We start from the raw sequence: 56,726 nt of genomic DNA, 5'->3' as shown, positions 1-56,726 counted from the left end.
CGCAGCGCCGGCGCGGTCGCGGCGAGCAGGCCCGTCACCGTCGCGAGCAGGGCCGTGATGAGAAACAATCGGCGTTCGAGGATCAACGGAAACAACTCCGAGCCATCGGCCTGGCGCTGCACCGCATGCCAATAGATCAGCGCACCCGCGCCCATTGCCGCGCCGAACAGCGAGCCGACGAAGCCGAGCAGCCCGCCCTGCAGCAGGAACACGCGCAAGATCTGTCCGCGCGAGGTGCCCATCGCACGCAGGATCCCGATCTCCTTGGAGCGCTGGATCACCGAGACGATCAGCACGGCCGCGATGCCGAACGCGACCGAGAGCGCGACGAAGACGCGGATCAGCGTGTTGGATGTCGCCTGCGCGCGCACCGCCGTGAAGAACTGCGCGTTGGTCTTGATCCAACTGTCGGCCTTGACGCGATTGGCGGCCTGGATGCGCTGCGCAATGTCCTCAGCGGCATAGATGTCCCGTACGGTGATGTCGATCGTGGTGACGCCGCCGACCATGCCGAGCAGCGACTGCGCCGTGCGCAGCGCGACATAGGCGGAGCGCTGATTGGCGCCCTTGCTGCCGAGATCGACGAGACCAGTCACGATCAGCACGCGGTTGGCGCCGGATGCCGCCTGAACATTGAGCTTGTCGCCGACGATCGCGCCGAGATCCCTGGCGAGCTCGGTACCTATGATGATGTCCTCGCTGGTCAGCCGCGGCTCGCCGGCGACGATGTAGTCCGGCACGCGCACGATTGTGAAGTAGCTCTCCGGCTCGATGCCGGACAGCGTCACGGCGCGGCTGGCGTCGCCGCGAATGGCGAGGGCGGAGCCGGAGATGGTCGGCGACACCGCCGATATCTCCGGCATCGCCAGCATCTGATTGCGGATCTTCGGCCATTGATCGATCGAGATCACGCGCTGGCTCGGACGCTGCACGATGGCATCCTCGATCACGCCATTGTCGTTGCGCAGGGGACGCGCAACCTGATCCGGCGTCAGCAGTTGGATCTGCGGCTGCGAGGTCAGCACCCGCTTGATGAAATTGGCTTCGAGGCCGGCCAGCATCGCCGACATGAACACGATGACGCCGACGCCGATCGCGATGCCGCCGATGATGAACAAGGTCTGCAGCCGGCCCTCGCGCAGGAAACGCACCGCCGCGATCCACTCGAAGGGCAGCCAGCGGTTCACGGCAGCACCGGGCGGAAGCGCTGGCCGGTCAGGATGCCGGAACTCTGGGGCACGGCGATGTCACCGGCGTTCAAGCCGTCGACGATCTCGACATGGCTGTTGCCGCGGATGCCGACGCGCACCGGCTGCTTGGCGGCGCGGCCATCCTTCACCCCGAGCACCCAGGGCTGTCCCGAGGTGATATCGTGAACCGAGCGCACCGGCAGCTCCAGCGTATCCTTGCGGGAGGCGACCTCGATGTCGACAGACACCGTCATGTCCTGGCGCAGATAGTCGGGCGGGTCCTTGACGATCAGCTTGACCTGGACGGACGCGCGGGAAATATCGATGCCGGGATTGATGTAGCTGACCACAGCGGGGAAGCGCCTGTCGGGGTAGGCATCGGCCGACGCGAGCGCCGTCTGGCCGAGCGCCAGCTTGCCGAGATTGCGCTCGTCGATCTGCAGGACGAGCTGGAGATCGCCGGCAGGCGCCAGGACGAGCAGCGTCTTGCCGGGCTGCGCCACGGTGCCGCGCTCGACACTGCGCGTGATCAGCACGCCGTCGCGCGGCGCCGAGATCGTCGCATAGCCGAGACGCGACTGCGCCGTGTCGAGATTGGCGCGCGCCTGGTTCAGCTGCGTCTCGGCCATGACGTAGTCGCTGCCGCCGGGGCTCGCCGTGAAGACCTGGAATTCGGCGGCACGCTTCTGGGCCAGCGCAACGTCGAGCGTCTTCTGGGCCTCGTCGAGCGCCGCGCGCGTGGCATAGCCGTTGCCGGTCAGCTGCGACGTCCGGTCATAGGTCTGCTGAGCATTGAGCAAGGTCGCCTGCACCTGGCGCAAAGCCTCCTTCGCCGACGGCAAGGTCAGCTCGGCGAGCTGGCGCATCCGCGCCTCGGCCTGCGCCACCTGCCCTTGTGCCTGCACCACCGCAGCCTTCAGCTCGCGCGACTCCAGCGAGATCAGCGGCTGGCCCTTGGTGACGTGCTGGCCTTCCAGCACCAGCACCTCCTCGACGGTGCCGGTGATCTGGCTGCCGATCTCGACGCGGAACGGCGTCTCGACGTGACCGCTGGCAACGACGGTCTCGACGAGGTCGCCGCGCCGGACCTGATCGACCACGATGGCAGGCCCAAGCATGACCCGGACGCTTTGCCAGCCGCCAAGGCCGAGCAGCACGATGATGGCGAGAGCGAACCAGCGATGCGCCCAGACCGCCGCTAGGACGGTCGGACCAACGGCGGCTTTCGTAGGGGACGGGAGAGCTGCGGCATGATCGGCCATAGTCGTCAACACAAACTCGTCAATGCGGATGATGCCCAGTGACGCGCCATCCATTCCTTGAGTGCGGCCGTCAGCCCGCGGCGCATTGCACACAAAGCTAGGGGATCGCGACAGCAGGATGTTGCGCTAGGTCAACCGGCGGACGATCGTTCATGCAAATCAGGCATGATGACCATTACCAATCATCCACGAACATGAACGGACGCATGTGAGCACTGATACGACCCCCGGCCTGCACCGGTTCTGGCGCCTGTCGCCTGCGCAGGCAGGCGCAGCGCTGGGCTGCGACCTGGACGGCCTCGGCAGAGCCGACGCCGAGCAGCGGCTGCAACGCTACGGCCGGAATGCCGACTCCCCATCGCATGTCGTGGGGCCGATGCGCGCCGTGCTCCGCCGCCTGCTCGAGCCGCTATCGCTGATCCTGCTGGTGGCCGGCATCATCTCGATGGTGACGGGCGACGTGATCGGCGGCGCCATCATCGTCCTCATCCTCACGCTGTCGATCGGACTCGATACGGTTCAGGAGGGGCATGCCGTCAAGGCGGCCGAGGAGCTCCGCCGCTCCGTGGCCCTGAAGGCCGAGGTCAAGCGGGACGGCGCCTATCGCGAGATCGACGTCGACGCCGTCGTTCCCGGAGACATCCTGCGCGTCCGCGCGGGCGACATCGTTCCTGCCGATGCGCTGATCATCGAAAGCAAGGCCTTCACTGCCGGCGAGGCGGCGCTGACGGGAGAGCCCTATCCCGTGACGAAACAGGCCGGTATTCCCAGCGATGAGAATGACACGTCGAATGCGCTGTTTCGTGGCTCCGTGGCTCAGACCGGAGAGGCCGTCGCGCTCGTCGTCAACACCGGGCCGAACACGATGTTCGGCGCTGCCGCCTCGGCGCTGGCCGAAGCGCAGGCCCGCACGCCGTTCGAGCGCGACCTGCACGAGTTCGGCCTCGTCATCGCGCGGCTGACGCTGGCGCTGGTCGTGATCGTGCTCGCGGTGCGCGTCGTGTTCGGCCGTGATGTGCTCGACTCGCTGTTGTTCTCGGTGGCGCTGGCCGTCGGACTGACGCCCGAGCTGCTGCCGATGATCACCACCGTGACCCTGTCGCGCGGCGCGCTTCGCATGGCCAACCGCAAGGTGATCGTGAAGCGGCTCGCGGCGATCCATGATCTCGGCGCGATGTCGGTGCTGTGCACCGACAAGACGGGAACATTGACCTCAGCAGAGATCACGCTCGCCCGAAGCATCGCGCCCGACGGCAGCGACGACCCGCGAGCCGCGGAGCTCGGCGCGATCGCTGCCGCGCTCGGCGGCGATCGGGGCTCGCTCGACACCGCGCTCATCGCCGGCGCGGACCGTGCGGCAGCAGGATGGACCCTGGGCGGACAGCAGACCTTCGACTTCTCGCGCCGGCTCGGCTCGGTGCTGGCGATCCGCGGGGCAGATCAGATCCTGATCGTGAAGGGCGCGCCAGAGGCGGTGATCGAGCTCTGCACGCAGCAACGGCAGGGCAGCGCGACTACGCCGATCGACGCCAGCGGCCGCAACGAGATGTGCGCGCGCGTTCACGCGCTGGCGCGCGAGGGCCTGCGCACGGTCGCAATCGCGTCACGGCCCTGGACCGGCGCGCCGCGCGAGGTCGAGACCGATGACGAGCAGGAACTGATCTTCGAGGGTCTGTGCGCGTTCGCCGATCCGCCAAAGCCGACCGCAGCCGCGGCCATCGCACAGCTTGCGCGCGCCGGCATCGCGCTGAAGATCCTTTCCGGCGACGATCCGGTCGTGGTCAAGCGACTGGCCGGGCTGGTCGGGCTGAGGGCGGATCGCGTGCTGTCCGGCAGCGACATCGCCGAGCTCAGCGATGACGCGCTCGCGGTGCAGGTGCGCTCGGCCGACGCGTTTGGCCGGCTCGCCCCCGATCAGAAATCGCGCATCGTCAAGGCGCTGCAGGCCTCGGGCCACGTCGTCGGCTTCCTGGGTGACGGCATCAACGACGCGCCGGCGCTGAAGGTGGCCGACATCGGCCTGTCGGTCGACGGCGCCACCGCCGTGGCGCAATCCGCCGCCGACATCATCCTGCTCGCCTCCGATCTCGAGGTTGTCGCCGACGGTGTGGAGGAAGGGCGGCGCACCTTCGCCAACATCCTGAAATACGTGCGAATGGGCGCGAGCTCGAATTTCGGCAACATGCTGTCCATGGCGGTCGCTTCGATCATACTGCCCTTCCTGCCGATGCTGCCGACGCAGATCCTGCTCAACAACCTGCTCTATGATCTCTCCGAACTCGGCATCCCGTTCGATCGTGTGAGTCCGCAGGCCACCGCGCGGCCGCAGCGCTGGGACATGAAGCGGCTGCTGCGCTTTGCCGCGATCATGGGCCCGCTGTCGTCGCTGTTCGATTTTCTCACTTTCGGCGCCCTGCTCTATTTGTTCCATGCGACGCCCGACGAGTTCCGGACCGCCTGGTTCCTCGAATCGATGGCGACCCAGATCCTCGTCATCTTCATCATCCGGACCAACGGACGGCCATGGAGCAACCGCGCCGATCCGATGCTGACTGCGTCGTCACTGACCGCGCTCGCCGTCGCGCTCGTCGTGCCCTTCACCCCGGCCGGCGCCTGGTTCGGCTTCGTCGTGCCGCCGATCGCCGTGCTGGCCACCATCGCGGCTCTCGTTATCGCCTATCTGGTCTGCGCCGAAGGTCTCAAATCGGTCGCCGTACAGTCCACGACCTTGCGAACTCACCGGCGGCATCACCACCGCGGTTCATGACCAGCGCCGCTGCATAGTCGCGATGCATCTGCCCTCTTGATAGGCAGCTGCAATTGGTGTCTGTCGACGAGGCCGGGGAGGACCAGCGGCCGGGATGACCGGGCCGGATGCCGCGGCGCACGAACCGGGGCCAACACCGCCGCATGTCTGCCGCCGATCCCACCGCGTCCGCCGCGCCCGCGCGCGCCTGGATCGCCAACCAACCCTATGTGCTGCTCAGCATCACCGCACTGTGCTGGGCCGGCAACGCGATCGTCGGCCGGCTGGCTGCCGGGCACATTCCGCCTGTCACCCTGTCGTTCCTGCGTTGGTCACTGGCGTTCCTGATCATTCTGCCGCTGGCCTGGAAGCAGCTTCGCCAGGACTGGCCGGCGATCCGCTCCAAGCTCGGCGTCATGATCGCGCTGTCGGTGACCGGCATCGGCGCCTTCAACACGCTGCAGTACTGGTCGCTCGAATACACCCAGGCGCTCAACACGCTGCTGCTGCAATCCGGCGGTCCGCTGATCGTGGCGCTCTGGTCGATGCTGCTGCTGCGCGTGCACCTCACTTTGGCGCAGGCGATCGGCATCGTGCTGTCGATGATCGGCGTGCTGCTGATCCTCACGCGCGGCCATCCGGCGGCGCTCGCCGACATCAGCTTCAACAAGGGCGACCTGATCTTCCTGGTCGCGATGGCGGTGTTCGGCTTCTACTCGGTGCTGACGATCAAGCGGCCGCAGATCCATGGCCTGTCGATGGTCGCCTTCACCTTCGGCTGCGGAGCCGCGAGCCTGATTCCGCTGTTGATCTGGGAGCTCAACACGCGCCCGGTGATGGCGCTCGACACCCAGAACCTGCTGTCACTGCTCTACGTCGCGATCTTTCCCTCGACCATCGCCTATCTGTGCTTCAACCGCGGCGTTCTTCTGATCGGTGCCAACCGCGCAGCGCCGTTCTTCCACGTGGTGCCGGTGTTCGGCTCGATCATGGCGTTCGTCTTCCTCGGCGAGCGGCCGCAGATCTTCCACGTGATCGGCTTCGCCCTGGTGCTGAGCGGCGTCTACGCGGCCTCGCGCAAGCAGGCGACATGAGGCGAACGGTTCATCCGAGCGCCTTGAGCGTCATGCAGACGGCCATCAGCGACACAAAGCCCACCAGCAGGACGCGCAACCGTTCCGGCGGAACGCGGTTCGCGAGACGCGCGCCGACATCGGTGCCGACCGCGAGGCCGACGATCACCGCGACGAGGGTGGGCCAGGCCGGCATGGCGCCGTGCCGCCAGTAGATCCAGGCGGATGGAAGCGTCGTGGGCACCAGCGTCAGCGCCAGGCTGATCATCTGGGCGCGGTGCTGTGCCATGCCCAGCACCGCGCTCAAGCCAACCACCGTCGCGAGCCCGCCGCCGATCCCAAGAAAGCCTGAGGACACGCCGGCCGCGCAGCCAACTGCAAGGAGCGCTGCTCGATGTGGATCCGGCGCAGCGCCGGTTGCTTCGGCGGATTCCTTCGCCCGTCGCCTGCGCAGCAGCAGAGCATCGAGCAAGAATAGGTAGATCACATAGGCCCATTGCAGGACCGCCGCCGTCGTCCAGTTCGCGATCAGTGCGCCGACGATGCCGCCGACCAGGAATCCCAGGCCGAGCCAGAGCAACACCGCAGCCGTCACCCGATTGCCGCTATCCCAATAGCGCCTGATGCCGGCCGCGCTGGTCGGCGGGATCTGCGCGACCAGCGAGAGCCCTTGCGCGGCGTGCTGCTCGGCGCCGAGCAGCATGACCGCGAACACGACGAGCCCACCACCGGGAGTGACGCCGAGCAGCCCCGAAGTGAAGCCGCCGACCAGCCCGGTGCCGAGACCGGCAATGAGATCAGGAACGCTCGTCATTGAGACCCGCCCGGTACGGTTGGAGAGGCAGTCGCTTCAGGTCATCGCCGCGCCGTGAGTCCCGTCAGCAGCGTCTCGAATGCGGCCATCGCTTCGGATGACGAGAACGGCTCGCCCCACAATCGCTGCAGCACGAACCCCTGGAACATCGCGACGATCGTGCGGGCCATGCTGCGTGGATGAACGGAGCGGTCGATGACGCCGAGCCGCTGGCCCCGCTGCAGCAGCTCGGTGATCAAGACGGCCGGCTTGCGCACACCGTCCGTCACCTGCGCGCGGATGTCATCGTCCCGCAGCGCCTCGGCCCAGAGCTGCAGCGCGATGCGGCGGTGGCGCAGGCCCTCTTCCTTCTGCATGTCTGCCAACGAGGCGCGCGCAATGGCGCGCAACGCTTCCAACGGATCAGAAATCTCACGCGCCGTGGCCAACAGGGCGGCATCACGGGCATGGCGATGCTCGCCGATCGCCTGAATGAGCTCTTCCTTGCTGGCGAAATGGCCGTAGATGCAGCCCGCGCTCAAACCAGATTGCGCAATGACATCGGCGATCGTGGTCTGATGGAATCCCTGCCGGGCAAAGCAGGCCTCGGCGGCCTGCAGGATCTCGTCCCGGCGCGCGGCCATCGTCTCGGGCTTGAGTTTCGGCATGCGCAGCTCCTGCCGAGCGGTCGCAAGGTTGCGGCTGTCGGCTCGATGGCGTTCCCGTCTGCGATGAGCATACAAAACGAATATTCGTTTTGTAAAGGAGGCCCATTGGTGTTTCGACATGGCGGCCTTCCGCCCGGCGCTCTTGTCCCGCCCGCCATTTCGGGCACAAGCTCCGGTCAACAAGAGAAGCCGATTCCTTGCCCACCGCATCGCATCCGACCTCGCCGCTGGCCTGGCTCAACAACCAGCCCTATCTGCTTCTGACGCTGGCCTCGCTGTTCTGGGCCGGCAACATCGTGCTGGCGCGCTATGTCGCCGGGCACGTGCCGCCGCTGACCCTGTCCTGCATCCGCTGGATCGGAACTTTCCTGATGCTGTGGCCGTTCGCGCGGACGCATCTCGTACGCGACTGGCGTACCTTGCTGGCCAGCTGGCCGCTGCTGCTGGTGCTGGCGCTGACCGGCTTCGCCATCAACAATGCGCTGTCCTACTGGGCGATGCAGTACACCCAGGCGCTCAACGGGCTGCTGATCCAATCCTCGGCCCCCCTGTTCGTAGCGCTATGGTCGCTCGTGCTGTTCGGGGTCAGGCTGACGGCGGCGCAGTTCGCCGGCATCGCGATATCCTTGACCGGCGTGCTGGTCATTCTGCTGCGCGGAGACCTCGGCGCATTGGCCGCCATTCAGTTCAACCGCGGTGACTTGATGTTCGCCGGGGCGCTGCTGGTGTTCGGGATCTACTCGGCGGTCATGACGCGGCGGCCGGCCGTGCACCAGCTGTCGCTGATCTCGTGCTGCACGGCCTTGGGCGCCCTGCTGCTGCTGCCGCTGGCCGCGTGGGAATACGCGTCCGGCTTCGTGCTGCAGCTCGATCTGTTATCGCTCCTGACCCTCGGCTACGTCGTGGTGTTCGCCTCGACGCTCGCCTATCTGTTCTTCAATCGCGGCATCGGCCTGATCGGGCCGAACCGCGCCGCGCCGTTTCTGCATCTGGTGCCGCTGTTCGGCTCGGTGCTGGCGATCCTGCTGCTCGGCGAGGAGCTGAAGCCGTTTCATCTGATCGGCTACGCGCTGGTCATCGCCGGCGTGATCATCGCCTCCCGCACCGGCCGCACCAAGGTCGCGTGAGCGCCTGCAAGCTCACGCCGTGCTTTCAAGGCCAGGCCCGGTCCATCACCGCTGCGACTAGGCCGTGCGCACCTTCGCCATGAAGCCATCGACGGCCCGCTGCAGCAGGCTCGACTGGCTGTCGAGCTCACGTGCGCTCGACAGCACTTCGGCGGCAGCCATGCCTGTCGCTTCCGCCGCCTTGGTCACGCCGCCGATGTGCGCGCTGATCTCGTTCGAGCCGGCGGCGACCGACTGGATGTTGCGCGCGATCTCGCGCGTCGCGTCGCCCTGCTGGGCGATCGAGGTCGAGATCGAATTGGTGATCTCGCTCATCTGCGCAATGGTCTGGGTGATGCCGCTGATGGCGGTGACCGCATCCTGGGTCGAGGTCTGCATCGCCGCGACCTGCGCCGAAATCTCCTCGGTCGCCTTCGCCGTCTGGTTGGCGAGTGCCTTCACCTCCGAGGCGACGACGGCAAAGCCCTTGCCGGACTCGCCGGCGCGCGCGGCTTCGATGGTGGCGTTCAGCGCCAGCAGGTTGGTCTGCGCCGCGATCGAGTGGATCAGCTTGACGACCTCGCCGATCTTCTCGGCGCCGGTCGACAGCACCTGAACGGTGGCATTGGTGCGCTCCGCATCGCCCACGGCTTTGCTCGCAATCTCGCTGGAACGGGCGACCTGGCGCGAAATCTCATTGACCGAGCTCGACAGCTCTTCGGCCGCGGCCGCGACCGTGCCGACATTGTCATTGGCGCTCTGGGTGGCGGCGCTGACGGTCGAGGCGCGCGAGCTGGCATCGCTCGCGGTCGAGGTCATCGATTGCGCGGTGTGCTGCATGCCCTCGGCCGCCGACGCCACCGAGCGGACGATGCCGTTGACGCTGCGCTCGAAGTCGGCGGCCAAATTCTGCATGGCCGCGGTCCGTTCGGCGGCCGCACGCTGCTGGGTGGCGGCCTCGGCCTGCTCGAGCTCGCGCATCCGCAGCGCGTTGTCCTTGAAGATCTGGACAGTGGAGGCCATCCCGCCGATCTCGTCGCCGCGGCCGACACCGGGAATCTCGCCCTCGAGCCGGCCATCGGCGATCTCGCGCATGCGGACGCCGAGACGATCGAGCGGCACGCTGATGCTGCGGCTGATCAGCCAGGCGATCCCGCCGGCGACGACCGCGATGCCTGCGCAGGCCACCCAGATCAGCCACTTCAGCGGCTTCATCTTCGCGTCGAGATCGTCAACATAGACGCCGGTGCCCACGAACGTATTCCAACCGGGAATCATCACGGCATAGGAGATCTTGCGGGTCGGCTGCTCCTGGCCGGGGCGCAGGTATTCGTAGTGCAAGGTGACTTCGCCATCCTTGGCAACGCCGTCGCGCAGCTCGACGACGAGCTTACGGCCGTTGAGCTCGAAATCGATCACGTTCGAGCCGCGCTGCTTCGGATCCTGGGACAGCACCACATTGCCGTCCATCGTATAGGCGAACAGATAGCCCGTGCCCTTGTCGAAGGTCATCGTTCTCCCGCGATTGACGAACTCGTCGAGCGCGGCCTCCTTCGTCAATTTGCCGGCTTCGACATCCTTGATGAGGCCGAGGGCCATGTTACGCGCGGTCTCGACGATCGCCCGGCACTGTTCGATGCGGGCATTGACCATCTCCTTTTGCATCAGAGTGCCGGCAAACGTACCGGCCGCGGCAAGGCCCAGCATCGCCACGCCGACGACGATGGCGAGCTTGGGGGCAATCTTCAGGTTGTTCAGCAGCACGCAACGAACTCCGCCCGGTCCCCGATCGACGACCTCGATCTGTCAAGGTGAGCCGCTGGTTAACTGATCAGGCGATGGTTAGAGTTCGGTTGCGAACGCCCTCCGTAGAATCCCGGATCAGCTCGGGGCAACGGCATCCCGGACCGGGACCGCAGCGGAGGCCGGCCGCAACGGCGCGAACTCATCGGCGGTCAGCGTCTCCTTGGCAATCAGGAGCGCGACGCCGCGCTCGAGGTCCGGGCGATGGCTTTCGAGAATCGCCCTGGCACGGGCATCGCCGTCTGCAATCAGATCCCGGACGGCGAGGTCGATCTCGCGCCCGGTCTCCTCCGCGGCCGACACGATCTGATCCTGTGGCTGCAGGAACGACACCTGTGGACGCGGCGCGTAGGTGCGCTGCCCGACGGTCGCATCCATCCCGTATTTGGTGACCATCTCGATCGCGATCTCGGTCGCGCGCTGCAGATCGTCGGCGGCGCCGGTCGAGACATCGCCATCGAAGATCAACTGCTCGGAAGCCCGTCCGCCCATCAGCACGGCGATGCGGTTCTTCAACTCGCTGACCGCGAGCAGGAAGCGATCCTCGGTCGGGCGCTGCATCGTGTAGCCGAGCGCGCCGACGCCGCGCGGAATGATCGAGACCTTCTGCACCGGATCGACGCCGACGAGATTGGCCGCGACCAGCGCGTGACCCATCTCGTGATAGGCGACACGGCGGCGCTCGGCGGGACTGAGCACGCGGCTCTTCTTCTCGATGCCGGCGACGATGCGCTCGATCGCCATCGTGAAATCGTCGAACGTCACCTCGTGGCCCTTGCGGCGGGTCGCCGCGATCGCGGCCTCGTTGATCAGGTTGGCGAGGTCGGCGCCGGTGAAGCCGGTCGTCAGTGCCGCGACCTTGTCGAGATCGACGCTGTCGGCGACCGTGATCTTGCGGACATGCACCTTGAGGATTGCGAGCCGCCCGCCCCTGTCAGGGCGGTCGACCAGCACCTGGCGATCGAAGCGGCCGGCGCGCATGAGCGCGGGATCGAGGATCTCCGGCCGGTTTGTCGCGGCGAGCAGGATGACGCCGGAGCTTGGGTCGAAGCCGTCGAGCTCCGCCAGCAATTGATTGAGCGTCTGCTCCTTCTCGTCGTAGCCGCCAAACTGGCCGCCGACGCTTCGGCTGCGGCCAAGCGCGTCGAGCTCATCGATGAAGATGATGCAAGGCGCGGCCTTGCGGGCCTGCTCGAACAAATCGCGCACGCGGGCAGCGCCGACGCCGACGAACATCTCCACGAACTCGGATCCGGAGATCGAGAAGAACGCCACACCCGCTTCGCCCGCTACCGCGCGGGCGAGCAGGGTCTTGCCGGTGCCGGGCGGGCCAACCAGCAGGATGCCCTTGGGCACGTGTGCGCCGAGCCGGCCATAGCTCTTCGGATCCTTCAGGAACTGCACCACCTCCTGCAGCTCGAACTTGGCCTCGTCGACACCGGCGACATCGGCAAAGGTGACCTTGGTGTCGGTCTCGACATAGACCTTGGCGCGCGACTTGCCGATCGACATCAGACCGCCGAAGCCCTGGCGATCCATCACCTTGCGGCCGAGGAACACCCAGATGAGATAGAACATCAGCGCCGGCACGACCCAGGACAGCAGCGCCTGAATCAGCCCGCCCGAGGGCACACCAGTCACCGTCACGCCCTTTGCGGCAAGCTTCGCGGCCAGCGGCGGATCGACGCGCGCGGTGATGAACGACGTCTTGCCGTCGGACTGCTTGTCCTTGAACTTGCCCTGGATGGTGTCCTGGCTGACCGACACCTCGGAGATCTTGCCCTGCTCGATCAGCTGCTCGAACTGGCTATAGGGAATCGTCTCGACCGTGTTGTAGGTCGTCAGAAGCCATTGCAGCAGCAGCATGCCGACGCCGGCGAGGAAGATGTAGCCGACGGCGACGGCCTGCTTGCGGGTGTTCGGGTCGGATTCCATGTCGGCGCTCTCGGTCGAGATCGATCACGGCCGGACAGGACGTGATCGAACGGGGTCCCACTCGCGCATAACAGGGCCGGGACCGGGCGGCTTGTCATGGATCAAACGGCGCCGATCCCACGCCGGGCAATCAGCCCGACGGCTGCAACACGATCGACTTGTCCTTCGGCCAGCGCACACGCCAGGCGAAGGCGATATCCTTGGCCTCGCCGGGTCTGGCGTCGATCACCCATTCGACGACACCACGCCGGTCGCGGACGTTGGTCGAGGCCGGCGGCGTGGTCGCGGGAAGCATCTCAACCGTGATCTCCTCGTTCTCGCTGACCGGCAGTTGATCCTGGATCGCGACCTTGATCGGGAAATCATGCGCGTTGCGGACCGTGGTTTTGAAGGCGCGCTCGTCGATCTTCGCCGTCGTCACGATCAGACCGGCCGAACCTTCGTTCCGTTTGACGACACTGCGCTCGACTTTGACCTTGTCGTCGGCCCCGAAGCCGACATGAACGACCTCGTCCTTGCCGGCCGACGCCAATCTGCTGGTGCCGACGAACATGCCGTCGCGATAGATCGAGACCTTGCCCGGCAGCAGCGGCGCCTCCTCGCTCTGCGGGAAGCTCGCTTCGAGATAGGCGGTGGCATCGATGACGGGCGCCGAACGGATCGTCAGTTCGGGCGTGATCGTCGCGGTGGAAATCCGCAGGCTCTTCGCGCCATCATTGGCACCGACGCTGACGCGTCCGGGGAGGTGGAAGACGGTCTGAAAGGCGCTGATCTCCGCGACCGTCTGCTGCTCGACGGCCTTGTCCGCGACATCTCCGAACGTCGTCCCTCCGCCAAAGCGAAACTCCTGCCGGCTCTCCATGAGTCCTCGTGCCGCGCTGACGGCGGCCGGCTTCGGCGCGGGCTGTGGCGGCGGATATTGCGCGATGATCGTCCTGAGCTCGGGCGCGCTGCCGCCGCGTCCGGTCCGCACCGTCGAAACCGTGAGCGCGACCTCGGACCAGTCCTCCCCGGTGGCCTGCTGGATCTCGGCGCGTCGCACCAGTTCGAGAGCCGGTTTGCGGTCCTTCGCCGTCGTGTCGAGACGCGCGTCGTAGAGCGGCACCCAGCGGGCATTGCGCACCGCGTAGGTCACGCGCAAGGTCGCCTTGGTCGCTGCCGCAGCCGACAATTCGATCCGCACCTCCAGCTTGCTCGGGGGCTTCGTCGTGAGATTGTCCTGCAGGCGCGCGATCTCGCGATCGATCTCGCGCTGCTTGCGTTCGGCATCACGGATCGCCGCGTCGGCCTGTCCAACCTCGTCGGCGACGGCGGCGAACGCGGCACGCCATTCCGTGATCGGACGCGCCTCGCCCTTTTCGCCGAGCCCGGCCGGCGATGCCTCGGCAAAACGCTCGGCAAATTTCTTGCGCGCCAGGGCCGCGGCGATCGTGCCATCGAGATTGGCGCGCTCGTCCTTCAGCGCTTCGATGCGCTTGTCGATGTCGGGCAGGTTGACGGGCGGCGCCGCACGCGGTGGCTTGGCGTCGACGGTGCCGATCACGAGCTTGGCGCCGGCCTCGCCTTCCACACGAAGCGAGGACGCATCGAGTCCGAGCGGGAAGTCCTTGGCGATCGCCGTCGTGTCACCGGTGGGAAGGTCGAGCGAGATGACCCGGGTCACGGTCGCGCCGTCGGGATACACGGTGACGGCATCGACGGTGGACGTCGCGTCAAGGTTTGCCGCATGGCCCGGCGCTGCCGCCAGCGAGGCACCGAGAACGAGAGTTGTCGTAACCAGCCACGTCGTTCGCATTGCCATCGATCTCTCCGTATCCCAGCGCCCCTGAGAACCGGATGAGCCGGTCCCTTGCGGGGCGTTAGACGCCACGAGAGGTCCGCGGGTTCAAATCGTGCGACCGCAAAGCTTGCCGTTGAAATTCCGCCGAGCACAGACGAGCACAGAAAAGGGCAGCACGGCCACGGTGCCGGGCTGCCCTTTCCGGTCGGCCAATTTGGCCCAGCGCGTGAAGAGTTGAGGTCTGGTTGCGAGCCGCGAAGGATGTGCGCTCCCTCTCCCAGTTGCGGGGAGGGCTGGGGTGGGGGGTGCCTCCTCGATTGAGGCTGCCCGAGCGGAGGGAGACCCCACCCGGCGCTTCGCGCCGACCTCCCCCGCTCTGGCGAAGCGAAGCTTCGCTTGACGGGAGAGGTCAACCGAGCCAGCGGCGAAGTCGATTCAACCAAGAAGCACCGCGCGCTCTAGCGCGTCATCAGAACGCCAGCGCCTTGGCCTGCTTGACCTGCGGCAATGCCTGGATCTTGGCGAGCAGATCCGCCGGCACCGCACCGTCGACCTCGACCAGCGCGATCGCGTCGCTTCCCGGCGCGACACGGCCGAGATGGAAGGTCGCGATGTTGATCTTCGCGTCGCCGAGGAGGCTTGCGAACTTGCCGATGAAGCCCGGCTTATCCTCGTTGGTGACGTAGATCATCGACTTGCCGAACTCGGCGTCGACACGGATCCCCTTGATGTCGACGAGGCGCGGCTTGCCGTCGGCGTAGACCGTGCCCGACACCGCGCGCTCCTGATGCTCGGTGGTGACCGCGACCGTGATCAGGCTCTCATAGTCGCTCTCGCCGGCGCGCAGCACCTCGTCGACGATCATGCCGCGCTCCTTGGCGATCACCGGCGCCGACACGACGTTGACCTCGCCCAGCATCGGCCGCAGCAGCCCGGCCAGCACCGCCGAGGTCAGCGCCCGGGTCTTCATCTCGGCGACGTGGCCTTCATAGGTGATCTGGATCTTGGTGATGCTGCTTTCGGTGAGCTGGCCCGCGAACGAGCCGAGTTTCTCGGCGAGTGCGATGAACGGCTTCAGCTTGGGCGCTTCTTCCGCGGTGATCGACGGGAAGTTGATCGCGTTCGAGATCGCGCCGGTGAGCAGGTAGTCCGACATCTGCTCGGCGATCTGCAGCGCGACGTTCTCCTGCGCTTCCGTGGTCGAGGCGCCGAGATGCGGCGTGCAGATCACGTTGGCATGACCGAACAGCGGATTGCTGGTCGCCGGCTCCTCGGCGAACACGTCGAGGGCCGCGCCCGCGACATGCTTGCTGTTGAGGGCCTCGAGCAGCGCCTGCTCGTCGACCAGGCCGCCGCGCGCGCAATTGATGATGCGCACGCCCTGCTTCATCTTGGCGATCGCCGCGGCATCGATGATGTTGCGGGTCTTGTCGGTGAGCGGCGTATGCAACGTGATGAAGTCGGCGCGCTTCAGCAGCTCCTCGAGCTCGACCTTCTCGACGCCGAGATCGAGGGCGCGCTCCTCGGTGAGGAACGGATCGAAGCCGATCACCTTCATGCGCAGGCCCTGCGCACGGTCGCAGACGATCGAGCCGATATTGCCGCAGCCGATCACGCCCAGCGTCTTGCCGGTGATCTCGACGCCCATGAAGCGGTTCTTCTCCCACTTGCCGGCCTGGGTCGAGGCGTCCGCCTGCGGAATCTCGCGCGCCAGCGACAGCATCATCGTGATCGCGTGCTCGGCGGTCGTGATCGAATTGCCGAACGGCGTATTCATCACGATGATGCCCTTGGCGGTCGCCGCGGGGATTTCGACATTGTCGACCCCGATGCCGGCGCGGCCGATCACCTTGAGCCGCTTGGCACGCTCGATGATCTTGGCCGTGGCCTTGGTCGCGGAGCGGATCGCAAGGCCGTCATAGTCGCCGATGATGTCGGCGAGCTTGTCCTTGTCCTTGCCGAGATTGGGCTGGAAGTCGACCTCGATGCCGCGATCCTTGAAGATCTGCACGGCGGCCGGGGAAAGTGCGTCGGAAATGAGAACTTTGGGTTTGGACATGACGATGTTCCTTCACGCCTCTCGCGAGAGAGGGACAGCGCATCGGCGCCGGAATGGGTGGAAGCAATCGAATCGTAGGGTGGGCCAAGCGCAGCGTGCCCACCGTCTTTCGCGTCGGTTGACGTTGATGGTGGGCACGGCGCTTCGCGCCTTTGCCCACCCTACGCGTCTTGAATTTCGTCATTGCGAGGAGCGGAGCGACGAAGCAATCCAGACTTTCTTCGTGGCCCTGGATTGCTTCGCTGCGCTCGCAATGACGGCACGAAGAGCGTGCGTCACGCCGCCTTCGGCAGCGCGGCCTTGGCTTCGGCGAACGCCCAGTCGATCCACTGCGTCAGCAGCGCGACGTCGTTGGCTTCCACCGTCGCGCCGCACCAGATGCGCAGCCCCGCCGGTGCATCACGATAGTGCGCGAAGTCGAAGCCGGCGTTCTCCTTCTCGACCAGCGACACCAGCTTCTTGGCGAACTCCGCCTGGGCATCGGCCGACAGCGATGTGATCGCGGGATCGACGACCTTGAGGCACACCGAGGTGTTGGAGCGGATGGCGGGATCCTGGGCGAGAAAGTCGATCCACGGCGTCCGCGCCTTCCAGTCGGCGAGGACCTTGGTGTTGGCGTCGGCGCGGGCGATCAGCGCCTTGAGGCCGCCGATCGACTTGCCCCAGTTCAGCGCGTCCAGATAGTCCTCGACGCACAGCATCGAGGGCGTGTTGATGGTCTCGCCCTCGAAAATGCCGGCGTTGAGCTTGCCGCCCTTGGTGAGGCGGAAGATCTTCGGCAGCGGCCAGGCTGGCTTGTAGGTCTCGAGACGCGCCACCGCGCGCGGCGAGAGGATGAGCATGCCATGCGCGGCCTCGCCGCCGAGCGCCTTCTGCCAGGAGAACGTGACGACGTCGAGCTTCGGCCAATCGAGGGCTTGCGCGAATGCGGCCGAGGTGGCGTCGCAGATCGTCAGGCCTTCCCGGCTCGCGCTGATCCAGTCGGCATTCGGCACGCGCACGCCTGACGTGGTGCCGTTCCAGGTGAAGACGACGTCGCTGGCCGGATCGACCTTGGACAGATCCGGGATCTCGCCATAGCCGGCGTGCAGCTTGGTGACATCCTTGAGCTTGAGCTCCTTGACGATGTCACTGACCCAACCCTCACCGAAGGATTCCCAGGCGATCGTGGTGACAGGCCGCGCACCGAGCAGCGACCACAGCGCCATCTCGACCGCGCCGGTGTCGGACGCGGGCACGATGCCGATCTTGTAGTCGGCGGGCACTTCGAGGACGTCGCGCGTCAGCTCGATGGCCTGCTTGAGCTTCGCCTTGCCAATCTTCGCGCGATGCGAGCGGCCGAGGGGAGCGTCTTTGAGATTTTCGGAGGTCCATCCGGGGCGCTTGGCGCAGGGGCCGGAGGAGAAGTGCGGCACGGCAGGCCGCTGCGAGGGTTTCGCTGCAGTCATCGTCTATCCTTCCAGATAGTAAGCCTCCCGTTGGGGGGAGGTGTCCCGCCGGCGTGAATACGGTAAGGGTCGTTCCGCGTCAAGGAACTTCGCGCGCCTCCTGTCTGCGTTCACGCGGTCGTGCTGGCATGCAAGCGAATGCAATTCATTCCGGCGCGGCGCCGACCGGTGCCTGACCAGCCGGCGGACGATGCAGGAAGGTCATCGAGCCGTAGGCGCCGATCCAGGAGCCGACCGCCGCGAATGCGACGTAGATCCAGTTCTCCGTGTAGCTGATCACCGCGAATGACGACAGCATGTACCAGATCGAGCTCCAGGTCGCCGCTGACAACCGTCGCTTGGCAACGACCGCCGACGTGAACATGACGTAGACCGCGTCGGTGGCAGCCGTCGCCAGCACGACACCGAAGGCCGTCAGTGGATTGATCGCCGACATCGTCCTCTCCTCTTCGTTGTACTGCACCATGCGACGTCATTGTTTCGTCGAACGCATCCGTGCACAATGACGCGATCTGCACGCGCCGAACAACAAGGATAGAAGAATGGAACGCGTCCGTCTCGGGAGGAGCCCGCTCGACATCACCCGACTCGGCCTCGGGACGGCGCCGCTCGGCGGTCTTTTCGAGCCGGTCAGCGACGGCGATGCCGAAGCCACGATCGCCGCGGCGTGGGCGCGCGGCGTGCGCTTCTACGACACCGCGCCGCTCTACGGCTTCGGCCTCGCCGAGCAGAGGCTCGGTGCATTTCTGCGCCGGCAGCCGCGCGACAGCTATGTGATCTCGACCAAGGTCGGCCGGCTGCTGCGGCCGGACCCGACCGCCTCGGGCGAAGATCCGCACTACAAGGGCACGCCGCCGCTGCGGCCGCGGTTCGATTACTCCTATGACGGCGTAATGCGTTCGGTCGAGGAGAGCCTGGTCCGGCTCGGCCTCGATCGCATCGACATCCTGCTCGTGCATGATCCCGACGATCACTATGACGAGGCTGTGGCCGGCGCCTTTCGCGCGCTGCAGCGGCTGCGCGACGACGGCAGCATCCAGGCGATCGGCGCCGGCATGAACCAGTCGGAGATGCTGACGCGCTTTGCGCAGGCCGTTCCGGTCGACTGCTTTCTCCTGGCGGGCCGTTACACGCTGCTCGACCAGGGCGCGCTGACGACGCTCTTTCCAATCTGCCGCGAGAACAACATCGCCATCATTCTCGGCGGCATCTACAACAGCGGCATTCTCGCCAACCCTCACGGGCCGGCGAAGTTCAACTACGAAGATGCCGATGCCGCGCTGGTGGCGCGGGCGCGCCAGCTCGATGCGCTGTGCAGACAGCACGGCACCGAGCTCAAGGCTGCCGCGATCCAGTTCTGCCTGGCCCATCCCGCCGTGACCGTCGGCCTGCAGGGCGCCCGCAATGCGCAGGAGGCGGCCGACAACATCGCGATGGCGCAAGCTCCGATCCCCGCCGCGTTCTGGCGCGACCTGCGGGCCAGCAATCTCGTCGATGCCCGGGCGCCGCTGCCGGGAGACGCGCCATGAGCCGTGCCATCGATGCGCATCAGCACTTCTGGGATCCCGGTCGCGCCGACTATCCGTGGATGGCCGGCGACGCGCTGGCGCCGATCCGCCGTCCGTTCGGTCCCGCCGACCTTGCCCCGCTGCTGGCCGAGAACGCTCTCGACGCCAGCATCCTGGTGCAGACCCGCTCGTCGCTCGACGAGACCGAGGAGTTCCTGCGCATCGCCCATGCGACGCCATTCGTCGGCGGGGTCGTCGGCTGGGTCGACCTGACCGATCCGTCGGTAGGGTCGACGATCGACCGGCTGCGCGGCCTGCCCGGCGGCGACAGGCTGGTCGGCATCCGCCACCAGGTCCATGACGAGGCCGATCCGGCATGGATCTTTCGCGGCGACGTCAGGCGCGGCCTCGACAGCGTGTTCGCGCACGACTTGACGTACGATCTGCTGGTGCGCACGCGAGAGCTGCCAGCGGCGATTGCGACGGTGCGCGCCTTTCCAAGAGCGCGCTTCGTGCTGGACCACGCCGCCAAGCCGCCGATCGCAACCGGCTTCGATCAGGACTGGGCCGATCGCATCGCCGAGCTCGCGGCTTGCGGCAATGTCTGGTGCAAGGTGTCGGGGCTCGCCACGGAAGCCGTCTGGACCGACTGGGACGCGGAGCGGCTGCAGCCCTACGTGACACATGTGGCGCGCTGCTTCGGCGCCGACAGGCTGATCTTCGGCTCGGACTGGCCGGTCTGCCTGCTCGCCGGCAGCTACCGTGAAATCAAGCAGGCGCTCGAGCGCTGCCTGAGACAGCTCGGCTCGGACATCCGCGACAAGGCGTTCGGCCTGAACGCCGTCGCGGCCTACCGCCTGCCGCGCTGATCAGAACCGCATCACCATGCCGAAATGGCTCTTGGCGAAGCCGAGCCGCCCGTAGAAGCGTTGCGCGTCGGTGCGGCTTTGATGCGTCATCAGCTCGACCAGATTGCAGCGCTGCTTGCGCGCCTCGGCGATCGCCCATTGCAGCAGCTGCTCGCCGATGCCGCGGCTGCGACGGTCGGCGGCGACCCGAACATCCTCGACCAGCGCGCGCGACGCGCCTTCCGAGCTGAGCCCGGGCAGGATGCAGAGTTGCAGGCAGCCGACCACCCGGCCCGCCTCCTCGGCAACGATCAGGGTAATGTTCCCATCCCGCGCGATCGTCTCGAACGCGTCGTAGTAGGACTGCGGCAACGGCTGCTCGAGGCGCTCGCGCGCCCGGCCGAGATGATCGTCGGCGAGCATGGCGACAATGGCAGCGACGTCGTCGCGCTGCGCAGGACGGATGCTGACGGACATCGGCATACAGGACAGGCTTGCAATCAGCTCAGAACTTGTAGCCGAGGCCCGCGCGCACCGTATTGATGCTGGTGTCGACCGTCGAGGTGAAGCGAACGTATTCGTATTCGGCCCGCGCAAACAGGCCCCCGACCAGATTGACGTCGACGCCGAGACCGGCGCTGTAGCCGTAGATCAAGTGATTGTGCTGAAGGTTGTTGGCGCTGAGCGGCGCAAGCGGCGTGTAGGTGCCGAGAAATGTCGTGCTGACCCGGTCCTGAACCGTCACGGACTGGCCGATATCTGCGTTGCCGAGTGCAAGGCCGAAAAATGCGTAGGGCAGGAAGCAACCCATCGCATAGCCGGCACGACCGCGGATCGTCGCCATGTCGGTGATCGAGATCTGCGAGGACTGCGTCGACGTCACGGCGTGGAAGTTGCCGTCGGTCAGTGCGGCCGTGCTGACGAGCGTGCGGCTCGAAGAGGCCATGCCGCCGTATTTGCCGTGCAGATAGCTCGCCTCGACGCCGAGCACGACGTCGTCCCACTGACTGTTGTAGCCGACGAAGGCGCCGAAGCCCGATGCGCGCGAGGATTGCTTGCCGAGATTCGGGTTCCAGGACGATACCTGCATCTGGCTCTCGATCAGCGTGTTGGCCAACACCGCCGCCGTCATGTTCTTGGTCGAGCCGTTGAAATTCTCATCGGACGAGCCGTAGCCGCCCTGGACGCCCACATAGTAACCGTCCCAGTTGACCCGCGAATTGTTCAGGCCCTCGGTCAGGCCACCGCGCAGGATCGGAAGGTCGGACAAGTCCGCGGCCTGGGCCGCGGAGACCATGCCGCACACCGAAACCGCCACCACCAGGCTACGCATCGCAACGCTCCAATCAGCACTTGACTCTCTGTTCCGATCATCGCGCGTTAACCTTAATCATTCGTTGTCGCAGCGCTCTGCACGGAAATTCTTTCAGCGAAAGCGCGCGGTTCGCTCGATCAGAAACGCGAAACGGCGCGGGAGGCCCGCGCCGTTCGTTCGATTTGCAGTGAGGGCGAGCGCTCGATTCAGCCCTTGCGGATCAGCGCCGGCATCGGCGGCGGCGGAGGATTGTCGAAATTCCAGCGCACGCCGAGCTTCAGGTCGTGCGAGGTGATGTCCTTGAACTTGAAGACGTTGCCGGTGGTGTTGCCGACGTAGTCGGATAGTACACCGGTCTGCCCGTGACCGAGATCGACGTAGCTGTAGGCCAGCTCCAGCACCAGGTTCGGATTGACGTTGTAAGCCAGACCGGCATGGGCCGCCCATGCGAAATTCCATTTCGAGGAGGTCGGCGCCGTCGCGAAGCTCGTGGTCGTGAACGGCAGGTTGTTGATGCCCGTGTCGGTGAAATTCGAAATCGTCACCCGCGCACCACCGACACCCGCGCCGATGAACGGCGTCACGCACCACCAGGTGCCGAGATCGACATAGGCGTTGGCGAGCACCAGCCATTCGGACTTGCTGCCGCTGTAATTGTCGATGCCGCTGTAGGGCACGCCGCCCGCCGTTGCATTGAAGCGGTCGGTGGCCTTGAAGTTCGCATTGCCGCGATACTGGCCGGTGACGTCGGCGCGGAACCAGCTGTTGAAGCGATAGCCGACGCCAACGCCGTAGATGCCCGCGGTATCGAACGCCGAGGTCTGGTTGAAGGACGTCATCGGCGTGTAGGCGGATTCGCGCGAGTAATGGACGTCCTTGACCTTCTGATTGCTGAAACCGATGTCGCCGCGCAGATACCAGCCACCGAAATCGGCCGCCGGCGGCGGCGCGTAGACCGGAGGGGGCATGATGGGCATGTCGGCAGCGAAGACCGAAGTGGAAAACAGAGTGGCCGCTCCGGCGGCGATCAGAAACTTAACGCTACGCATTTTTTCGTCCCTTTGGCCGGTGAAGCAATCGGAGAATTGCTTCCACATCACGCTGATGCCACACTATCACGCCAAATGCTTAAGCAGCGCTTAACCCTAATAATTAAGGTTGATTTTTCATGAGCGCGCGGAGTCGTTAACGGCCAAGCAACCCCTCCTAACAATTCGTTAGCGACAATTTTGACCGCAGGATGAAGAACAACTAATTAGTTGAGTCCCATCTCAATCGGTCGCAGCCAAGGCGCTGGCGCGCAGTCGATCGCGTCCGGCAGTCCGACGCGCCCTGCTCGCTCAGGCACATCCGCTCCCATCAGCTTGCGAGCAGAGAAGGGACCAACAAAAAGGCCTGCCATCCGACGTCGATGGCAGGCCGCAGAGATTGATATATTCCCGTCCGCGATCAAGCAGCAGCCGCAGCGTTGCCGACGGCAGCGACGATCTCGTCGACGACCTCTTCGACCAGATCGCGGTCGTCACCCTCGCCCATCACGCGGATCACCGGCTCGGTTCCGGAGGAGCGTACGAGCAGTCGGCCATGGCCGTTGAGGCGCTTCTGTCCGGTGTCGATCGCCGACTTCACCTCGTCCGCGTCGAGCGGCTTGCCGCTGCGATAGCGGACGTTCTTGAGAATCTGCGGCAGCGGGTCGAAGCGATGGCAGACCTCGGAGACCGGACGGCGCAGCCTCTGCACCGTCGCCAGCACCTGCAGCGCCGCGACGAAGCCGTCGCCCGTCGTCGCGTAATCCGAGAGAATGATATGGCCCGACTGCTCACCGCCGAGATTGTAGCCGTCGGCCAGCATGCGCTCGAGCACATAGCGGTCGCCGACCGGCGTACGCACCAGCTCGAGCCCCTGCCCCTGCAGGAAGCGCTCGAGGCCGAGATTGGACATCACCGTCGCGACGATACCGGCGCGCGCCAAGCGGCCGTCTTCCTTCCAGCTCTGCGCGATGACCGCGAGCAGCTGATCGCCATCGACGATGTGGCCGCGCTCGTCGACCAGGATCACGCGATCCGCGTCGCCGTCGAGCGCGATGCCGATGTCGGCGCGCATTTCCCGTACCTTCCGGCACAGTGCCTCCGGCGAGGTCGAGCCGCATTCCTTGTTGATGTTGAAGCCGTCCGGCTCCACGCCGATCGAGATCACGTCGGCGCCGAGCTCCCACAGCGCCTCGGGCACGACCTTGTAGGCCGCGCCGTTGGCGCAATCGACCACGACGCGAAGACCGTCGAGCGAGAGATCGCGCGGCAGGGTGCGCTTGGCGAATTCGATGTAGCGATCGTGCACGCCGTCGATGCGGCGGGCCCGGCCGAGGCTCGCGCTCTGCGCCAGCTTCTTGTCGAGCGATTCATCGAGCAGTTGCTCGATCTGCCTCTCGACATCGTCGGACAGCTTGAAACCCTGCGGCCCGAACAGCTTGATGCCGTTGTCCTCGAACAGATTGTGTGAGGCCGAGATCATGACGCCGAGATCGGCGCGCATCGACTTGGTGAGCATGGCGACCGCGGGCGTCGGCATCGGGCCGACCAGCAGCACGTCCATGCCGACCGAGGTGAAGCCGGCCACCATGGCGTATTCGATCATGTACCCGGAAAGGCGTGTATCCTTGCCGATCACCACCCGGTGGCGATGCTCGCCGCGCTGGAACAGAAGACCTGCGGCCTGCCCGACCTTGAGCGCGAGTTCCGGCGTGATCAGGCCGTTGGCGCGGCCACGAATCCCATCGGTCCCGAAATAGTTACGGCTCATATGACCCCCAGCAACGGCTTCTGGATTTCGTTACCGGCGAGCGCGAATCACAGGACCCGCCCTGCCGGTCAGCCCGCGGGTTATAGTCGCCTTAAGGCTAAGATGGCTTCAAAAAATGTGATGAATCATTACCACGAAACCGCCATGACCTCTGTAAGCCGTTGTTAAGACTAATTTTTCATTCGACCTGACGGCTCTGGAGGGCTCACCCGTCGGAGCCCCGCCGCAGCAGGAAGGTGCTCGCTCCGGCAGCCCTGACGTCATGTTGTTGCGGGACGCTCGCAGTTCGCCCTGCTTTGCCCAGACGCCGTGGCGGTTCCCAAGTTGGATTTGGCAGCCGCCGCAAAGATGCTAGATGACTGCCCCAGCCCTAAGAAACGAGACGCCGGTGGGGAGCCGAAGACCGCGATGAAACACGTCACCTGCATTGAAGACCTGCGCCTGCTGCACAAGCGCCGCGTGCCCAAAGCCTTCTTCGACTACGCCGATCGTGGCTCCTATGCCGAGGAGACGCTGCGCGCCAATCGCGAGGATCTGCAGAAGATCAAGTTCCGCCAGCGCATCCTGGTCGACGTCTCCAAGCGCGATCTGTCGACGACGATCCTCGGCGAGCCCTCGTCGATGCCGCTGATCCTGGCGCCGGTCGGCCTCCTGGGCATGCAGCACGGCGACGGCGAGATTCACGCCTGCCGCGCGGCGCAGGCCGCCGGCATCCCGTTCACGCAGAGCACGATGTCGATCTGCTCGATCGAGGACATCGCGGGCAGCGTCGAGAAGCCGTTCTGGTTCCAGCTCTACGTCATGAAGGACCGCGGCTTCATCAAGGCCCTGGTCGAGCGCGCGATCGCTGCGAAGTGCAGCGCACTATGCCTGACCGTCGACCTGCAGGTGATCGGCCAGCGCCACCAGGACATCAAGAACGGCATGAGCGTGCCGCCGGAATGGACGCTGTCGAAGCTGTTCGACTTCGCGATCAGGCCGGCCTGGGTGCAGGGCGTGCTGCAGGGCAAGCGCCGCACCTTCGGCAACATCGCCGGCCACGTGAAGAACACCGAGGATCTCACCAAGCTCTCGGCCTGGACCGCCGCGCAGTTCGACACCTCGCTGAACTGGAAGGACGTCGACTGGATCCGCTCGATCTGGCCGGGCAAGCTGATCATCAAGGGCATCCACGACATCGAGGACGCCAAGCTCGCGGCCGCGACCGGCGCGCAGGCAATGGTCGTGTCCAACCACGGCGGCCGCCAGCTCGACGGCGCGCCGTCCTCGATCCACGTGCTGCCCGGCATCGCGGAGGCGGTCGGCGACAAGATCGAGATCATGTTCGATGGCGGCATCCGCTCCGGCCAGGACGTGATGCGCGCGCTCGCGCTCGGTGCCAAATCCTGCATGCTCGGCCGCGCCTATGCCTACGGCCTCGGCGCCGGCGGCCAGGCCGGCGTCGCCAAGGCCATCGACATCATCCGCAACGAGCTCTTGACGACGATGGGCCTGTGCGGCGTCAACACGGTGGCCGAGATCGACCGGAAGGTGCTGGCGGATTAGCTCGAGAATCGGCGAGCAAGGTGCTCGGACTAATCAGCTTACGCGCCCCCGACTTCCACCATGCAAAAGCTGTCGTCCCGGACAAGCCGTGACGCGCGTCAGCGCGGCGCGGCGCTGATCCGGGACCCATACTCCGCGGCCGTCGTGTTGGGCAAAAGCCCAATTGCCACTGCGCCCTAAACTCCTCCCTGGGGGTATGGGTCCCTGCGTTCGCAGGGACGACACCGGCAACGGAGACGCAGTTGAGCACACAGAGAAAGGCAGGTCACATCGGCGGCGTCAGCCCATCGCGGCCGACGCTGACGCGGCTGGTCTCGAGCGAACCGTCAGGCAATTGCTTGACGGTGGCGATCACCTTGGCGCCGGCTTTCAGCTCGGACTCGTCGCCGGGCACGAAGGTGACGATCGGCGTGTCCGGCGTAATGTCGACGCGCTTTTCGCCCCCCTTGTACTTGACGAGCAGCGAGTGACCGTCGGTCGAGACCGAGCTTTCGGACACGGTGGCGTTGGTCATGCTCGAGTTCGGCTTCAGGTCCCACGACCGCGAGCCTTCGCCCGTTCCGCGCATGTCCTCGGGAAAAATGTGGATCTCGACCGCCTTCGGCGCGCCATCCGGGCCGGGCACCGTGGTGGCGCCGATGAACGAGCCCAGCTTGATGTCGGAAAGCTGCGCCTTGACGACACCCGAGACGCGCAGATCACCGGCCATGCGCAGCTTGAAGATCTCGCCGCTGCGGGCTTTCACCGTCATCGTATTGGCGTCGACGCTTTCGATGGCGCCGCGCACGCGCGTCGGCACCGGCGCCTGCTGGGCGATGGCGAGCGCGGATACAGTCGCAACCATGGCGAGTGAAGCGACGGAACGGAACAGGATGAGACGAGCGGACATGCATGGCTCCGAGGGCGAGAGAAGATCATCCGCGTCCAATGCGGGGCTACGCGGACGCTCGATCAATGAGACGCCGACCATCTGCGCTTATTCCGCGCTCAAGCCCTTGTGAGATCGGCCTCGACCAGCGCGCGCAACTCGGGCGTGACCTGCGGACGGCGGCCGAACCACAATTCGAAGCCACGCACGGCCTGGTGCAGCAGCATGCCGAGTCCATCGGCAGTGCGCAGCCCCCTCGCCCGCGCCGCCGCGAGCAACTGCGTCTCCAGCGGCACGTAGACGATGTCGGCGACGACGGCCTGCTGCGGCAACAGCTCGACGTCGAGCTCGAGCGGCGGCTGACCGTGCATGCCGAGCGAGGTGGTGTTCACGAACAGGCCCGCGCGCGGCAGCAGCGCGCCGACGCGGTCCCAGCCTTCGGCAACGACATGGCTGCCGAACTGATCAGCCAGGGCTTGTGCGCGCGCCGCGGTGCGGTTGATGATGTGGACGCGGCCGATGCCGCGCTCGAGCAGGCCGAACACGACGGCCCGCGCCGAGCCGCCGGAGCCGAGCACCAGCGCCTCGTCGGTGCGGTCCCAGCCTGGGGCAGCGGCGTCCAGATTGCCGATGAAGCCTTCGACGTCGGTGTTGGTGGCCCGCAGGATGCGGTCCTCGTACCAGAGCGTGTTGGCCGCGCCGACGGCGCGGGCACGCGCGTCCGGCTCGCTCAGCTCCAGCACGCGCTCCTTGTGCGGGATCGTGACGTTGGCGCCGACGAAGCCGCGACGGTCGAGATGCATGACGAAGTCCGCCAGCTCTTCCGGCGGCACCGCCTCGATGGTGTAGCCGCCGGCAATGCCGAGCTCGTGCAGCCAATGATGATGGATCAAGGGCGAGCGTGAATGCGCGGCAGGCCAGCCGATCAGGCACGCAGCGCGGGGTTTGGCGGCAAGGGTCATGGCCGTGACATCGGACAAGCTCCGGCTGGAGTCAATGCTGGGGCTCGGCAGTCGCCCCCAGGCGCCATGGCCCAAACGGCGACGCGGCGTTGAGGTCGCGTGTCAGCTCGCGGCGAGCCCATCGGCGACGTCCGCCGGTGCCGTCTCCTTGCCCTTGATGTCGGCCACCGCGCGCTCGATGGTCTCGCGGTAGCGCACCAGCGGCGGCCGCACGCCATGGGTCAGCAGCGCCCGACGCACGGTCGGCGACGCCCCGGTGATGAACAGGCGGATGCCCTGGCGCTTGGCCTTGGCGGCAACGCGGCTCATGGCGTTGGCGGCCGTCGAATCCAGGAACGGCACCGCTGCGAAATCGACCACGAAGGCCTTGCGGCGGTCGGCGATCGAGTCGAGCACGGTGCCGACGGTCGAGGCGGCGCCGAAGAAGAACGCACCGGTGATGCGATAGACCAGCACGTCCTTGTCGGCGCTGAGCTTCGGATTGTACGGCACCCGCGCCTCATCCTCGAAGTCGGCGCGGTCCTTTGCGACCAGAGGCGACCCGTCCTCGACGCCGGTCATCTGCGCCATCCGGTTGATGAACAGCACGGCGCCGAGCGCAAAGCCGACCAGGATGCCCTCGGTGAGATCGCGGAAGACCGTCAGCCCGAAGGTCGCGAGCAGCACCGTGGCATCGCCCCAGGACGATCGGATCAGGGTGGCGAACTCGTGCTTCTCGGCCATGTTCCAGGCGACAACGACGAGCACCGCGGCGAGCGCCGACAGCGGGATGTAGCTCGCCAGCGGCGCCGCGATCAGCATGAACACCAAAAGAAACAGCGAATGCAGCATGCCCGACACCGGTCCGCGGGCGCCGGCGCGAACATTGGTGGCGGTGCGCGCGATGGTGCCGGTGACGCAGATGCCGCCGAACAAGGCCGAGCCGACATTGGCAAAGCCCTGCGCCACCAGCTCGCAGTTGGAGCGATGGCGACGGCCGGTCATGCCGTCGGCGACGACGGCCGACAGCAGCGATTCGATGGCTCCGAGCAGTGCGAAGGCGATCGCGTCGGGGAACACCGCCTGGACCTTGGCGAGCGAGAACGCCGGCAACGCCGGCGCCGGCAGCTCGCGCGGGATACCGCCGAATTTCGTCCCAATGGTCTCGACCGGAAGCTGCAGCGCGAAGGTGATGATGGCCGCGACCACCACCGCGATCAGGATGCCGGGCCAGGTCGGCCGCAGATGCTTGAGGCCGATGATGATCGCGATCGACAGCGCGGCCGTCACGACCGCAGACATGCTCGCGGTCGGCGCGCCATGCGCGAGCGCCGTGAGCTTCGGAAGCAGCTCGCCCGGCTCCTTGCCCGCAAGCGTGATACCGAACAGATCCTTCAGCTGGCTGGCAAAGATGATGACGGCGATGCCCGCGGTGAAGCCGACTGTGACCGGATAGGGAATGAACTTGATGTAGGTGCCGAGCCGCAGATATCCGGCGATCACCAGCATCACGCCGGACATCATCGTCGCGATCAGCAGGCCATCGAGACCCTGGCGATCGACCGTCGCAGCGACCAGCACGATGAAGGCACCCGCGGGACCGCCGATCTGAAAGCGGCTGCCGCCGAGCAGCGAGACCAGGAAGCCGCCGATCACGGCGGTGTAGAGACCACGCCCCGGCGAGACACCGGAGGCGATCGCGATCGCCATCGACAGCGGCAGCGCCACGATCGCCACCGTCAGGCCCGCCAGCGCGTCGGCGCGAAAGTCGCTGAGGCCGTAGCCCTCGCGCAAGACCGTCAGGAGTTTGGGGGAATAAAGCTCGGCGAAGGTCGGCTCATGATGTCCGACCCGCCCGTGCGAACGGTGTTCGTTTGCGATGCTCATGCCCATCACGCTCCCGTCGCCTCATCGGGCCGCGGCGCAGCCGACGATGCGTCCCACACGAAGCGCCCAGGGGCCCCGTGCCCGCGCGATGAGCCTAGCTTGCGTCATCGCGCGCGATGTCAGTTTGACGGCCCATGCGGCGGGGCGGCCCCGGGTCCTTCAGGCGAACACCACGCCCGCCGTTCTCGCTGCGGGAATGCTCACCGATCAGATCCACGCCCGCGCGATTGAGCGCATCGACGACCTTGGTCAGCGAGTCCACCACGCCGCGGACGTTGCCCGTGGAGGCTTCCATCCGCTGGATCGTCGGCAGCGACACGCCGGCCAGCTCGGCCAAGGTTCTCTGATCTATCCCGAGCAGCGCTCGCGCTGCCCGCATCTGGAACGACGTGATCACGCTGGCCTCACGTGGCAGACACCATAAATGATGTCTGAGACAAAGACAATGATGTAAAATACATCACAAACTGATCTCGGACGCAAGCTGGAACCCGGCCCTCGCCGTTTGTTCCCTGCGCGCGCGAGCAAAGGTCCCGACGCGATCCGGCCCGCCATCCCGAGAGAGGATGACGGGCCGGCGCTGTTCGGCGCGGAGCGTTCGGCTCAGGCGGCGTCGCGATGGGAGGCGATGATGTGGTCGGCGGCGCGGCCGGTCACCTCGGCCATGTGGTCGAATTGGCGGGTGAAGCTGCCGGCGCCGGCCGTCGCCGAACGCAATTCGACGATCAACTCGCCGATCTCCGCCTCCGGCATCATCGCCCGGACGCAGTCCCAGCCCGGCCAGCCGTCACGGGTATCGAAGGACAGGATCTGGCCGCGCCGCGCCGAGAGGATCGCATTGATCCTGGCGGTCGCCTCCGTCGGGCAGACGATCTCGACGGTGTGAATCGGCTCCAGCAGCACCGGCTGGCATTGCGGCAGCCCCTCGCCGACGCCGACCCGCGCCGCGGTGCGGAACGCGAGGTCGGACGAATCCACGCTGTGATAGGAGCCGTCGGTGAGCGTCACCTCGACGTCGATCACCGGAAAGCCCAGGGGGCCGCGGGCCATTGCGTCGACGACGCCCTCCTCCACCGCCGGGATGTAGTTGCGCGGCACCGCGCCGCCGACCACCTTCTCGGCAAAGCGGAAGCCTTCGCCGCGCGGCAGCGGCCTGATGTCGAGCACCACGTCGCCGAACTGGCCGTGGCCGCCGGACTGCTTCTTGTGGCGGCCGCGCTGCGTGATCGGCTTGCGGATGGTCTCCTGGTAGCCGATCGCGGGCTGGTGCGATTTGACGTTGACGCCGAAACGGTCGCGCAGCCGCTCCAGCGCGACGCGCAGATGCATCTCGCCCTGCCCCCACAGCACCGTGTCGTGGGTGCGCGGGTTCTGCACCATGGTCAGCGACGGGTCCTCCTCGTGGAGCCGCTGCAAGGCCTGGCCGAGCTTGACGTCGTCCTTGCGGTCCACGGCGGCGATCGAGAGCGCCAGCACCGGCGGGCACGCCTCCACCTTTGCCAGCGGCGGTGGTGCCGTCTTGCCGGTCGCAACCGTATCGCCGGTCTTGACCGCATCGAGCTTGCCGAGCGCCACCGTGTCCCCGGCCTGGGCGCCCGCGCGCTTGCTGTCATAGGCGCCGGTGGCAGCCAGGATGCCGGATACGCGCGCCGCCTCGCCCGAGGCGGCATGCAGCGTCGCGCCGTCGTCGAGATGGCCGGACAGCACCCTCGTCAATGACAGCTTGCCACCATGCTGCAGATGCAGCGTCTTGAAGACATAGCCGAGCGCCTCCTTGGTGTCCTTCACACCGAGCCGCTGCGCGGTCTCGGCGATTCCGGGCGCCTCGTGGCGCAGCGCCTTCATCAGCCGCAGCACGCCGTTCTCGCGCAACGCCGATCCGAGCAGCACCGGGCAGATCAATCCCTCGCGCAATTCGCGCGCCAGATCGTCGAACACGGCGTCGCGCGGCGGCGGGATGTCCTCCAGCAGCTGCTCCATCAGCGAATCGTCGTGATCGGCGAGCTTCTCCAGCATCGAGAAGCGCGCCTCCTTCTCGCGGTCGAGATCGCCGCCTTCGAGCGCGATCACCTCGGAGGCCTTATGCTCGCGATAGATGAAGGCGCGCTCCAGCGCGAGGTCGACGAACCCTTCGATCAATTCGCCGTTCCAGATCGGGATCTGGCGCAGCACCAGAGGCACGCGCGAGGCCGGCTGCAACGTGGCAAGCGTCTCCCTGATGCGTGCATTGGCGCGGTCGATCTTGTTGAGGAACAGGAAACGTGGGATGCGCAGCTCCTCGAGCTCGCGCAGGATGATCTGCAATTGCGGCAGCTTCTTCTCGTCCGCCTCGCAGACCACGATGGCGGCATCGACCGCCGGCAGCGCGGCGCGCATGTCGTGGATGAACTCGATCGAGCCAGGACAGTCGAGGAAGGTGTAGCTGTCGCCCATGAAGGTCGTGGTCGCCGCCGTCATGGCGACGCTCATCTTGTGCTGACGCGCCTCCGGGCTGGCATCGCCGACGGAGGTGCCGGCGTCGACGCTGCCCGCGCGCGGGATCGCGCCGGTCCGCGCCAGGATCGCCTCCAAGAGAGTGGTTTTACCGCTTTGGAAAGGGCCCACCAGCGCGATGCACCGTGGACCTCGGGGACTTCTCAGGTCTTGTCCCATTCGCCGCCTCCTCGTTGTGGAGCTCGGCCCTTGATTGGGTCGGCAAAGCCGAATGCTCTGCCTCGGCTGCCGCTTTGGCAAGCAGGCGGCCTGCGAAAAACGTTGCTGCAGTGCGGGGGATCGCGCCGTCTTCCCGCTCGATGGCGGGAAGAGCGCTGTTCACGGCAAAGGGAAGATCACCGCCCCGGGCGCAATTCGAGGCTTTGCAGCCCCGCCGAGACGCTGAGGCCGACCTGGCCCTGGACGCTGAGCGGCTGCAGCGCGATCGAGTTGGCGGAGCCGCCGACCAGCACGTTGCCGCCGACACCGACGCCGACCGCGGCCGAGCCCTGGGCGCCGGCATAGTCGCCGGAGAGATCGCCCGGCCCGAGCCGCGCGACCGGTGCATAGACCACCCAGGCCAGCAGCGATTCCTGGGTGATGCCGAGATCGAGGCCGACCTTGCGGATGGTCGCGACGTAGCGGTCCTCGGGCAGGCCGTCGGCGCGCAGCACGCAGCCGAGATGGGTCACCGAGCCGACGATGAAGCCGACACTGGCGCCGCCGCGGCATTCGAGGACACCGACCCGCACGCGATCTTGCGCCTGGGCAGCGCCGGTGCCGGTGCAGAGGACGACCGCAGCGGCGAGCCCGGCGAGGATGGTCGAGCGCATGAATAAAACTCCGGCTGAAATAAACGTGTGATGCAGACCCGTCGATCGGACGCACGATCACAGGGCACCACATCTATGCCACAAGCCTTACAGTCGCACCAGATTCGCCGCGCCGTCGGCACGAGCCGGCGCGCCGACGCAGGCAGCGACTGCGACGCGTTCGCCTGGACGTGTCCGAGTCTCTCCGATCGAGGGTCTCAGCGATAGAAGCGCGAGAAGTAGGACGATGAACGGCTCGGGCTCGGGTGGATCGGCAGCAGCGGCACCAGCTCGACCTCGGTGATTCCGGCAGCGAGGTTCAACCCGGTCTGCCCCTGCAGGCTGATCGGCTGCAGCGCCGCGGCGCGATCGGTGTCGCGCACCAGGAAGCTGCCGCCGAAGCCGACCAGAGCCGCGGCATTGGCGGACAATCCGCCATAGCGCCCGCGCAGCTCGCTGCGGCCGAAATCGTTGACCGGTGCGCTGACCGCCCACGCCATCCTGGTCACATCCGTCAGGCCGAGATCGAGGCCGTAACGCCGGACCCTGGCGACATAGCGCTCCGGCTGGCGGCCCTGACTGCGAAACACGCAGCGCAGGCGGGACTGGGACATCACGAGCTTGCCGGAGGTCTTTCGTCCCTCGCATTCGAGCACGCCGGCGCGCATCGGCCGCCCCTGATGGGCCTGCGCGAGCGGCACGATCATCACCATCAACGCGATCGACAGCAGAAGCAGCCGCATCGAACTCCAACCCTACGCCACCAGACTTGTCGGCCGACAAAAGAAAGGCGCCATGTTCAAAACATGGCGCCTTTCGGCCTGGAAATTGGCTTCTGGTGTTTCGAGAGGGATGTTGCCCGATTACCTCAGATTGCCGCAGAAGCGCTGGATGCGCTTGCAGGCGTCCTCGAGGTCGGAGGTCTTGGTCGCGTAGGAGATGCGGAAGGCCGGGCCGAGGCCGAAGGCCGAGCCCTGCACCACGGCGACGCCCTCCGTCTCCAGCAGCTCGGTGACGAAGGCCTCGTCATTGTCGATCACCTTGCCCGACGGCGCGGTCTTGCCGATCGTCCCGGCGCAGGACGGATAGACGTAGAACGCGCCTTCCGGCCGCGGGCATTCGATGCCATTCGCCTGGTTCAGCATCGACACCACGAGGTCGCGGCGCTCCTTGAACACCTTGTTGTTGGCCGGGATGAAGTCCTGCGGACCGTTCAAGGCCTCCACCGCCGCCCATTGCGCGATCGAGCACGGGTTCGAGGTCGACTGCGACTGGATCGTCGCCATCGCCTTGATCAGGTGCGCCGGGCCGCCGGCATAGCCGATGCGCCAGCCGGTCATGCAATAAGCCTTGGAGACGCCGTTCACCGTCAGCGTGCGGTCGAACAGCGAGGGCTCGACCTGCGCCGGCGTGGTGAACACGAAGTCGTCATAGACGAGGTGCTCGTACATGTCGTCGGTCATGATCCAGACATGCGGATGCTTGACCAGCACCTCGGTGAGCGCCTTCAGCTCGGCCTTGGTGTAGGCCGCGCCGGTCGGATTCGACGGCGAGCACAGGATCAGCCACTTGGTCTTCGGCGTGATCGCCTTCTCCAGCGCCTCCGGCTGCAGCTTGAAGCCGTGGGCGGCGGTGCAGACCACCGGCACCGGCTCGCCGCCGGCAAGCGCCACCATCTCCGGATAGCTGACCCAGTACGGCGCCGGGATGATCACCTGGTCGCCGGGATTGATGGTCGCCATCAGCGCATTGTACAGCACCTGCTTGCCGCCGACGCCGACGATCACCTGGTTCGGCTTATAGGTGAGGCCGTTCTCGCGCTGGAACTTGCCGATGATGGCTTCCTTCAGCTCGGGAATGCCGTCCACCGCGGTATACTTGGTCTTGCCGTCCTGGATCGCCTTGATCGCGGCCTGCTTGATGTTGTCCGGCGTGTCGAAATCCGGCTCGCCAGCGCCGAGGCCGATGACATTGCGGCCCGCCGCTTTGAGGACGCGCGCTTTATCCGTGACCGCGATGGTCGCGGACGGCTTCACACGGTCGAGCGCAGCGGCGAGAAAGGACATCATCAGCTCCTATGCAGGCGTCGTGGATCACCCCCTCGGGGCCACGACCAGTCATGTCAGGGAAACGCCCATTTGTAGGGCCCCCAGCGCTGCATCGCAAGAAGCTTGGGCACATGGCTCCCAAGACTTTAGAGAACGTTAAAGCCGCCCCGCTAGCGTGGACCGACGATTGTCCAGAGTCTCAGGCCGAAATGACCACTATCGGGTACGCCCTGCGATCCGGCGACTGGCTGACGGCCACGCGGATCAAGTCCTACAGCTGGATGCTGCTCGCGGTCACGATCGCGGCAATCGCCGGCTGGATCGCGCTGTCCGATGGCCTGGTCGACCGCAACGGCAAGCCGATCGGCACCGACTTCTCCAACGTCTATGCGGCAGGCGTGCTGACCCTTCAGGGCAAGGCGGCCGATGCCTATGATCCGCCGCTGCAGCATGCGACGGAAAAGGCCGTGTTCGACGGCCGCGACGTGCCGTTCTTCGGCTGGCACTACCCGCCCTTCTTCTTCGCGATCGCCGCCATCACCGCCCTGCTGCCCTATGCCGGAGGGCTCGCGCTCTGGGTCGTGTCGAGCCTGCTCGCATACCTCGCGGTCATGCGCGCGATCCTGCCGCGTTCCGAGACGCTGCTGGTCGCGATCGCCTTTCCCGCCGTCTTCGTCAACATCGGTCACGGCCAGAACGCGTTCTTCACCGCGGCGCTGCTCGGCGGCGCGCTGTTGCTGATGGAGCGCGGCCGGCCGTGGGCGGCCGGCGTCCTGATCGGCCTGCTCGCCTACAAGCCGCAATTCGGCGTGCTCATTCCCGTGGCGCTGCTCGCAGGCACGCGCTGGCCGACGATTGCTGCGGCAGCCGCCACGGTGGCCGCGCTGGTCGCGATCAGCTTCGTCGCGCTCGGCAGCGACGTCTGGCACGCCTTCTTCCAGTCGATGACCTTCACACAGAGCGTCGTGCTCGAGCAAGGCGGCACCGGCTGGGAGAAGATCCAGTCGGTGTTCTCGGCCGCGCGTCATTGGGGCGCCGATATCAGGTCCGCCTATGCGCTGCAGAGCCTGCTGGCGCTGTCGCTCGCGGCCGGACTTGCATGGCTGTGGCAGAGCGAGGCCGCGTTCGATCTCAAGGCTTCGGCACTGGCGAGCGCGAGCCTGCTGGCGACGCCCTATGTGCTCGACTACGACCTCGTCGTCGTCGCGGTCGCGATCATCTTCTTCGTCCGGCACGGCCTCGCGAACGGCTTTCGCGACTACGAGCTCAGCGTGCTCGCGGCCGCCTGGATCGTGCCGCTGCTCTCGCGCAGCGTCGCCGGGCTGACGACGATACCGCTGGGCCTCATCGTTCTGATGGCCCTGTTCGCGCTGACCCTGCGCCGCGCACTCACCGATCGCGCCGTCGAGATCGGTGGACACGCGCGCATCGCGCAGGCGTGATCTCGATTGTTTGAATCTATTGGAAAGTTGTTATTCGAGAGTGCAGTGCAGTAGCGCATTTCGACTTTTTCCATCCGCCGGCTCTTGCAGCCTGCGCCCATCGGCATCATTGTCTGGCCGCATTGCGGGACGATCTGGCGTCTGGATGTGCGATGCGTCCAACCTTTGATTCCTCGAACTCGAAATCGGCCGGATGTACAAGCTCTATTCGATGCAGCGGTCAGGCAACAGCTACAAGGTCCGCCTTGCGCTCGCGCTTCTGAACGCGCCCTATCAGGCGATCGAGATCGACATCCTGCGCGGCGAGAGCCGCACGCCGGATTTTCTCGCCAAGAATCCCAGCGGCCAGGTGCCGCTGCTGGAGGTCGGCGAGGACCGCTTCATCGCCGAATCGAACGCGATCCTCTGGTATGTCGCCGGCGGCACGCCGCTGGTGCCGGAGCAGCGCATCGAGCGCGCCGAAGCGCTGCAGTGGATGTTCTTCGAGCAGCATGCGCTGGAGCCGAACATCGGCGCCGCCTATTTCTGGCTGCTGCTGGTCAAGGGCGGGCGCGACCTGCAGACACATGCGCTCGAGGACTGGATGGAGCGCGGCTACGCCGCGCTCCAGGTGATGGAGAATCATCTCAAGAGCAACGACTACTTTGCCGCGAAGCAGCTGACGGTCGCAGACATCGCGCTCTACGGCTACACCCACGTCGCCGATCGCTGCGACTTCGATCTGTCGACCTTCCCGAAGATCCGCAACTGGCTGCGCCGCGTCGAACAGACACCCGGTTTCGTCGCGATGGATTGGCAGCCGGCACTGATCGATTCAGCCGGCATCGCCGCCGACTACGGGTGAGGCATTCACCGTAAAACTACTGGCTGTCCGTAGAACAGCGGGGAAAATACACGCATCGGCGGGAACAAACACCGCCAGCGCCATGTTCCTGCCTTTTTTTCCGATTTGCCGCCGCAATCCTGCCCAGCGCGACCTTAGAATTTACCTCTGCGAGTGATTCGCTCGCGGATGTATGGGTAAGGGATTTCGACTTCATGTCCGGGTGGCGTCTTGCTTCCGTTCCGAGGTTCAGTTGGGTCCGCGGCCATGCGTCGCCGCAGGAGTCGAACCACCGTAGAGGGCTCCGTACGCCCGTCAGCGGCTTTCACGACCACGCAACGCTCACCCTTTCGCCCAGCCTGACCACCGCCGTGGTCGCAACGATCGCGGCCAGCACGCTCTCGTTGGGTGTCAGCGTCACCATCGCGGTGGTGTCGATCCGCGCCGTCTTGTCGATGCCCGCTTAACAGGAAGCCATTTTGACAACCCTTCGCGGTTTTCGCGACAACAGGCGATGATTGTCTCGCGCACAAAATGGCGATGAAATCAACGGTCGTAATCGTTGCCGTGACCCTGGCACTCGCGATCCTGCTGGCGGCGTCACTGCTGATCCTGATCGAGCGGCGGGGCGAGCTCTCGCTCTCGCCGCTGACCGAGGAAGATCGGTCCGTCTAGGTCGAGCTGGTACGGCCGCCCGCCGCCGAACCGGTGCAGCCCGTCCCGGATTGATCGCCAACGCGGCTGCGCGTATCGAAGGTCCGTCGAGATTCAAACGGACGGCGAAGCCTTCATGCACGAAGCACTCACTGTGCGCGCCATCGCGCGCGACGACCATGATCACTGGCTGCCGCTCTGGGACGGCTACAATGCCTTCTACGGCCGTTCGGGGCCGACGGCGCTGCCGGCCGAGGTGACCGCGATGACATGGTCGCGCTTCTTCGATGCCGACGAGCCGGTCCATGCCCTGGTCGCCGAGAGCGGTGGCGAGTTGATCGGCTTGGCGCACTACCTGTTTCATCGCGCCACCACCACGATCGGGCCGCTCTGCTATCTCAACGACCTGTTCACGAGCGAGGCCGCCCGCGGCAAGGGCGTCGGACGGGCGCTGATCGAGGCGGTCTACCGCGAAGCGCGTCAGGCCGGTGCGCCGCGGGTCTATTGGCAGACGCACGAGACCAACACCACGGCACAGGTGCTCTACAACAAGATCGCCGAGCGCTCGGGCTTCATCGTCTACCGCAAGGCGCTGTGAACGGGCGGTGTCACGCCGCCGTCACGGGGCAGGCCTACGCTCCATCGAGCGCCTGATCATCCCCCGTCACCGGTCACGCGTTTCAGCGGTCCCCGTCAGTCGCCGTCTCTGACCGGGGCCGCATTTTTTTGTCTGGCCTTGGTCGTTGGACGTGGCGCGTCTCACGCTACGTTGGTCGTCGTGTTCTGCTGCTTCAATGGGACCTGCTGAGAAGCCTTCGCCTGCGCGACTTCGACGCACATTCTGACAGCCTCACCCATGCTCGCCGCGACCAGATCGGCCTTGGTGGCTTCCTGCAGCACCTTCGCGGCCTCCTGATCGACGTCGGCCGCGCAGCAGACCAACATCACTCTTGCCTTGGGGAGTCGTCGCTTCAAGCGACGAACGGAGTAGCGCATATGTGCAACGCCGGAATTGCCGATATAGATCAGGCAGGCAATCGCAACACCTGCGGGCTCGAGCTTGATGACGTTCGCCGTCGAGAGCGCCTCCGCTCCTGAGACCTTCGCGCCCAACCCGTGCACCGACGACAGTTGCGCGAGAATCACCGCCGCCGCTTCGTCGATCGGGGTTCGCCCGGCCACGCACAGGACCGGCTGCTCGCTCCGCCATCCTTCGGCGAGATTGTCCTTGCTGAGGATGGGTATCGTGTCGATTGCCCCACTGCTGGCCGAGCTGTCGACGGCCGATGCAGCTTCCGGATCGCTGGTGGTCTCGCGTTTCGCCAGCGGACCATCATTTTGATCGGAAAGATCGGCGGTCAACTCGGCGACGGCGTCACGGATCGTTGCAAGGCGATCATAGGCGAGCGCCCCTCGGTCGGCGTCGGCTTGGGCCAATTGCAGTCCCTTCACCGCGACCTCGTCGCAATAGGCAATCAACGAGCGCTCCTTCAAGAACTCCTCTGCCTTCTCGGCCGCTTCCGTCGGATCGTTCGCAAGCATGCGCTGGTAGAAGATCTCGGGAGGAGACAGCGCTGGACGATCACCGAACATGACGTCGAGGAACTCCAGGCGCTCCACATGTCGTCCGATGACGACCAGGCAGACCGTCAGCGGCGTCGCGAGCACCAACCCGATTGGGCCCCACAGCGCGGTCCAGAACGCGGCTGAAACGACCACCGCCACGGGGGACAGGCCCGTGCTGCGCCCATAGACCATCGGTTCGATGACGTGGCCGAGCAACGGCTCGACCACGAGAAACAGGGCCAAGGTCCAAATCAGCATCGACCAGCCAGGGTCGACCGCTGCCGCCAGAGCAAGCGGAAACGCCGCGGCGATGACGGCGCCGATATAGGGCACGAACCGAAGCGCTGCGGCGAGGATCCCCCAAAGGAGGGCGCTGGGGATGCCGATGAACCACAAGCCGACGCCGATCACGACGCCGAATCCGCCGTTCAGGGCGAGCTGGGTGAGGAACAGCCGGCTGAGCCTGTAAGCCGCATCATCGAGCGCCGCCGTGGTGCGCTGCAGGTCGGATGAGCCCGCAAGGCGAATGAGCCGATTCCGCAGGTCCTCGCGTTGAAGCAATATGAAGATCACGAAGATGATGATGATGCCGGTCGTCGCCAGCGGATGAATGAGCGGCGAAATCAGCGTGCGAAGACTGTCCAGCGCTCCGGGATCGGGCTGCCGGACCTCCACCGGGATCGGGGTCACAGGGACTGAGGAATTCGTTCGCAGTCCGCTCGGCAGCCGAGCCGCTTCCGGCTCTTTCGGTTTGTCGAGTTCCTTGCCCAGATCCTTGAGCATGTCCGATGCACGCTCGAGCGTCCCTCTGCCGGCTTTGGTGTCGCGGAACGACTGGATCTTGTTGCTCATCGTCGATTGATAGTTCGGCAGCTCACTGGCAAGCTGGGTGAGCTGGGTGGCGAGCAGGCTGCCCAGTGTAAAGATCACGACGAATGCGAGAACGACCACGCTGACGACGGCCAGTCCGCGCGGGGCACGAAGCCGCTGCAGTTGCGCGACCAATGGCGCCAATACGAAGCTGAGCAGGATGGCCAGGGCCACGGGGACCAGGATATCGCGACCGAAATACAGCAGCGCGATGATGATGACCGCAAAAATGGCGACGGCCAGCGCGCTGATCAGCCCGAGAACTTCCTCCGGGGTGCGGACCTTGAGCGGCTGTCTGATGATCATCGAATCTCTCTCCGAACGAGGAAGGGCGGCGCGCGTCGCTCAAGCGGTCAGGCTGTCAACGTCGACGAAGGTGGCGCGTTGCAACGGAGGGAAGCTTCTGACGATGTCGCCGGCGCCGGTGGTCATATGCCGGAAGGTTCGTCCTCGATCCGAGCAACCATCCGGGCCTTCGCTAGAACAGAACGACCGAGGGCGCTGGCTGGCGCTGCCCGCCCTGCCGGACATTCGGCTTCCTGTTTCAGACACGCGATAACAGCCTCGTGAGGCTCCAGTTCCCGAGAGCGCCTGAGGTCGCATGCGCGTCTGCCGACGGCGACGACTGGTCAGCGTCGGCACACCGTCGCATCTCCGCGACTCAGCCGGAGCTTCACTGGGGCGTCGTCCTTGTTGATGTCAGCAGGTTCGGCGGTACGGCTTGCCCGGCGAGGCCCGGCGCGAGCAGCTTCCGAGGGCGCACGACCGGCGACCGTCCGGGTCCTGTCGGCCGCCGTGTCGTTCAGCGCAAATCAAGCGTCCGCTCGGCCGTGCTCAGCCAAGACGGGCCGCGGAGACGGATCTCGTCTGAATGGTGGACTCTGTCCTTGTCCTACGTCTTGCTGCCCACCGTTTGGCGGACCTCGAACCCCTCGAACTGCGGCGGGCCGAGATAGTGCACCTTGGTGTCGCCGGCCCGATGGTGCGCGGCGCGGAAGGCTTCGGACCTGGTCCAGTCCTCGAACGCAGCTTTCGACGCCCAGATCGTGTGCGAGGCATACAGCGTATGGTCCTCCGCTTCCGGTCCCTTCAACAAGTGAAACTCGACGAAGCCCGGCACCTTGTCGAGATGGCTGTCGCGCGACAGCCAGACCTGCTCGAAGGCGGCCTCCGAGCCCTTGGCGACGCGAAAACGATTCATGGCGATGAACATGCTGATCTCCTGAGGGGTGAATGCCGCAGGTCGAGGAGTAGCAGACTTCGCGGTGCAATGCGCCCGCGGCGGTGGCCGCTGATGCCGCGATGTGGAACGCTTCAGGGCCCCGATCAGGACATGGCGCAAGCGAGCCCTAGGCCACGAGCCCCTTGATCGGCTTCACGGCCGCGCTGTCCGGAAACACCGCGCCGCCGAGCGCGTGCTCGCCGATGCCGAGATGATCGGCGAGTACGCCCTTGAACACCGCGCGCAGATCCGTCGTCGGCGCGAGATCGCGTCCCTGGTAGAGGCTCGCCATCTTCAGCGTCGGCCAGTCGGCGATCACCCGCCCGCCCTTCACCGCGCCGCCGGCGAGCAGCGCAATCGTCCCGGTGCCATGATCGGTCCCCTGGGTGCCGTTGATCTTCGCCGTGCGCCCGAACTCGGTTGCGACCACCACGACCGTATCCCGCCAGCGCGGGCCAAGACCGCTCTCGAACTCGGCGAGCGCGCCGTCGAGACCCGACAACAGCTGCGCCAGCCGGCCGATTGCGCCGCCTTCATTGGCATGCGTATCCCAGCCGTCGAAGGCCAGCGCCGCGATGCGCGGACCATCATCCGCCGCGATCAGCTTCGCCGCGCCGCGCGCGACCTGGCGCATCGCCGCGATCTGGTTGCCGCCCGGCTTGGGCTTCATGTCGTCACCGAACGCGACCTTCTCGAGCTTCAGCCCTTGCGACAGCGCAGCCGCCAATGCGGGATCGCGATGCGCATAGAGGTCGACCAGCCGCGTCGCGGTGTCGTCATCGGCCTGCGGCAAGGTTACCGGCGCCCAGCCGACGGTGGGCGCTGCGCCGCGCAGCACCAGCGGTGCCGTCGGACCGACCGCGAGCGCGCCCGTGACGCGGGGGCCGCGCGGCAGCGCCTCGACTGCGCGGTTCAGCCAGCCCGATTGCACGCGGCCGGGACCGGCGAAGCCGCTTTCGAGCACGTCCTGGCCATCGAAATGCGAGCGCTCGCGATATGGTGTCGCGACCGCGTGAACCACGGCAGCCTGCTTGTCACGATACATGCGCGCGAATTCCGGCATCGACGGATGCAGCGCAAAGAACGAGTCGAGCGGCAGCGCCGGAGTTGGTCCCGTCGTCGTCAGCGCGATCGCGCCATGCAGTCCGGCGTAGTCGGGATCGCCGACCGGCGCGACGGTGGCGAGACCATCGAGCGCGCCGCGCAGGATTACGACGATCAGCCGCGGATCGCGCTGGTCGGCGGCGCGGGCGAATTTCGGCAAATAGCCCCACGCGGCGAATGACGCGCCTGCCAGCAGCAAGTGGCGTCGCGAGGTCGACAGCGAGGTCGCGATCCGGTCCATCGTCATCTCCTCTGGAATTCCGGCGACATCAGCAGCAGCGCCAGCGCCTGCTGGCGCGACTCCGCGCGCTCGATGGTGCGGCGTGTCTCGGTCGACGCAGCATCGCCGGCGACGAGCTCGAGCAGCTCGCGCGGATCGAGATTGTTGCCGAGTCGGCCGCCGAGCTGCGACGAGATGTCCAGCCGCAGCTTCATGCCCTCCGGCGCGGCCCACACCGCATTGGTATCAGCAAATCCGTTTGGTCCCGCGGGCGTCCACAACGGCTGGCCCAGCGTGTTCAGGGAAGTGAGATAGAAGCCGGGATCCTCCGGCACGCGCGCCAGCAGCCGGCCGCCGGCGACCAGGAACTCATAGGGCGAGCGGATCTTGGTGAGCGGCGCCGACCAGGCATCGTCGGAGTCCACCAGCGCCAAGGTCAGCGCCTTGAGGTCGCCATCGCTCCTCCTGAACACGGCTTCGAGTCGCGCGACGAGCGCGGGCGGCGGATCGTCGGCAATGAAATGGCGTGCGAGCTTGGCGGCGATGAACTTCGCGGTCGACGGATGCCGCGCGATGTCCGCCAGCGCAGCTTCGCCCTGGGCGAGGCCATCATCCGCATAGACCTTGCCGAGCAACGTCTGCGGCCCCGGCTGATGCGCATTGGCATTGAACACGAAGCTGCCGGGCGCCGCGTTGCGGGCGTTGCGGCCGGCGAAGCTCCAGCCGGTGATGATGCGCGCCAGCGAGGTCACGTCCTCCTGGCTGTAGCCGCCGCCGACACCCAGCGTGTGCAGCTCCATGATCTCGCGCGCGAGATTCTCGTTGAGGCCGCGCTTGCGGTTCTGGCCGGCACGTGAGTCCGGTCCGAGCGATTCCTGGTTGTCGAGAAAGAACAGCATCGCCGGATGCTGCTCGACCGCCTTCAGCATGTCGACGAAGCGCCCGAGCACGTGCGGCCGGATCGCCTCGCGCTCGAACGCACCGGCCCACATCCGCGCCAACTCGCCCTTGCCGGCGGAGATGCAGAAATGATTCGACCAGAACGCCACCAGCCGCTCGGTGAAGCCGCAGTCGGCGAGCACCGCGCGCTGCAGCCGCGCCAGCGCTTCGGCACGGAACGTCTTCTGGACGACGTTGGGCGGCTGCTGGGCTTGCGCGGGCTTTGCCGGCGCTCCCTGCATCGCGGGTGCGGGGTCGGCACCGGCCGCTGGGGCCGCCGAGGGCGTTGCGGCCATGGCTTTGTCCGCGCCGTTCGTGGACAGGCCGCGCGTGGGGCTGGACTGCTCCTGCGGCGCAGCCTCCGACTTCGCGGCCTCGCGGGCCCGCTTGACCTCGTCCTGATAGGCGAAGACGGCAGCGGCGAGTGCTGCCGTCGGCTGCAGACCCGGCGCCTCCAGCAGCGCTCCATCGGGACGGCCGAGCTCGGCCTTGACGAAGCCGCGCGGGTCCGACGCCGCATTGACGAGATCGCCCGAGGCACCGCCACGCGCGCCGAAGCCGAAGCGATTCAATGCGACAAGAGCCGCTCGAGCATCACGCGCCATGCCACATCCTCGAGCCCGTCATCGCGGGAGCTCCCGAAACGCTGTGTTGCCGCGGCCGCAGACTGCGATGGCGCGGCAGATTGTCACGCACTATACTTGCCCCGGCAGATGAACCGGACATGAAAAGGGGCTGGTCGGACGTGGTTCCGAAGGTGACAAATCGTTTAGCGGACATGACCGCGCGGCAACTCATCTGCGAGTCGTGCGGCACGGCGTTCAGCTGCGATCCGGGCGGCTCCTGCTGGTGCTTCGACGAGACCGTGCGCCTGCCGCTGCCCAAGACCGGACAAAGCAATTTCAAGGACTGCCTGTGCGCCAACTGCCTCAAGAGACTGGCGGGCAAACCGGAGCCGGGCTCGTGACGCGCTGGCACGTCGAAGCCGTCCTGCTCGACATGGATGGCACGCTGCTCGACACCGAGAAGGTCTATCTCGAAGCTGCGATCGCGGCGCTGAATGCGCTCGGCTACAGCGATGGCGTCGTCGAGCTCTGTCACGCGATGATCGGCATTCCCGGACCCGACAACGAGCAGACCCTGCGCGACCATTTCGGCGACGATTTTCCGCTGGCCGAAGTCAACCGCCTGTTCGCGGCCAAGACGGTCGAGATCCTGCAGGCGGGCATGCCGCTGAAGCCCGGCGTCATCCCGCTGCTCGATGCGATCGACGCGGTCGGCCTGCCCAAGGCGGTCGTCACCTCGTCCTCGCGCCGCACGGCCGCGGAGCATCTCCGCCTCGCCCGCATCGATCACCGCTTCGATGCGGTCCTGACACGCGACGACGTGGCCCGCGCCAAACCGCATCCGGACCTCTATCTGCTCGCCGCGGAACGGCTGCGGACGCACGCGCCGGCCTGCGTCGCGATCGAGGATTCCAATCCCGGCGTCGCCTCGGCGCACGCCGCCGGCGCGATCACCCTGATGGTGCCGGACATCGTGCCGCCGAACGATCATTCGCGGGCGAATGCGGCGGCCGTGCTGCCGGATCTCGATGCCGCCATCGCGCTGCTCGCGCGCCGTTCGGTGTTGCCCGTCAGGACGTGACGTCACCTCGGCAGGCCGTGAATCGCCGTGCAGCCTTCTCATGAGCCATTTTCTTCAAACGCGGCCGAACACGGTCACGATCGGTTCACGTCGTTGCGCGCCGCCGGCGGCCCTATCGGATGCATTAACCCGCACGCACTACCGTGCAGGCGTTGGCGGATGGGCTTATTTCATGTTGCGATTCATTGGCGCCGCAGGTGCGGCATTTTTGGCTGCGTTCGCAGGAGTGAGTTGGGCGGTCAGGGGATTTCCGCTTCCGGATGGACCGTGGCGGGGCATGATGCGGACAGCTTCGATTGAAACGGTCTCAAACCTTGCTGCGCCGGCGCCGGGGGGCGTGGCTGTCGTGGCTCCCCTATCCCCGACGGTCGACATGACCTTCGGCGGCCCGGAGGCAAAGGAGTTCGACCGCAAGGCGTGGCTCGCGCAGCACACCTCGCAGAGCGACAAGAATCCCAAGCTCGACGCGTTGCGGATGGACGCGTTGCAGGCCGCCACGGCCTACAAGCTGTCGCCGTGCGACAAGACCATGAAGCAGAACCTGGTGGACGCACTGACGGCCTACACCCGCGCCTATGTTGCCAAGCTGGATTGCAAGCGGCAGTTCTGGGGCGCAAAGATCTGCACCGACAAATCGCTCCAGGAGGCGGCCGACAGCGTCGGCACGCCGCTCGATCAGCGCGTGAAGGAGGCGTTGTTCGAAGCCTTCGAGGAGAAGGGGATCACCAAGGCGGACTTTCCGGCCGATGTGCGCGAGGAGGTCCCGCAATTCGCCGGACCCGCTTTCTGGTCCGACGAGTCGGCGGTGTGCCGGACGCGGCAGGCGCAACGGGACCGGCGATAGCAAACGAGCGCTGCCATGAACCGGCTGATCTTCATCATTGCGGCCATCGTCGTCTGGCAGGTTGGCGGACGCCTGTTCCTGACCGAAGCGCCGACCGCGGCGGCGTTTCCGCCCGTCACCGGCGCGGAGTTTCAGGACCACGAGAAATACACCGAGGACGCCCGGCGTTCGCAGCGCGAAGACGCGCTGAAGTCGCTCGACCTCGCCTGGAGCGACCGCTGCGGCGCCAGGCGCGACAGCTTCATCAGCGGCCTCAACCACTACTACTATCACCGGCAGAACCAGAACGAGCGCTATCCCGAGACCTATGGTCCGGCTGGCGCCGCCTATATCGCCGGCGTATGGACCACCGCCGAGGATCGAAGGATCGAACGGCTCACCCAGGAAGCCTACGCCGCCGGCTACATCAAGCCATCCGATTTCGACGGCATGGCCAGCCGGATGGTCGCAACGATCGTTCGCGGCGAGCAGGTCAGGGGACACGGCTGCGCCGGCTGACAGTGCTGCGGGAAGCATATCGCCTCCCCTTCGGCAGCGCCGCCGCGACCAGCGTCCGTGCCGCCGCGCCCGCGGTTTCCATGTAGCTGGCGTCCCGATGCAGCAGCACGACCGCGAAGGCGCCGTCGAGCAGCAGCAGCATCTGCCGCGCGAGCCCGCCGGCTTCGGCAATTCCCTGCTCCTCGAAGATCGCCTGCAGCCAGGCCTCGAACTTCTTCTTGTGGGCGGCGCCGATCCTGATCGCGGGATGGCCGGGCAGATTGGCGAGTTCTGCGGTGGTGCGCAGGAAGCCGCAGCCGCGCCATTTCGGATGTCGCGCGGCGCGCGCGAGCTGGTTGAAGATCCCGGCGATCTTGTCGGGCAGCCCGCCCTCGGTCTCGTCGAACCAGCGCTTGAACAGCGTCAGGTTCGGTTGGTCGCGCGCGGCAAGATAGGCCGCGACCAGATCGTCCTTGCTGCGGAAATGATAGTACAGCGTCTTCTTGGTGACCCCCGCCTTTTCCGCCACCGCGTCGACGCTGACGGCGCGGATGCCATCGGCATAGAACAGCCTGCTCGCGGCGGCGACGATGCGGGCGGGCGTGGGATCGGAGGAACGGGGCATGGCGGCGCTCGGTCAATGTATACTGACCAGTGAATATACCTCGGCTGCCGCGGCGCCTAGTCTTCACCTGCTCCAACCGCCAGCCTGCGAGACACCATGACCGACCTCATCCTGCTCGACATCTCCGACCGCATCGCCGTGATCACGCTGAACCGGCCGCAGCGGCTGAACGCGCTCAGCTACGCGCTGATCGATCGATTGATGGCCGCGCTCGACCGCATCGAGACCGATGCCGGCGTCAGGGCCGTGATCCTCACCGGTGCGGGACAACGCGCCTTCTCGGCCGGCGCCGACATCGACGAATTCACCGCAAGCGTCCGCCAGGGGCGCGCTGCCGCGCTGCGCGACTTCGTCCGGCGCGGCCAGGCGATGACGGCGCGGCTGGAGGCGTTCCGCAAGCCGGTCATCGCCGCCGTCAACGGGCTCGCCTTCGGCGGCGGCTGCGAGATCACCGAGGCCGTGCATCTTGCGGTCGCGAGCGAGCGCGCCAGCTTCGCCAAGCCCGAGATCAGGCTCGGCATGCCGCCGACCTTCGGCGGCACGCAGCGGCTGCCGCGGCTGGTCGGCCGCAAGCGCGGACTCGAGCTGCTGCTGACCGGCGATTCTTTCCCGGCGCCGCGCGCGCTGGAGATCGGCCTCGTCAACGCCGTCGTGCCGCATCACGAGCTGTTGCCGGCGGCGCGCGCGCTGGCGCAGCGCATCATCCGCCACGGACCGGACACCGTCGCCGGCATCATCACCGCCGCGACGCGCGGGCTCAACATGGCGATCGGCGAAGGGCTACAGGTCGAGAGCGAACAGTTCGCGAGCCTGGTCGGCAGCCGCGATCTCACCGATGGGCTGGCGGCCTGGCGCGAGCGCCGGCCGCCGCGTTGCTAGACCGGATGGCCCGGCGACTTGCGCGCCAGCCCATCGAATGCATCGAGCAGCCGCTCGCGCCAGGCATGGACGCTGTCGCTCTCCTCGAGCAGCCGGAACGGGCTCACCACGCGCGCCCATTGGAACCCCCCGAACACGATGTAGTCGGCATAGTCAGGCGTATCGCCGCCGATGAAGGCCTGCGTCTTCAGGGTTTGCCGCAGCGGCTCCAGCGACCTGCGGAAGCCGATGACCGCCTGGTCGCGCGAGGCCATGACCTCTTCGAGGCTCTTGCCGAACCGCGCCTCGCGCGATTTGCGGAAATAGTCGGCATCCTCGGCGGCGAGGTTCTTCGGAATGTCGGCGATGATCAGCGGAAAGATGCCGCCGACGATGGCGATATCGCCCCAGGCATTGAGGAAGCGCGCCATCGCGCGGCCGCCGGCGCCGCCGAACAGCGACGGCCGGTCCGGATAGGTGTCCTCGAGGTAGTTGGCGATCGCCCAGGAATCGGCCACCGCGCGGTCGCCGTCGAGCATGACCGGCACCTTCTCCGATCCATGCGGCGCGATCGCGCTTTTCTCGGTGAAGCGCCACGGAATCGTATCAGCGCTCAGCCCCTTGTGCGCCAGCGCCATCCGCGTGCGCCAGCAAAAGGGGCTGAACGGGCGGCCCGCATCGGTCCCGACGAGTTCATACAGTTTCACGGCCATTCCCGGTCCTTCCTCCAAGTCCGGACCGTTCTAGCGCACGACGCGGCCGTTGTCGCGCAGCAGCCGCGCACCGGCATCGGTGACGATGATGAAGAGGCCGGCGCCCGTGATCGCCTCGCGCGTGACATAGCCCAGATCGGCGGCATCCTCCCACACCGTCAGGCGCGGGCAGCTCGTCCGCCAGGTCGCCACCACTTCGGCATGGCTGCGCGGCGCGCGCGCGACCCATTCGACGAAGTCCAGCACCAGGGGGTCTGCCGATACGGCCATGCTCGCCTCACTCTGCCGCCGCCGAGCTCTGCGCGGCCAGCAGCAGCCAGCCGCCATAGAGGATGTAGTAGCTCGCCACCGCCGTGATGATGCGGTTGGCCCAGGTGCGGAACTGCTGCTCGCTCATCGCCTCGAGCAGCCGCCGCGCCAGGCTCGTGCCGAGCATCGACGCGCCGACGGCGACGAGCGCGAGCACCGGATCGAGGCCCGCGGCCTGATCGATGATGCCGCCGAAATAGATCAGCTTGGTGAGGTGGCTCGCGACCTGACACGTCGCCTTGGTGGCGACGATCGAGCGGCGGTCGAACCGCGCGCCGAGAAAGAACGTGTCGAGCAGCGGCCCCGACACGCCGGTCATCAGCATCAGCCCCATGCAGATCGTGCCGTAGATCGCGCCCTGCCAGACGCTGTCCGGATCGGGCTTGAGGCCGGCCGGCATCAGCCGCGCCATGAACGGGGTGACGCCGAGCAGCAGGAGCGCCGCCGGCTTGTCCGGCACGTAGCGCACCAGCGCCCACAGGCCGAGCGCCAGCGCGCAGCCGACGAGATACACCGCGACCGGCCGCCAGCGGATGTGCCGGCGCCACAGCACCGCACGCCAGCCATTGGACGCCATCTGCGTCGCCGCGTGCAGCACCATCGCCGCCGGCAGCGGCATGATCGCCAGCAGCACGCCGATCAGGATCAGCCCGCCGGCCATGCCGAACAGGCCCGACAGGAACGCCGTCGCCACCATCAGCAATCCGAGCGCTGCAATCAGGGCGGGTGTCATGGCTGATCTCCTCGCCATGCAATTTGTCGCACTGGCGATATCCGCACAAACCGAGTTATCTTGCCCTCCATCAGTTTTCCTGAGGGCGCGATGAGACGGCTGCTGTTCCTCAACGGCATCAAGGCGTTCGAGGCGGCGGCGCGCACCGGCAGCTTCGCCGCGGCAGGCAGCGAGCTCAACGTCTCCGCGGCCGCGATCAGCCGCATGGTCAATCTGCTCGAGCAGCGGCTGGGCGTCGTGCTGTTCGAGCGCAAGGCCAACCGCCTGGCGCTCACCGCCGCCGGCCGCGCCTATCAGAGCGGGCTGACGCCGATCTTCGACGCGCTGTCGAGCCTGACCGCGCAGATCATGGCGCCGTCATCGATGCGGGTGCTGACGCTCGGCGTCGGGCCGACGTTCGCGATGAAATGGCTGATCCCGCGTCTGGCCGATTTCAGCACCGAGCAGCCGGACATCGAGGTCCGCATCACCACCGGCGGGGCGGCGGTGCCGTTCGGTGACGACTGGAGCTGCGGCATCAAGCTCGGCCACGGCGCCTGGCCGGGCCTCGTCGCCGAGCCGCTGTTCGCCGCGGATCTCGTGCCGGTGTGCACGCCGCGGCTCGCCGCGACCTTGAAGAAGCCGGCCGATCTCAAGGGCTCGAGCCTGCTGCGGGTGTCGCATGCCGCCGAGGACTGGGCGTTGTGGCTGAAGGCCGCGGGCGTCACGCGCGTCAGCGCGCGCGGCACCGAGTTCCAGTACTATGGACATGCGCTGCAGGCCGCGATCGACGGGCTCGGCGTCGCCATGGGCATCCGTCCCTATATCGACGACGACCTCGCGGCGGGACGCTTGGTTGCACCGTTTGCATTGACCGTCCCAAAAGGCGAGCGCTGGTATCTTGTCTACCGCCATTTCCAGGCCGGCCAACGTGATTTCGCCGCGTTCCGACGCTGGATCATGCGCGCGGCGTCACAGCCCGCGACCCGGAATTCCCAGCGCAGGGACGCCATCAAAAAAGACGCTGACGTGTGAACCCGTTCACAAATGCTCGGACCAATTCATGCTGTCGTTGCCGTTCGGGACATCCAGGACTGCGCAATGACGTATTTGTACGAGGACTTCGCCATCGAGCCGTTCGAAGCAGGACGCGGCTTGTGGCACGCGCGGATCCGCCGCGCGGACATGACCCCGGTGGTGATCAATGGCGTTTCGTTCCCCTCGCTCGAAGTCGGCTTCGCCTGGTCCGATGCGGACATGGCGATTGCCGACGCGAAAAGCCATATCGACCGCTTTCGCAAGCGGTGGCGCTGACAGCTGCAGACCGAATCGCAGCACTTTGAAGCACGCGACGGAGGATATCGACCGACCCCCGGGAAAAGACGGATAGCGCGACGTGGAACAATCTCCGAGAGTGAAGTCCCCGAGAGTCCCCCCGCGCGGCCAGACGGTTCCAAGCCAACATCAAACGCCAATTCGAAATGCCGAGTGTATTCGTAATGCGGACTGCAATTCATGGCTGAGCCTGCCGTCAAACACCTCGCTTTTTCGGTGCGTACGCGATGCCCGGACTGCGATGCGGAGCTGAGCGTCCTGAGCGTCATCAACGGCCGCGGCGGTTCCGAGTACTGGGCCCTGCAATGCGTCGCCTGCCACGGCGTGCATCTCGACATCGTCGAGCAGCCGACGCGGCATTGAACGGCCGCGTGGCGTCGCGGCAACGCCATCGCGCGCGCCATGGCTCGCGAGTCGCCCGCTGATCTCGTGTGGCCTTTCGGGAGCACGTGCGCCTCGATGCCTGCTGCTGCCACCATGCTGTCAGCAAGGCTGGTGCGCGGCGCCCGATCACTCTTTCAAGTCGGCGCCATCCGTCCCATATTCGGGCCATGGCGAAGACCCCCGACACTCCCAAGAAGCCAGGCCGAACCCCGAAATCGAAAGCGCACCGGCCCGACGTGCAGCCGATCGCGCCCGCGCTCGCCGAGCTGCTCAATCCCGCCATCAACCGGGGCGAGAGCGGCATCGGTTCCTCAACGGGACTGAAGCCGCCGCCGGACAATTCCTGGGACCGCCGCAGCGGCGGCGAGGCCGCCGCGCACCGCGCGCGGGCGTCGACGCGCGGCAAGAGCGCTGAGGTTGCGGCCCGCGACACGTCCGATCGCCCGATCCCGCTGCGGCCGAATCCGCAGCCGGTGGGTGGACGTTCATCGTCAAACAACGATCCGTCGCATGGCCCGCCCCCACCCAACCCTCCCCCGCACGCGGGGGAGGGCTCCAGGCGGCAGGCGCCGCGTGCCGGCGCCAGCGATGATGCCGAGACTGCGCCGCTAGCGTCCCCTCCCCCGCGTGCGGGGGAGGGCCAGGGTGGGGGCCTCCCTCCGCAGCATCACCCCCTCGGGGCGGATGACGCCGCCTCAGCCTCCGGACTCGCCGAAGCGCCGCAAGCCAATTACGGCACCGCCGCCACCATCCCGACGCTCGATCCGGAACTGGCGCGGCAGCTCGGCCTGCCCACCGCCGAGGACGACGAGGAGGCGCTCGCCCGCCCGCCGCGCAACAAGATGGAGGCGCTCGGCGTCAAGGCCACGGCGGAAGCGCTGGAGTCGCTGATCCGCGAGGGCCGTCCCGAGTTCCGCAAGGACGACGGCTCGGTCAAGGTGTGGACGCCGCACCGGCCGCCGCGCCCCGAGAAGTCGGAAGGCGGCGTCCGCTTCGAGATCAAGTCGGCCTATGAGCCGAAGGGCGACCAGCCGCAGGCGATCAAGGAGCTGGTCGAGGGCATCGCGCGCAACGACCGCACCCAGGTGCTGCTCGGCGTCACCGGCTCCGGCAAGACCTACACCATGGCGAAGGTGATCGAGGCGACGCAGCGCCCGGCCATCATCCTCGCGCCGAACAAGACGCTCGCCGCGCAGCTCTATGGCGAGTTCAAGAGCTTCTTCCCGGACAACGCGGTCGAGTACTTCGTCTCGTACTACGACTACTACCAGCCCGAGGCCTACGTCCCGCGCACCGACACCTACATCGAGAAGGATTCCTCGATCAACGAGCAGATCGACCGGATGCGCCACGCCGCGACGCGCGCGCTGCTCGAGCGCGACGACGTCATCATCGTCGCCTCGGTGTCCTGCATCTACGGTATCGGCTCGGTCGAGACCTACACCGCGATGACCTTCGCGCTGAAGAAGGGCGAGCGCATCGACCAGCGCCAGCTCATCGCCGACCTCGTCGCTTTGCAATACAAGCGAACCCAGCACGATTTCACCCGCGGCACCTTTCGCGTGCGGGGCGACGTCATCGACATCTTCCCGGCGCACTATGAGGACCGCGCCTGGCGCGTGAACCTGTTCGGCGACACGGTGGAGAACATCGAGGAGTTCGATCCGCTCACCGGCCACAAGCAGGACGAGCTGGAGTTCATCAAGGTCTACGCCAATTCGCACTATGTGACGCCGCGCCCGACCCTGGTGCAAGCGATGAAGTCGATCAAGTCCGAGTTGAAGATGCGGCTCGACCAGTTGCACGCGCAGGGCCGCCTGCTCGAGGCGCAGCGGCTCGAGCAGCGCACCACCTTCGATCTGGAGATGATGGAGGCGACCGGCAGTTGCGCCGGCATCGAGAACTACTCGCGCTATCTCACCGGCCGGCTGCCCGGCGAGCCGCCGCCGACTTTGTTCGAATACGTCCCCGACAACGCGCTGGTGTTCGCCGACGAGAGCCACGTCACCGTGCCGCAGATCGGCGGCATGTTCCGCGGCGACTTCCGCCGCAAGGCGACCTTGGCCGAATACGGCTTCCGCCTGCCCTCCTGCATGGACAACCGTCCGCTGCGCTTCGAGGAGTGGGACATGATGCGGCCGCAGACGGTGGCGGTGTCGGCGACCCCCGGCGGCTGGGAGCTGAACGAGGCCGGCGGCGTGTTCGTCGAGCAGGTCATCCGCCCGACCGGGCTGATCGATCCCCCCGTCGACATCCGCCCCGCGCGCACCCAGGTCGACGATCTGCTCGGCGAGGTCCGCGCCACCGCGCAGGCCGGCTACCGCTCGCTGATCACGGTGCTGACCAAGCGCATGGCCGAGGACCTCACCGAATATCTGCACGAGCAGGGCATCCGCGTCCGCTACATGCACAGCGACATCGACACGATCGAGCGCATCGAGATCATCCGGGACCTCCGGCTCGGCGCGTTCGATGCGCTGGTCGGCATCAACCTCCTGCGCGAGGGACTCGACATTCCCGAATGCGCGCTGGTCGCCATCCTCGACGCCGACAAGGAAGGTTTTCTGCGCAGCGAGACCTCGCTGATCCAGACCATCGGCCGCGCCGCCCGCAACGTCGACGGCAAGGTGATCCTCTACGCCGACCAGATGACCGGCTCGATGGAGCGCGCCATCGCCGAGACCAACCGCCGCCGCGAGAAGCAGGTCGAGTACAACACGGCCCACGGCATCACGCCGGAGAGCGTCAAGAAGTCGATCGGCGACATCCTCAACTCGGTCTATGAGCGCGACCACGTGCTGATCGAGACCGGCGGCGGCACCACCACCGACGACGTCATCTCGATCGGCCACAATTTCGAGGCCGTGCTGGCCGATCTCGAAACCCGCATGCGCGAAGCCGCCGCCGATTTGAACTTCGAGGAAGCCGCCCGCCTCCGCGACGAAGTCAAGCGCCTCCGCGCCACCGAGCTCGCGGTGGTCGACGACCCCACCGCCAAGCAGCGCACCGTGCAGGGCAAGGCCGGAGCCTACGCCGGCGCCAAGAAATACGGCGACGCCGCCAATCTACCGACCACGGCGATGAAGGGCCGTGGCGGCCGAGCTCGAGCGAAGTCCCGCGACAGGGATCCGCTTGCACCGCTCCTCGATGAGCTCACCGGCAGTCCTTCAGGCCGCCCGGGCGGTCCCTCCGTTCCCTCCCCCCTTGTAGGGGAGGGCCAGGGAGGGGGGGCCGCGGACCGCAGCACTCGCGGCCCAAGCACCGGCTCCAAAGTCCACAAGCCGCATCTCGACGAGATGCACGGCCCGGAATCCCTGCCCTACCGCCCCAACGCCAAGCTGCCGCCAAAGCCATTCGGCAACAGCAGCAAGATCATCCAGCCCACCAACTCCCGCGAGTCCGGCCCCGAATTCGGCCCGGCTCCGCGCTCGACCGGTGGCGCGCCGGGAAAGCGCGGCGGGTGGAAGAAGCGGTGAGGTGTAAACCTTCTCGCCGCCTCATTGCGAGGAGCGACAACGACGAAGCAATCCAGTCCATGCACTTGGCCTGATCTGGATTGCTTCGCTTCGCCGCTTCGCTCGCAATGACCTCCGGTCCCGCGATCTCGACTGGAATACATATGATGTTGAGCTACTCTGCTCACATGAAACTCGGCTTCGAAGAATCCCAGACCGCCTACACCAGCGGCACGCAGAAGGCGCGGGCGTGGACCGAGGCGTGGGTTGGCGCGCAAGCCTATTGTCCGAACTGCGGCCAGTCGAACATGACGCAGTTTCCAAACAACAGCCCGCTGGCGGATTTTCTCTGTAAAGCCTGCAGCGAAGAATTCGAGCTGAAGAGCCAGAAGAAGGCATTCGGCGCCAAGGTCGCCGACGGCGCCTATGGGACGAAGTGCGAGCGGCTGGCCGCCAGCAACAATCCCAATCTCCTGCTGATGAACTATGACCGTGACACCCGGTCGGTCATCAACCTCTTCGTCGTGCCGAAGCATTTCTTCGTCCGCGATATCATCGAGCAGCGCAAGCCGCTCGCGGCGACCGCGCGGCGCGCGGGGTGGGTCGGCTCGAACATTCTTCTCGATCGCGTTCCCGAGTCGGGCAAGATTCACATCGTGCAGAATGGCGTCGTCCGCGCCAAGGAGCTAGTGCTGCAGGAATGGAGCCGGACGCTCTTCCTCCGCAAGGAATCCCTGGATGCGCGCGGATGGCTGATCGAGGTGCTGAAATGCGTCGAGTCGCTCGGCAAGCCGGAATTCACGCTCGATGATGTCTACGCTTTCGACCGCCATCTCAGCCTGCTCTATCCCGGCAACCAGAACGTCCGGCCAAAAATCCGCCAGCAGCTCCAGGTCCTGCGCGATCAGGGATTCCTGGAGTTCGTAGCGCGCGGCCGCTATCGTTTGAAGACATGAGGTCCGGCAATGGCCTGGTTCTTGAACTTCTATCGCTGTGAACGTTGCGCGCAGGCCTGGAGCGATGAATGGTCGTGCATGTGCGACGACGAGTGTCCTCATTGCGGCGCCCGCGACATGTCTCCGTCCCGGAGCGAGGACCTGACAGAGCTGATTTTGGGCAACGAGGATTGCTTTGTCGTCCTGCGATCGGCTGATGACGCCGAGGACGAGCCGTCCTATGAAGAGCTCGGGCGGTTCTCGAGCCGAGCCAAAGCGGAAGAATTTCTCGCAACGTCGGACCCAAATTAGGGGCGCCCTTCACGAAATCCATCAGACGGCCCGCCAGACAACGCGAGAGATGAAGCGCGCATATTCCGAAAAAAATAAACTTCTTGCGCTTTATCGGAATTCATGATTATCTCCCCCGCATCCCGCCTCACCGCAGAGGGGCGCAGCGCGCGATCGTCACGACACGCGAGGTGGGGATGCGATGGCCGCGAGAGATCGCAGCGTCTTCTCACGAAGGCGCGGACGAACGATCGCTTGCGGACGTGAAGTCGCAGCGTCCTGATACCCCGACGCTGGTATCAACCTGGCGCAATGCGAACGCATGGCGCTGGGGATGGTGGCCAACAAGCCCGGCGCACCAGGGAGACTGCGTATAAGCGTGAAGACCGTCGCGC

At 66.3% G+C, this 56,726-nt stretch carries 51 protein-coding genes (1 of these 51 running past the window's edge); 21 read left to right on the top strand and 30 right to left on the bottom strand.

The window, feature by feature from the left end; genetic code table 11:
* Both ACQR0W_RS04045 and ACQR0W_RS04040 read right to left on the bottom strand, forming a co-directional pair.
* Positions 1–1,187: the 5' portion of an ABC transporter permease gene (locus ACQR0W_RS04045; protein WP_315750080.1), read on the bottom strand. It extends 40 nt beyond the left edge of the window; the window shows 1,187 of its 1,227 coding nt (coding positions 1–1,187); it begins with the start codon at positions 1,185–1,187; its stop codon lies off the left edge, out of view.
* Positions 1,184–2,452: an efflux RND transporter periplasmic adaptor subunit gene (locus ACQR0W_RS04040; protein WP_315827747.1), complete on the bottom strand. Its 1,269-nt coding sequence runs from the start codon at positions 2,450–2,452 to the stop codon at positions 1,184–1,186. The genes ACQR0W_RS04045 and ACQR0W_RS04040 overlap by 4 nt, the downstream gene beginning before the upstream one ends.
* A 208-nt stretch (positions 2,453–2,660) precedes the next feature.
* Here ACQR0W_RS04040 and mgtA point away from each other — a divergent pair, with 208 nt between their 5' ends.
* Positions 2,661–5,219 carry a magnesium-translocating P-type ATPase gene (gene mgtA, locus ACQR0W_RS04035; protein ID WP_316169317.1) on the top strand — a complete coding sequence of 853 codons (2,559 nt, stop codon included), beginning with the start codon at positions 2,661–2,663 and terminating at the stop codon, positions 5,217–5,219.
* Positions 5,220–5,362: 143 nt separating this feature from the next.
* Positions 5,363–6,292 carry a DMT family transporter gene (locus tag ACQR0W_RS04030; protein WP_315750078.1) on the top strand — a complete coding sequence of 310 codons (930 nt, stop codon included), beginning with the start codon at positions 5,363–5,365 and terminating at the stop codon, positions 6,290–6,292.
* Positions 6,293–6,302: 10 nt separating this feature from the next.
* Here the strand turns inward: ACQR0W_RS04030 and ACQR0W_RS04025 are convergent, their stop codons facing one another.
* Together ACQR0W_RS04025 and ACQR0W_RS04020 are read right to left on the bottom strand one after the other, a co-directional pair.
* Positions 6,303–7,085 carry a sulfite exporter TauE/SafE family protein gene (locus tag ACQR0W_RS04025; RefSeq protein ID WP_316169318.1) on the bottom strand — a complete coding sequence of 261 codons (783 nt, stop codon included), beginning with the start codon at positions 7,083–7,085 and terminating at the stop codon, positions 6,303–6,305.
* Between the two features lie 41 nt (positions 7,086–7,126).
* On the bottom strand, positions 7,127–7,852 hold the full coding sequence (locus tag ACQR0W_RS04020) for a TetR/AcrR family transcriptional regulator (RefSeq protein ID WP_316186730.1): 726 nt from the start codon (positions 7,850–7,852) through the stop codon (positions 7,127–7,129).
* A 77-nt stretch (positions 7,853–7,929) separates the two neighbouring features.
* On the opposite strand from ACQR0W_RS04020, the gene ACQR0W_RS04015 reads away from it, so the two are divergent.
* Entirely contained in the window at positions 7,930–8,859 is a 930-nt protein-coding gene (locus tag ACQR0W_RS04015; RefSeq protein ID WP_315750076.1) for a DMT family transporter, read from the top strand.
* Positions 8,860–8,916: 57 nt separating this feature from the next.
* Here the strand turns inward: ACQR0W_RS04015 and ACQR0W_RS04010 are convergent, their stop codons facing one another.
* From ACQR0W_RS04010 to ACQR0W_RS03985, 6 genes are all read right to left on the bottom strand, one after another.
* Positions 8,917–10,602: a methyl-accepting chemotaxis protein gene (locus ACQR0W_RS04010; protein WP_316166523.1), complete on the bottom strand. Its 1,686-nt coding sequence runs from the start codon at positions 10,600–10,602 to the stop codon at positions 8,917–8,919.
* Positions 10,603–10,719: 117 nt separating this feature from the next.
* Positions 10,720–12,576 (bottom strand): ATP-dependent zinc metalloprotease FtsH, encoded by a 1,857-nt coding sequence (gene ftsH, locus ACQR0W_RS04005; protein ID WP_315714130.1) that lies wholly within the window; start codon positions 12,574–12,576, stop codon positions 10,720–10,722.
* Between the two features lie 130 nt (positions 12,577–12,706).
* Entirely contained in the window at positions 12,707–14,371 is a 1,665-nt protein-coding gene (locus ACQR0W_RS04000; RefSeq protein ID WP_316169627.1) for a mucoidy inhibitor MuiA family protein, read from the bottom strand.
* 454 nt (positions 14,372–14,825) lie between these two features.
* Entirely contained in the window at positions 14,826–16,415 is a 1,590-nt protein-coding gene (gene serA / locus ACQR0W_RS03995) for a phosphoglycerate dehydrogenase (RefSeq protein ID WP_316169320.1), read from the bottom strand.
* Positions 16,416–16,690: 275 nt separating this feature from the next.
* Complete coding sequence (locus ACQR0W_RS03990; RefSeq protein ID WP_315750074.1) at positions 16,691–17,863, bottom strand: phosphoserine transaminase; 1,173 nt, start codon at positions 17,861–17,863, stop codon at positions 16,691–16,693.
* Between the two features lie 145 nt (positions 17,864–18,008).
* Complete coding sequence (locus ACQR0W_RS03985; RefSeq protein WP_315714383.1) at positions 18,009–18,299, bottom strand: hypothetical protein; 291 nt, start codon at positions 18,297–18,299, stop codon at positions 18,009–18,011.
* Positions 18,300–18,405: 106 nt separating this feature from the next.
* Between ACQR0W_RS03985 and ACQR0W_RS03980 the strand changes: the two genes are divergently transcribed.
* Positions 18,406–19,392, top strand: coding sequence for an aldo/keto reductase (locus ACQR0W_RS03980; RefSeq protein WP_316169321.1), 987 nt, complete (start codon positions 18,406–18,408; stop codon positions 19,390–19,392).
* Positions 19,389–20,240, top strand: a complete 852-nt coding sequence (locus ACQR0W_RS03975; RefSeq protein ID WP_316169322.1) for an amidohydrolase family protein — start codon at positions 19,389–19,391, stop codon at positions 20,238–20,240. Before ACQR0W_RS03980 ends, ACQR0W_RS03975 begins: the two co-directional genes overlap by 4 nt.
* Here the strand turns inward: ACQR0W_RS03975 and ACQR0W_RS03970 are convergent, their stop codons facing one another.
* From ACQR0W_RS03970 to glmM, 4 genes are all read right to left on the bottom strand, one after another.
* A complete protein-coding gene (locus tag ACQR0W_RS03970; protein ID WP_316169323.1) occupies positions 20,241–20,696 on the bottom strand; it encodes a GNAT family N-acetyltransferase in 456 nt (151 codons plus the stop codon). It lies immediately after the preceding gene.
* A 28-nt stretch (positions 20,697–20,724) separates the two neighbouring features.
* Positions 20,725–21,552 carry an outer membrane protein gene (locus ACQR0W_RS03965; RefSeq protein ID WP_315750070.1) on the bottom strand — a complete coding sequence of 276 codons (828 nt, stop codon included), beginning with the start codon at positions 21,550–21,552 and terminating at the stop codon, positions 20,725–20,727.
* A gap of 188 nt (positions 21,553–21,740) precedes the next feature.
* Complete coding sequence (locus tag ACQR0W_RS03960; RefSeq protein WP_315750069.1) at positions 21,741–22,583, bottom strand: outer membrane protein; 843 nt, start codon at positions 22,581–22,583, stop codon at positions 21,741–21,743.
* Between the two features lie 400 nt (positions 22,584–22,983).
* Positions 22,984–24,333, bottom strand: coding sequence for a phosphoglucosamine mutase (gene glmM, locus ACQR0W_RS03955; RefSeq protein WP_316169324.1), 1,350 nt, complete (start codon positions 24,331–24,333; stop codon positions 22,984–22,986).
* Positions 24,334–24,741: 408 nt separating this feature from the next.
* On the opposite strand from glmM, the gene ACQR0W_RS03950 reads away from it, so the two are divergent.
* The gene (locus ACQR0W_RS03950) at positions 24,742–25,878 is read left to right on the top strand and encodes an alpha-hydroxy acid oxidase (protein ID WP_316166518.1); all 1,137 of its coding nucleotides are present in this window, start codon (positions 24,742–24,744) and stop codon (positions 25,876–25,878) included.
* 265 nt (positions 25,879–26,143) lie between these two features.
* Here ACQR0W_RS03950 and ACQR0W_RS03945 read toward each other — a convergent pair whose 3' ends face one another.
* The 8 genes from ACQR0W_RS03945 to ACQR0W_RS03910 all read right to left on the bottom strand — a co-directional run bounded on the left by ACQR0W_RS03945 (position 26,144) and on the right by ACQR0W_RS03910 (position 34,924).
* Positions 26,144–26,722: a hypothetical protein gene (locus tag ACQR0W_RS03945; RefSeq protein ID WP_410051253.1), complete on the bottom strand. Its 579-nt coding sequence runs from the start codon at positions 26,720–26,722 to the stop codon at positions 26,144–26,146.
* 143 nt (positions 26,723–26,865) lie between these two features.
* A complete protein-coding gene (locus ACQR0W_RS03940) occupies positions 26,866–27,708 on the bottom strand; it encodes a shikimate dehydrogenase (protein WP_315714120.1) in 843 nt (280 codons plus the stop codon).
* 102 nt (positions 27,709–27,810) lie between these two features.
* Complete coding sequence (locus tag ACQR0W_RS03935) at positions 27,811–29,574, bottom strand: SulP family inorganic anion transporter (protein ID WP_315714119.1); 1,764 nt, start codon at positions 29,572–29,574, stop codon at positions 27,811–27,813.
* A gap of 94 nt (positions 29,575–29,668) precedes the next feature.
* Complete coding sequence (locus ACQR0W_RS03930; protein WP_315714118.1) at positions 29,669–29,971, bottom strand: helix-turn-helix domain-containing protein; 303 nt, start codon at positions 29,969–29,971, stop codon at positions 29,669–29,671.
* Between the two features lie 206 nt (positions 29,972–30,177).
* The gene (locus ACQR0W_RS03925; protein ID WP_315750067.1) at positions 30,178–32,226 is read right to left on the bottom strand and encodes an elongation factor G; all 2,049 of its coding nucleotides are present in this window, start codon (positions 32,224–32,226) and stop codon (positions 30,178–30,180) included.
* A gap of 176 nt (positions 32,227–32,402) precedes the next feature.
* Positions 32,403–32,879, bottom strand: coding sequence for a DUF992 domain-containing protein (locus tag ACQR0W_RS03920; RefSeq protein WP_315714116.1), 477 nt, complete (start codon positions 32,877–32,879; stop codon positions 32,403–32,405).
* 197 nt (positions 32,880–33,076) lie between these two features.
* The gene (locus ACQR0W_RS03915) at positions 33,077–33,601 is read right to left on the bottom strand and encodes a DUF992 domain-containing protein (protein ID WP_316166516.1); all 525 of its coding nucleotides are present in this window, start codon (positions 33,599–33,601) and stop codon (positions 33,077–33,079) included.
* Positions 33,602–33,721: 120 nt separating this feature from the next.
* Entirely contained in the window at positions 33,722–34,924 is a 1,203-nt protein-coding gene (locus ACQR0W_RS03910; RefSeq protein WP_315714114.1) for a pyridoxal phosphate-dependent aminotransferase, read from the bottom strand.
* 191 nt (positions 34,925–35,115) lie between these two features.
* Between ACQR0W_RS03910 and ACQR0W_RS03905 the strand changes: the two genes are divergently transcribed.
* The 4 genes from ACQR0W_RS03905 (at position 35,116) to ACQR0W_RS03890 (ending at position 38,423) form a co-directional block, all read left to right on the top strand.
* Positions 35,116–36,348, top strand: coding sequence for a glycosyltransferase family 87 protein (locus ACQR0W_RS03905; RefSeq protein ID WP_316166515.1), 1,233 nt, complete (start codon positions 35,116–35,118; stop codon positions 36,346–36,348).
* A gap of 193 nt (positions 36,349–36,541) precedes the next feature.
* On the top strand, positions 36,542–37,192 hold the full coding sequence (locus tag ACQR0W_RS03900) for a glutathione S-transferase family protein (protein WP_315714112.1): 651 nt from the start codon (positions 36,542–36,544) through the stop codon (positions 37,190–37,192).
* A gap of 519 nt (positions 37,193–37,711) precedes the next feature.
* On the top strand, positions 37,712–37,846 hold the full coding sequence (locus ACQR0W_RS03895) for a hypothetical protein (protein WP_316166663.1): 135 nt from the start codon (positions 37,712–37,714) through the stop codon (positions 37,844–37,846).
* 115 nt (positions 37,847–37,961) lie between these two features.
* A complete protein-coding gene (locus ACQR0W_RS03890; RefSeq protein WP_316166514.1) occupies positions 37,962–38,423 on the top strand; it encodes a GNAT family N-acetyltransferase in 462 nt (153 codons plus the stop codon).
* Between the two features lie 161 nt (positions 38,424–38,584).
* Here ACQR0W_RS03890 and ACQR0W_RS03885 read toward each other — a convergent pair whose 3' ends face one another.
* The 4 genes from ACQR0W_RS03885 to ACQR0W_RS03870 form a co-directional block, all read right to left on the bottom strand.
* Positions 38,585–40,567 (bottom strand): AI-2E family transporter, encoded by a 1,983-nt coding sequence (locus tag ACQR0W_RS03885; protein ID WP_316169325.1) that lies wholly within the window; start codon positions 40,565–40,567, stop codon positions 38,585–38,587.
* A gap of 586 nt (positions 40,568–41,153) precedes the next feature.
* Positions 41,154–41,474, bottom strand: a complete 321-nt coding sequence (locus tag ACQR0W_RS03880) for an antibiotic biosynthesis monooxygenase family protein (protein ID WP_315714107.1) — start codon at positions 41,472–41,474, stop codon at positions 41,154–41,156.
* A gap of 136 nt (positions 41,475–41,610) precedes the next feature.
* A complete protein-coding gene (locus tag ACQR0W_RS03875; RefSeq protein ID WP_315714106.1) occupies positions 41,611–42,834 on the bottom strand; it encodes a DUF1501 domain-containing protein in 1,224 nt (407 codons plus the stop codon).
* Positions 42,831–44,351: a DUF1800 domain-containing protein gene (locus ACQR0W_RS03870; RefSeq protein ID WP_315714105.1), complete on the bottom strand. Its 1,521-nt coding sequence runs from the start codon at positions 44,349–44,351 to the stop codon at positions 42,831–42,833. The genes ACQR0W_RS03875 and ACQR0W_RS03870 overlap by 4 nt, the downstream gene beginning before the upstream one ends.
* Before the next feature lie 140 nt (positions 44,352–44,491).
* Here ACQR0W_RS03870 and ACQR0W_RS03865 point away from each other — a divergent pair, with 140 nt between their 5' ends.
* The 4 genes from ACQR0W_RS03865 to ACQR0W_RS03850 are packed head-to-tail and all read left to right on the top strand — an operon-like array spanning position 44,492 to position 46,735.
* The gene (locus ACQR0W_RS03865; RefSeq protein WP_315714381.1) at positions 44,492–44,713 is read left to right on the top strand and encodes a cysteine-rich CWC family protein; all 222 of its coding nucleotides are present in this window, start codon (positions 44,492–44,494) and stop codon (positions 44,711–44,713) included.
* The gene (locus ACQR0W_RS03860; protein ID WP_316169326.1) at positions 44,710–45,393 is read left to right on the top strand and encodes an HAD family hydrolase; all 684 of its coding nucleotides are present in this window, start codon (positions 44,710–44,712) and stop codon (positions 45,391–45,393) included. Before ACQR0W_RS03865 ends, ACQR0W_RS03860 begins: the two co-directional genes overlap by 4 nt.
* A gap of 40 nt (positions 45,394–45,433) precedes the next feature.
* A complete protein-coding gene (locus ACQR0W_RS03855; RefSeq protein WP_316169327.1) occupies positions 45,434–46,237 on the top strand; it encodes a hypothetical protein in 804 nt (267 codons plus the stop codon).
* 15 nt (positions 46,238–46,252) lie between these two features.
* A complete protein-coding gene (locus ACQR0W_RS03850) occupies positions 46,253–46,735 on the top strand; it encodes a hypothetical protein (protein WP_316169328.1) in 483 nt (160 codons plus the stop codon).
* Here the strand turns inward: ACQR0W_RS03850 and ACQR0W_RS03845 are convergent.
* Positions 46,710–47,339: a TetR/AcrR family transcriptional regulator gene (locus tag ACQR0W_RS03845; protein WP_316169329.1), complete on the bottom strand. Its 630-nt coding sequence runs from the start codon at positions 47,337–47,339 to the stop codon at positions 46,710–46,712. The genes ACQR0W_RS03850 and ACQR0W_RS03845 overlap by 26 nt on opposite strands.
* A 96-nt stretch (positions 47,340–47,435) precedes the next feature.
* Here ACQR0W_RS03845 and ACQR0W_RS03840 point away from each other — a divergent pair, with 96 nt between their 5' ends.
* A complete protein-coding gene (locus tag ACQR0W_RS03840; protein ID WP_316169330.1) occupies positions 47,436–48,218 on the top strand; it encodes a crotonase/enoyl-CoA hydratase family protein in 783 nt (260 codons plus the stop codon).
* Here the strand turns inward: ACQR0W_RS03840 and ACQR0W_RS03835 are convergent.
* The 3 genes from ACQR0W_RS03835 to ACQR0W_RS03825 are packed head-to-tail and all read right to left on the bottom strand — an operon-like array spanning position 48,215 to position 49,952.
* A complete protein-coding gene (locus tag ACQR0W_RS03835) occupies positions 48,215–48,910 on the bottom strand; it encodes a glutathione S-transferase family protein (RefSeq protein WP_316169331.1) in 696 nt (231 codons plus the stop codon). The two genes, ACQR0W_RS03840 and ACQR0W_RS03835, sit on opposite strands and share 4 nt — an antisense overlap.
* A 30-nt stretch (positions 48,911–48,940) precedes the next feature.
* Complete coding sequence (locus ACQR0W_RS03830) at positions 48,941–49,180, bottom strand: hypothetical protein (RefSeq protein ID WP_315714098.1); 240 nt, start codon at positions 49,178–49,180, stop codon at positions 48,941–48,943.
* Between the two features lie 7 nt (positions 49,181–49,187).
* Positions 49,188–49,952, bottom strand: a complete 765-nt coding sequence (locus ACQR0W_RS03825; protein ID WP_315714097.1) for a sulfite exporter TauE/SafE family protein — start codon at positions 49,950–49,952, stop codon at positions 49,188–49,190.
* Between the two features lie 90 nt (positions 49,953–50,042).
* On the opposite strand from ACQR0W_RS03825, the gene ACQR0W_RS03820 reads away from it, so the two are divergent.
* The 6 genes from ACQR0W_RS03820 (at position 50,043) to ACQR0W_RS03795 (ending at position 56,352) form a co-directional block, all read left to right on the top strand.
* Positions 50,043–50,966 (top strand): LysR substrate-binding domain-containing protein, encoded by a 924-nt coding sequence (locus ACQR0W_RS03820; RefSeq protein WP_315714096.1) that lies wholly within the window; start codon positions 50,043–50,045, stop codon positions 50,964–50,966.
* 66 nt (positions 50,967–51,032) lie between these two features.
* The gene (locus tag ACQR0W_RS03815; protein WP_035655128.1) at positions 51,033–51,245 is read left to right on the top strand and encodes a hypothetical protein; all 213 of its coding nucleotides are present in this window, start codon (positions 51,033–51,035) and stop codon (positions 51,243–51,245) included.
* Positions 51,246–51,446: 201 nt separating this feature from the next.
* Positions 51,447–51,629, top strand: a complete 183-nt coding sequence (locus ACQR0W_RS03810; protein ID WP_315714095.1) for a hypothetical protein — start codon at positions 51,447–51,449, stop codon at positions 51,627–51,629.
* A 188-nt stretch (positions 51,630–51,817) separates the two neighbouring features.
* Positions 51,818–55,126 (top strand): excinuclease ABC subunit UvrB, encoded by a 3,309-nt coding sequence (gene uvrB, locus ACQR0W_RS03805; protein WP_316169332.1) that lies wholly within the window; start codon positions 51,818–51,820, stop codon positions 55,124–55,126.
* A 146-nt stretch (positions 55,127–55,272) separates the two neighbouring features.
* A complete protein-coding gene (locus ACQR0W_RS03800) occupies positions 55,273–56,061 on the top strand; it encodes a DpnI domain-containing protein (RefSeq protein ID WP_315714093.1) in 789 nt (262 codons plus the stop codon).
* Between the two features lie 9 nt (positions 56,062–56,070).
* Positions 56,071–56,352 carry a hypothetical protein gene (locus ACQR0W_RS03795; protein WP_316169333.1) on the top strand — a complete coding sequence of 94 codons (282 nt, stop codon included), beginning with the start codon at positions 56,071–56,073 and terminating at the stop codon, positions 56,350–56,352.
* Positions 56,353–56,726: the final 374 nt, after the last annotated feature.

Source organism: Bradyrhizobium sp. HKCCYLRH1034 (assembly GCF_051168375.1).
GTDB lineage: Bacteria > Pseudomonadota > Alphaproteobacteria > Rhizobiales > Xanthobacteraceae > Bradyrhizobium.
Note: the sequence above shows the minus strand (reverse complement) of the source record. Positions and strands in the feature narration are given on the sequence as shown.

Excerpts from the sequence above, each read along its gene's own strand:
- ACQR0W_RS04040 (WP_315827747.1), bottom strand. The coding sequence starts at position 2,452 with ATGGCCGATCATGCCGCAGCTCTCCCGTCCCCTACGAAAGCCGCCGTT.
- ACQR0W_RS04030 (WP_315750078.1), top strand. The coding sequence starts at position 5,363 with ATGTCTGCCGCCGATCCCACCGCGTCCGCCGCGCCCGCGCGCGCCTGG.
- ACQR0W_RS04025 (WP_316169318.1), bottom strand. The coding sequence starts at position 7,085 with ATGACGAGCGTTCCTGATCTCATTGCCGGTCTCGGCACCGGGCTGGTC.
- ACQR0W_RS04020 (WP_316186730.1), bottom strand. The coding sequence starts at position 7,852 with ATGTCGAAACACCAATGGGCCTCCTTTACAAAACGAATATTCGTTTTG.
- ftsH (WP_315714130.1), bottom strand. The coding sequence starts at position 12,576 with ATGGAATCCGACCCGAACACCCGCAAGCAGGCCGTCGCCGTCGGCTAC.
- ACQR0W_RS04000 (WP_316169627.1), bottom strand. The coding sequence starts at position 14,371 with ATGCGAACGACGTGGCTGGTTACGACAACTCTCGTTCTCGGTGCCTCG.
- serA (WP_316169320.1), bottom strand. The coding sequence starts at position 16,415 with ATGTCCAAACCCAAAGTTCTCATTTCCGACGCACTTTCCCCGGCCGCC.
- ACQR0W_RS03990 (WP_315750074.1), bottom strand. The coding sequence starts at position 17,863 with ATGACTGCAGCGAAACCCTCGCAGCGGCCTGCCGTGCCGCACTTCTCC.
- ACQR0W_RS03985 (WP_315714383.1), bottom strand. The coding sequence starts at position 18,299 with ATGTCGGCGATCAATCCACTGACGGCCTTCGGTGTCGTGCTGGCGACG.
- ACQR0W_RS03980 (WP_316169321.1), top strand. The coding sequence starts at position 18,406 with ATGGAACGCGTCCGTCTCGGGAGGAGCCCGCTCGACATCACCCGACTC.
- ACQR0W_RS03975 (WP_316169322.1), top strand. The coding sequence starts at position 19,389 with ATGAGCCGTGCCATCGATGCGCATCAGCACTTCTGGGATCCCGGTCGC.
- ACQR0W_RS03970 (WP_316169323.1), bottom strand. The coding sequence starts at position 20,696 with ATGTCCGTCAGCATCCGTCCTGCGCAGCGCGACGACGTCGCTGCCATT.
- ACQR0W_RS03965 (WP_315750070.1), bottom strand. The coding sequence starts at position 21,552 with ATGCGTAGCCTGGTGGTGGCGGTTTCGGTGTGCGGCATGGTCTCCGCG.
- ACQR0W_RS03960 (WP_315750069.1), bottom strand. The coding sequence starts at position 22,583 with ATGCGTAGCGTTAAGTTTCTGATCGCCGCCGGAGCGGCCACTCTGTTT.
- glmM (WP_316169324.1), bottom strand. The coding sequence starts at position 24,333 with ATGAGCCGTAACTATTTCGGGACCGATGGGATTCGTGGCCGCGCCAAC.
- ACQR0W_RS03950 (WP_316166518.1), top strand. The coding sequence starts at position 24,742 with ATGAAACACGTCACCTGCATTGAAGACCTGCGCCTGCTGCACAAGCGC.
- ACQR0W_RS03945 (WP_410051253.1), bottom strand. The coding sequence starts at position 26,722 with ATGGTTGCGACTGTATCCGCGCTCGCCATCGCCCAGCAGGCGCCGGTG.
- ACQR0W_RS03940 (WP_315714120.1), bottom strand. The coding sequence starts at position 27,708 with ATGACCCTTGCCGCCAAACCCCGCGCTGCGTGCCTGATCGGCTGGCCT.
- ACQR0W_RS03935 (WP_315714119.1), bottom strand. The coding sequence starts at position 29,574 with ATGAGCATCGCAAACGAACACCGTTCGCACGGGCGGGTCGGACATCAT.
- ACQR0W_RS03925 (WP_315750067.1), bottom strand. The coding sequence starts at position 32,226 with ATGGGACAAGACCTGAGAAGTCCCCGAGGTCCACGGTGCATCGCGCTG.
- ACQR0W_RS03920 (WP_315714116.1), bottom strand. The coding sequence starts at position 32,879 with ATGCGCTCGACCATCCTCGCCGGGCTCGCCGCTGCGGTCGTCCTCTGC.
- ACQR0W_RS03915 (WP_316166516.1), bottom strand. The coding sequence starts at position 33,601 with ATGCGGCTGCTTCTGCTGTCGATCGCGTTGATGGTGATGATCGTGCCG.
- ACQR0W_RS03910 (WP_315714114.1), bottom strand. The coding sequence starts at position 34,924 with ATGTCCTTTCTCGCCGCTGCGCTCGACCGTGTGAAGCCGTCCGCGACC.
- ACQR0W_RS03905 (WP_316166515.1), top strand. The coding sequence starts at position 35,116 with ATGACCACTATCGGGTACGCCCTGCGATCCGGCGACTGGCTGACGGCC.
- ACQR0W_RS03900 (WP_315714112.1), top strand. The coding sequence starts at position 36,542 with ATGTACAAGCTCTATTCGATGCAGCGGTCAGGCAACAGCTACAAGGTC.
- ACQR0W_RS03895 (WP_316166663.1), top strand. The coding sequence starts at position 37,712 with ATGAAATCAACGGTCGTAATCGTTGCCGTGACCCTGGCACTCGCGATC.
- ACQR0W_RS03890 (WP_316166514.1), top strand. The coding sequence starts at position 37,962 with ATGCACGAAGCACTCACTGTGCGCGCCATCGCGCGCGACGACCATGAT.
- ACQR0W_RS03885 (WP_316169325.1), bottom strand. The coding sequence starts at position 40,567 with ATGATCATCAGACAGCCGCTCAAGGTCCGCACCCCGGAGGAAGTTCTC.
- ACQR0W_RS03880 (WP_315714107.1), bottom strand. The coding sequence starts at position 41,474 with ATGTTCATCGCCATGAATCGTTTTCGCGTCGCCAAGGGCTCGGAGGCC.
- ACQR0W_RS03875 (WP_315714106.1), bottom strand. The coding sequence starts at position 42,834 with ATGACGATGGACCGGATCGCGACCTCGCTGTCGACCTCGCGACGCCAC.
- ACQR0W_RS03870 (WP_315714105.1), bottom strand. The coding sequence starts at position 44,351 with ATGGCGCGTGATGCTCGAGCGGCTCTTGTCGCATTGAATCGCTTCGGC.
- ACQR0W_RS03855 (WP_316169327.1), top strand. The coding sequence starts at position 45,434 with ATGAGCCATTTTCTTCAAACGCGGCCGAACACGGTCACGATCGGTTCA.
- ACQR0W_RS03850 (WP_316169328.1), top strand. The coding sequence starts at position 46,253 with ATGAACCGGCTGATCTTCATCATTGCGGCCATCGTCGTCTGGCAGGTT.
- ACQR0W_RS03845 (WP_316169329.1), bottom strand. The coding sequence starts at position 47,339 with ATGCCCCGTTCCTCCGATCCCACGCCCGCCCGCATCGTCGCCGCCGCG.
- ACQR0W_RS03840 (WP_316169330.1), top strand. The coding sequence starts at position 47,436 with ATGACCGACCTCATCCTGCTCGACATCTCCGACCGCATCGCCGTGATC.
- ACQR0W_RS03835 (WP_316169331.1), bottom strand. The coding sequence starts at position 48,910 with ATGGCCGTGAAACTGTATGAACTCGTCGGGACCGATGCGGGCCGCCCG.
- ACQR0W_RS03830 (WP_315714098.1), bottom strand. The coding sequence starts at position 49,180 with ATGGCCGTATCGGCAGACCCCCTGGTGCTGGACTTCGTCGAATGGGTC.
- ACQR0W_RS03825 (WP_315714097.1), bottom strand. The coding sequence starts at position 49,952 with ATGACACCCGCCCTGATTGCAGCGCTCGGATTGCTGATGGTGGCGACG.
- ACQR0W_RS03820 (WP_315714096.1), top strand. The coding sequence starts at position 50,043 with ATGAGACGGCTGCTGTTCCTCAACGGCATCAAGGCGTTCGAGGCGGCG.
- ACQR0W_RS03815 (WP_035655128.1), top strand. The coding sequence starts at position 51,033 with ATGACGTATTTGTACGAGGACTTCGCCATCGAGCCGTTCGAAGCAGGA.
- ACQR0W_RS03810 (WP_315714095.1), top strand. The coding sequence starts at position 51,447 with ATGGCTGAGCCTGCCGTCAAACACCTCGCTTTTTCGGTGCGTACGCGA.
- uvrB (WP_316169332.1), top strand. The coding sequence starts at position 51,818 with ATGGCGAAGACCCCCGACACTCCCAAGAAGCCAGGCCGAACCCCGAAA.
- ACQR0W_RS03800 (WP_315714093.1), top strand. The coding sequence starts at position 55,273 with ATGTTGAGCTACTCTGCTCACATGAAACTCGGCTTCGAAGAATCCCAG.
- ACQR0W_RS03795 (WP_316169333.1), top strand. The coding sequence starts at position 56,071 with ATGGCCTGGTTCTTGAACTTCTATCGCTGTGAACGTTGCGCGCAGGCC.